This window comes from Parendozoicomonas sp. Alg238-R29, assembly GCF_947331445.1.
Taxonomy (GTDB): Bacteria; Pseudomonadota; Gammaproteobacteria; order Pseudomonadales; family Endozoicomonadaceae; genus Sansalvadorimonas.
The window spans coordinates 1-57,671 of the sequence record NZ_CAMZOG010000014.1; the positions used below are offsets into that span (position 1 = coordinate 1).

General features: G+C 48.1%; 49 protein-coding genes (1 of these 49 running past the window's edge). 27 read left to right on the top strand and 22 right to left on the bottom strand.

All coding sequences use genetic code 11. The annotated features are described in order from the left end of the window. Positions 1-422 precede the first annotated feature (422 nt). The 7 genes from rimP (at position 423) to pnp (ending at position 9,505) form a co-directional block, all read left to right on the top strand. Positions 423-878, top strand: a complete 456-nt coding sequence (gene rimP / locus QMA35_RS05460) for a ribosome maturation factor RimP (RefSeq protein ID WP_281646126.1) — start codon at positions 423-425, stop codon at positions 876-878. A gap of 76 nt (positions 879-954) precedes the next feature. Beyond that, positions 955-2,448, top strand: coding sequence for a transcription termination factor NusA (gene nusA, locus QMA35_RS05465; RefSeq protein ID WP_281646127.1), 1,494 nt, complete (start codon positions 955-957; stop codon positions 2,446-2,448). Between the two features lie 25 nt (positions 2,449-2,473). Beyond that, positions 2,474-5,056, top strand: a complete 2,583-nt coding sequence (gene infB, locus QMA35_RS05470; RefSeq protein ID WP_281646128.1) for a translation initiation factor IF-2 — start codon at positions 2,474-2,476, stop codon at positions 5,054-5,056. 130 nt (positions 5,057-5,186) lie between these two features. Next, a complete protein-coding gene (rbfA, locus tag QMA35_RS05475) occupies positions 5,187-5,579 on the top strand; it encodes a 30S ribosome-binding factor RbfA (protein ID WP_281646129.1) in 393 nt (130 codons plus the stop codon). Beyond that, the gene (gene truB, locus QMA35_RS05480) at positions 5,579-6,517 is read left to right on the top strand and encodes a tRNA pseudouridine(55) synthase TruB (RefSeq protein WP_281646130.1); all 939 of its coding nucleotides are present in this window, start codon (positions 5,579-5,581) and stop codon (positions 6,515-6,517) included. Before rbfA ends, truB begins: the two co-directional genes overlap by 1 nt. 145 nt (positions 6,518-6,662) lie before the next feature. After that, on the top strand, positions 6,663-6,932 hold the full coding sequence (gene rpsO / locus QMA35_RS05485) for a 30S ribosomal protein S15 (protein ID WP_281646131.1): 270 nt from the start codon (positions 6,663-6,665) through the stop codon (positions 6,930-6,932). A 473-nt stretch (positions 6,933-7,405) separates the two neighbouring features. Then, positions 7,406-9,505 carry a polyribonucleotide nucleotidyltransferase gene (gene pnp, locus QMA35_RS05490; protein WP_281646132.1) on the top strand — a complete coding sequence of 700 codons (2,100 nt, stop codon included), beginning with the start codon at positions 7,406-7,408 and terminating at the stop codon, positions 9,503-9,505. Positions 9,506-9,684: 179 nt separating this feature from the next. Here the strand turns inward: pnp and rpoD are convergent, their stop codons facing one another. The 3 genes from rpoD to rpsU all read right to left on the bottom strand — a co-directional run bounded on the left by rpoD (position 9,685) and on the right by rpsU (position 14,238). Next, a complete protein-coding gene (gene rpoD, locus QMA35_RS05495) occupies positions 9,685-11,505 on the bottom strand; it encodes an RNA polymerase sigma factor RpoD (RefSeq protein ID WP_281646133.1) in 1,821 nt (606 codons plus the stop codon). Positions 11,506-11,781: 276 nt separating this feature from the next. Beyond that, a complete protein-coding gene (gene dnaG, locus QMA35_RS05500) occupies positions 11,782-13,740 on the bottom strand; it encodes a DNA primase (protein WP_281646134.1) in 1,959 nt (652 codons plus the stop codon). A 282-nt stretch (positions 13,741-14,022) separates the two neighbouring features. Further along, a complete protein-coding gene (gene rpsU / locus QMA35_RS05505) occupies positions 14,023-14,238 on the bottom strand; it encodes a 30S ribosomal protein S21 (RefSeq protein ID WP_281646135.1) in 216 nt (71 codons plus the stop codon). 329 nt (positions 14,239-14,567) lie between these two features. On the opposite strand from rpsU, the gene tsaD reads away from it, so the two are divergent. Genes tsaD through QMA35_RS05520 form a run of 3 tightly spaced genes read left to right on the top strand, consistent with a single transcriptional unit; the run spans position 14,568 to position 16,586 of the window. Further along, the gene (gene tsaD / locus QMA35_RS05510) at positions 14,568-15,644 is read left to right on the top strand and encodes a tRNA (adenosine(37)-N6)-threonylcarbamoyltransferase complex transferase subunit TsaD (protein ID WP_281646136.1); all 1,077 of its coding nucleotides are present in this window, start codon (positions 14,568-14,570) and stop codon (positions 15,642-15,644) included. Between the two features lie 21 nt (positions 15,645-15,665). Next, positions 15,666-16,040 (top strand): dihydroneopterin aldolase, encoded by a 375-nt coding sequence (folB, locus tag QMA35_RS05515; RefSeq protein WP_281646137.1) that lies wholly within the window; start codon positions 15,666-15,668, stop codon positions 16,038-16,040. Positions 16,041-16,049: 9 nt separating this feature from the next. Then, positions 16,050-16,586, top strand: coding sequence for a 2-amino-4-hydroxy-6-hydroxymethyldihydropteridine diphosphokinase (locus QMA35_RS05520; protein ID WP_281646138.1), 537 nt, complete (start codon positions 16,050-16,052; stop codon positions 16,584-16,586). On the opposite strand, the gene QMA35_RS05525 is transcribed toward QMA35_RS05520, so the two are convergent. From QMA35_RS05525 to QMA35_RS05535, 3 genes are all read right to left on the bottom strand, one after another. Continuing rightward, positions 16,583-17,701: a multifunctional CCA addition/repair protein gene (locus QMA35_RS05525; RefSeq protein ID WP_281646139.1), complete on the bottom strand. Its 1,119-nt coding sequence runs from the start codon at positions 17,699-17,701 to the stop codon at positions 16,583-16,585. The genes QMA35_RS05520 and QMA35_RS05525 overlap by 4 nt on opposite strands. An 89-nt stretch (positions 17,702-17,790) precedes the next feature. Then, positions 17,791-19,497: a type IV-A pilus assembly ATPase PilB gene (gene pilB / locus QMA35_RS05530; RefSeq protein WP_281646140.1), complete on the bottom strand. Its 1,707-nt coding sequence runs from the start codon at positions 19,495-19,497 to the stop codon at positions 17,791-17,793. Between the two features lie 79 nt (positions 19,498-19,576). Further along, positions 19,577-20,011, bottom strand: coding sequence for a hypothetical protein (locus QMA35_RS05535; protein WP_281646141.1), 435 nt, complete (start codon positions 20,009-20,011; stop codon positions 19,577-19,579). Positions 20,012-20,263: 252 nt separating this feature from the next. Between QMA35_RS05535 and QMA35_RS05540 the strand changes: the two genes are divergently transcribed. Continuing rightward, positions 20,264-20,683, top strand: a complete 420-nt coding sequence (locus QMA35_RS05540; RefSeq protein ID WP_281646142.1) for a pilin — start codon at positions 20,264-20,266, stop codon at positions 20,681-20,683. 63 nt (positions 20,684-20,746) lie between these two features. On the opposite strand, the gene QMA35_RS05545 is transcribed toward QMA35_RS05540, so the two are convergent. From QMA35_RS05545 to QMA35_RS05565, 5 genes are all read right to left on the bottom strand, one after another. Then, on the bottom strand, positions 20,747-22,417 hold the full coding sequence (locus QMA35_RS05545; RefSeq protein ID WP_281646143.1) for a helix-hairpin-helix domain-containing protein: 1,671 nt from the start codon (positions 22,415-22,417) through the stop codon (positions 20,747-20,749). A gap of 77 nt (positions 22,418-22,494) precedes the next feature. Beyond that, positions 22,495-23,514, bottom strand: coding sequence for a UDP-glucose 4-epimerase GalE (gene galE / locus QMA35_RS05550; protein ID WP_281646144.1), 1,020 nt, complete (start codon positions 23,512-23,514; stop codon positions 22,495-22,497). Between the two features lie 25 nt (positions 23,515-23,539). Continuing rightward, positions 23,540-24,394 (bottom strand): carboxylating nicotinate-nucleotide diphosphorylase, encoded by an 855-nt coding sequence (nadC, locus tag QMA35_RS05555; protein ID WP_281646145.1) that lies wholly within the window; start codon positions 24,392-24,394, stop codon positions 23,540-23,542. Positions 24,395-24,435: 41 nt separating this feature from the next. Continuing rightward, positions 24,436-26,472, bottom strand: a complete 2,037-nt coding sequence (locus QMA35_RS05560; protein WP_281646146.1) for an ATP-binding protein — start codon at positions 26,470-26,472, stop codon at positions 24,436-24,438. 54 nt (positions 26,473-26,526) lie between these two features. Beyond that, a complete protein-coding gene (locus QMA35_RS05565) occupies positions 26,527-27,456 on the bottom strand; it encodes a 2-dehydropantoate 2-reductase (protein ID WP_281646147.1) in 930 nt (309 codons plus the stop codon). A 143-nt stretch (positions 27,457-27,599) separates the two neighbouring features. Between QMA35_RS05565 and QMA35_RS05570 the strand changes: the two genes are divergently transcribed. The 3 genes from QMA35_RS05570 (at position 27,600) to QMA35_RS05580 (ending at position 30,125) form a co-directional block, all read left to right on the top strand. After that, positions 27,600-27,809 carry a dodecin gene (locus QMA35_RS05570; RefSeq protein WP_281646148.1) on the top strand — a complete coding sequence of 70 codons (210 nt, stop codon included), beginning with the start codon at positions 27,600-27,602 and terminating at the stop codon, positions 27,807-27,809. A 173-nt stretch (positions 27,810-27,982) separates the two neighbouring features. Beyond that, positions 27,983-28,465, top strand: a complete 483-nt coding sequence (locus QMA35_RS05575) for a YajQ family cyclic di-GMP-binding protein (RefSeq protein ID WP_281646149.1) — start codon at positions 27,983-27,985, stop codon at positions 28,463-28,465. An 85-nt stretch (positions 28,466-28,550) separates the two neighbouring features. Further along, positions 28,551-30,125 (top strand): MFS transporter, encoded by a 1,575-nt coding sequence (locus QMA35_RS05580; protein ID WP_281646150.1) that lies wholly within the window; start codon positions 28,551-28,553, stop codon positions 30,123-30,125. On the opposite strand, the gene QMA35_RS05585 is transcribed toward QMA35_RS05580, so the two are convergent. Continuing rightward, positions 30,104-30,418, bottom strand: a complete 315-nt coding sequence (locus QMA35_RS05585) for an MGMT family protein (protein ID WP_281646151.1) — start codon at positions 30,416-30,418, stop codon at positions 30,104-30,106. The genes QMA35_RS05580 and QMA35_RS05585 overlap by 22 nt on opposite strands. Before the next feature lie 210 nt (positions 30,419-30,628). Here QMA35_RS05585 and QMA35_RS05590 point away from each other — a divergent pair, with 210 nt between their 5' ends. Next, positions 30,629-30,919, top strand: a complete 291-nt coding sequence (locus tag QMA35_RS05590; RefSeq protein ID WP_281646180.1) for a DUF481 domain-containing protein — start codon at positions 30,629-30,631, stop codon at positions 30,917-30,919. Between the two features lie 3 nt (positions 30,920-30,922). Here the strand turns inward: QMA35_RS05590 and QMA35_RS05595 are convergent, their stop codons facing one another. Beyond that, on the bottom strand, positions 30,923-31,840 hold the full coding sequence (locus QMA35_RS05595; RefSeq protein WP_281646152.1) for a Dyp-type peroxidase: 918 nt from the start codon (positions 31,838-31,840) through the stop codon (positions 30,923-30,925). Positions 31,841-32,035: 195 nt separating this feature from the next. Here QMA35_RS05595 and QMA35_RS05600 point away from each other — a divergent pair, with 195 nt between their 5' ends. Together QMA35_RS05600 and QMA35_RS05605 are read left to right on the top strand one after the other, a co-directional pair. Continuing rightward, on the top strand, positions 32,036-32,866 hold the full coding sequence (locus tag QMA35_RS05600) for a hypothetical protein (protein ID WP_281646153.1): 831 nt from the start codon (positions 32,036-32,038) through the stop codon (positions 32,864-32,866). 68 nt (positions 32,867-32,934) lie between these two features. Continuing rightward, the gene (locus QMA35_RS05605) at positions 32,935-34,077 is read left to right on the top strand and encodes an acyl-CoA dehydrogenase family protein (RefSeq protein ID WP_281646154.1); all 1,143 of its coding nucleotides are present in this window, start codon (positions 32,935-32,937) and stop codon (positions 34,075-34,077) included. Between the two features lie 21 nt (positions 34,078-34,098). Here QMA35_RS05605 and QMA35_RS05610 read toward each other — a convergent pair whose 3' ends face one another. Further along, a complete protein-coding gene (locus QMA35_RS05610; protein WP_281646155.1) occupies positions 34,099-35,112 on the bottom strand; it encodes an AraC family transcriptional regulator in 1,014 nt (337 codons plus the stop codon). Positions 35,113-35,453: 341 nt separating this feature from the next. On the opposite strand from QMA35_RS05610, the gene QMA35_RS05615 reads away from it, so the two are divergent. After that, positions 35,454-35,765 (top strand): hypothetical protein, encoded by a 312-nt coding sequence (locus QMA35_RS05615; protein WP_281646156.1) that lies wholly within the window; start codon positions 35,454-35,456, stop codon positions 35,763-35,765. 300 nt (positions 35,766-36,065) lie between these two features. Here the strand turns inward: QMA35_RS05615 and QMA35_RS05620 are convergent, their stop codons facing one another. Beyond that, the gene (locus tag QMA35_RS05620) at positions 36,066-39,056 is read right to left on the bottom strand and encodes a hypothetical protein (protein ID WP_281646157.1); all 2,991 of its coding nucleotides are present in this window, start codon (positions 39,054-39,056) and stop codon (positions 36,066-36,068) included. 206 nt (positions 39,057-39,262) lie between these two features. Next, positions 39,263-40,456, bottom strand: coding sequence for a class I SAM-dependent rRNA methyltransferase (locus tag QMA35_RS05625; protein WP_281646158.1), 1,194 nt, complete (start codon positions 40,454-40,456; stop codon positions 39,263-39,265). A gap of 303 nt (positions 40,457-40,759) precedes the next feature. Here QMA35_RS05625 and QMA35_RS05630 point away from each other — a divergent pair, with 303 nt between their 5' ends. Both QMA35_RS05630 and QMA35_RS05635 read left to right on the top strand, forming a co-directional pair. Next, entirely contained in the window at positions 40,760-41,377 is a 618-nt protein-coding gene (locus tag QMA35_RS05630; RefSeq protein WP_281646159.1) for a hypothetical protein, read from the top strand. A 143-nt stretch (positions 41,378-41,520) separates the two neighbouring features. Then, positions 41,521-42,036, top strand: coding sequence for an ACT domain-containing protein (locus tag QMA35_RS05635; protein WP_281646160.1), 516 nt, complete (start codon positions 41,521-41,523; stop codon positions 42,034-42,036). A 6-nt stretch (positions 42,037-42,042) separates the two neighbouring features. On the opposite strand, the gene QMA35_RS05640 is transcribed toward QMA35_RS05635, so the two are convergent. Further along, a complete protein-coding gene (locus QMA35_RS05640) occupies positions 42,043-42,372 on the bottom strand; it encodes a hypothetical protein (protein ID WP_281646161.1) in 330 nt (109 codons plus the stop codon). 166 nt (positions 42,373-42,538) lie between these two features. On the opposite strand from QMA35_RS05640, the gene QMA35_RS05645 reads away from it, so the two are divergent. Then, positions 42,539-44,245: an AMP-binding protein gene (locus tag QMA35_RS05645; protein ID WP_281646162.1), complete on the top strand. Its 1,707-nt coding sequence runs from the start codon at positions 42,539-42,541 to the stop codon at positions 44,243-44,245. Between the two features lie 65 nt (positions 44,246-44,310). Here QMA35_RS05645 and hldE read toward each other — a convergent pair whose 3' ends face one another. Both hldE and msbA read right to left on the bottom strand, forming a co-directional pair. Continuing rightward, positions 44,311-45,750 carry a bifunctional D-glycero-beta-D-manno-heptose-7-phosphate kinase/D-glycero-beta-D-manno-heptose 1-phosphate adenylyltransferase HldE gene (gene hldE / locus QMA35_RS05650; RefSeq protein WP_281646163.1) on the bottom strand — a complete coding sequence of 480 codons (1,440 nt, stop codon included), beginning with the start codon at positions 45,748-45,750 and terminating at the stop codon, positions 44,311-44,313. Further along, a complete protein-coding gene (gene msbA / locus QMA35_RS05655) occupies positions 45,747-47,585 on the bottom strand; it encodes a lipid A export permease/ATP-binding protein MsbA (protein WP_281646164.1) in 1,839 nt (612 codons plus the stop codon). Before msbA ends, hldE begins: the two co-directional genes overlap by 4 nt. A gap of 221 nt (positions 47,586-47,806) precedes the next feature. On the opposite strand from msbA, the gene QMA35_RS05660 reads away from it, so the two are divergent. Together QMA35_RS05660 and typA are read left to right on the top strand one after the other, a co-directional pair. Then, positions 47,807-48,460 carry a lipopolysaccharide kinase InaA family protein gene (locus tag QMA35_RS05660; RefSeq protein ID WP_281646165.1) on the top strand — a complete coding sequence of 218 codons (654 nt, stop codon included), beginning with the start codon at positions 47,807-47,809 and terminating at the stop codon, positions 48,458-48,460. 30 nt (positions 48,461-48,490) lie between these two features. Further along, positions 48,491-50,302: a translational GTPase TypA gene (typA, locus tag QMA35_RS05665; protein WP_281646166.1), complete on the top strand. Its 1,812-nt coding sequence runs from the start codon at positions 48,491-48,493 to the stop codon at positions 50,300-50,302. A gap of 296 nt (positions 50,303-50,598) precedes the next feature. On the opposite strand, the gene QMA35_RS05670 is transcribed toward typA, so the two are convergent. Continuing rightward, on the bottom strand, positions 50,599-54,162 hold the full coding sequence (locus QMA35_RS05670) for an SET domain-containing protein-lysine N-methyltransferase (RefSeq protein WP_281646167.1): 3,564 nt from the start codon (positions 54,160-54,162) through the stop codon (positions 50,599-50,601). Between the two features lie 326 nt (positions 54,163-54,488). Between QMA35_RS05670 and QMA35_RS05675 the strand changes: the two genes are divergently transcribed. Beyond that, entirely contained in the window at positions 54,489-54,686 is a 198-nt protein-coding gene (locus QMA35_RS05675) for a hypothetical protein (RefSeq protein ID WP_281646168.1), read from the top strand. Between the two features lie 83 nt (positions 54,687-54,769). Then, a complete protein-coding gene (locus tag QMA35_RS05680) occupies positions 54,770-55,501 on the top strand; it encodes a hypothetical protein (protein ID WP_281646169.1) in 732 nt (243 codons plus the stop codon). Here the strand turns inward: QMA35_RS05680 and QMA35_RS05685 are convergent. After that, positions 55,498-55,914, bottom strand: a complete 417-nt coding sequence (locus QMA35_RS05685; RefSeq protein WP_281646170.1) for a nuclear transport factor 2 family protein — start codon at positions 55,912-55,914, stop codon at positions 55,498-55,500. The genes QMA35_RS05680 and QMA35_RS05685 overlap by 4 nt on opposite strands. Before the next feature lie 161 nt (positions 55,915-56,075). Between QMA35_RS05685 and pip the strand changes: the two genes are divergently transcribed. After that, positions 56,076-57,056 carry a prolyl aminopeptidase gene (pip, locus tag QMA35_RS05690; RefSeq protein ID WP_281646171.1) on the top strand — a complete coding sequence of 327 codons (981 nt, stop codon included), beginning with the start codon at positions 56,076-56,078 and terminating at the stop codon, positions 57,054-57,056. Between the two features lie 24 nt (positions 57,057-57,080). On the opposite strand, the gene QMA35_RS05695 is transcribed toward pip, so the two are convergent. Next, positions 57,081-57,455: a nuclear transport factor 2 family protein gene (locus QMA35_RS05695; protein ID WP_281646172.1), complete on the bottom strand. Its 375-nt coding sequence runs from the start codon at positions 57,453-57,455 to the stop codon at positions 57,081-57,083. Positions 57,456-57,479: 24 nt separating this feature from the next. Between QMA35_RS05695 and QMA35_RS05700 the strand changes: the two genes are divergently transcribed. Continuing rightward, positions 57,480-57,671: the 5' end (the start) of an SDR family NAD(P)-dependent oxidoreductase gene (locus QMA35_RS05700; RefSeq protein ID WP_281646173.1), read on the top strand. 537 nt of this gene lie beyond the right edge of the window; the window shows 192 of its 729 coding nt (coding positions 1-192); the start codon lies at positions 57,480-57,482; its stop codon lies off the right edge, out of view.

Below are 57,671 nucleotides of genomic sequence, written 5' to 3' on the forward strand. Positions count from 1 at the left end.
GGGGTGGAGCAGTCTGGTAGCTCGTCGGGCTCATAACCCGAAGGTCGTCAGTTCAAATCTGGCCCCCGCTACCAATTTTAAGAAAAGCCCCTCGATGTAGGGGCTTTTTGCTATGATGCGAAAAGCCTGAAGTGGCTTTTCGATCTTATAGCGGGCCAGAATGACTGGTAAGTTAGTAATTTGATCGGAGATTGATCGGATTTCAGGTTATCCTGAATGGAATATCTGAGCATGTGTTGATAAATCGGCAGACTTGGCAGAGTTGGCAGAGTTGAGTGATGTTGATTTTACATGGGTACCACCGGCTGACGCAGGTCATCTGGAGGTGTCAGTCGAGGATGGGCTTTTTAGCCCATTTTTTATTGCTGTTACGTGAGGGGTGTCGTGTAGCAGTTTTTGTTGTGAGTGCGAGGGCGTGTTTAGTGGCAGGCAGGCTGGAAGTACTGAACGAGCTTGTTGAACCCATAGTGAAGTCGCTGGGATGCGTGCTCTGGGGTGTTGAGTTCGTTTCACAGGGCAGGCAAGCACAGTTGCGGGTGTTTATAGACAAAGAGAGTGGTGTAGGGCTGGAAGACTGCGAAGCTGTAAGTCGCCAGTTCAGTGCTGTTCTTGATGTCGAAGACCCAATAGCTGGTGAATATACTCTTGAAGTGTCGTCACCGGGGCTTGATCGTCCGCTGTTCACACTGGAGCAGTATGTAGATCTGACAGGTAATCAGGTCAATATGCGCTTGCGGGTTCCTTTCGAGGGGCGACGTAAGTACCGGGGAGTGATTCAGGGCGTGGAAAATGATGAGGTGGTTGTTGTTTGCGACGATCACGAATACCTTTTCCCCTTTGACTCCATCGAAAAAGCGAATGTGATACCGCAGTTCTGATGCCTGCCTGAGAGGAGATACCTCCAGGAGCGGGTCCGAAAGGGAAGAACCGGTTTAACGATACGCGAGGCAGAGCATGAGCAAAGAAATTCTGTTGGTCGTTGAATCCGTCTCCAACGAAAAGGGAGTACCGCCCGATGTAATATTCGAGGCGATTGAGACTGCCCTGGCGACGGCAACGAAAAAACGTTACGAAACTGAAGTGGATATCCGCGTCGCGATTGATCGGGCGACCGGTGATTATGACACGTTCCGCCGCTGGACCATCGTAGCGGACCAAGATTTTGAAATTCCAGGTGCACACTTCACCCTTGATGAGGGTAAAGAGAAAGATGAAAGCCTGGAGATTGGTGACGTTTGGGAAGAGCCGGTAGAGTCTATCGCTTTCGGACGTATCGCCGCCCAGACTGCAAAGCAGGTTATTGTTCAGAAAGTTCGCGAAGCAGAGCGTCGCCAGATGGTCGACTCTTACCGCGACAAGCTGGGAGACCTGGTGAACGGCACCATTAAAAAAGTGAACCGTGACACTCTGATTGTTGATCTGGGAAATAATGCGGAAGCTGTTCTGCGAAAAGATCAGACTATTCCCCGCGAAACTTTCCGCATGAGCACGCATGTGCGTGCGTTGCTGCACTCTGTTTCTGAAGAGAATCGCGGCCCGCAACTGATGATGAGCCGGACCTGTCCGGAAATGCTGATTGAGTTGTTCCGTCTGGAAGTGCCAGAGATTGCGGAAGAAGTTATTGAAATTAGAGCAGCTGCCCGGGATCCGGGTTCACGAGCCAAGATTGCAGTAAAAACCAATGATGGTCGTATCGATCCGGTTGGTGCCTGTGTTGGTATGCGTGGTTCTCGTGTGCAGGCTGTTTCAAACGAACTGGGTAATGAGCGTGTTGATATTGTTCTTTGGGACGACAACCCTGTTCAGTTTGTAATTAACGCGATGCAGCCTGCAGAAGTGGCATCCATCATTGTGGATGAAGAAAGCCACAGTATGGACCTGGCTGTTGCGGAAGATAATCTGGCCCAGGCTATTGGTCGAGGTGGACAAAATGTTCGCCTGGCGGGTGAGCTGACTGGCTGGAACCTGAATGTTATGACGGAAGACGACGCCGAAGCCAAGCAGCTTCAAGAATCTGATCGTCAGGCTCAGGTATTTGTCGAACATCTGGATGTTGATATTGATCTGGCCCGAACTCTGGTTGGTGAAGGTTTCACAACACTGGAAGAGGTTGCCTACGTTCCGGTCGAGGAAATGATTGGAATCGACGGTTTTGATGATGAAGTGGTCAACGAGCTACGCCAGCGTGCCAAGGATCGTCTGCTGACTCAGGCAATAGCCAAAGAAGAGCGACTGGAAGGTGCACAGCCTGCTGAAGATTTGCTGGGTCTGGAAGGATTGAGTGAAGAGCTGGCTTACGAGCTGGCTGCCAAGGGTGTGAAAACCTTGGAAGATCTGGCAGAGCAGGCTACTGACGAGCTGGAAGGTATTGAAGGCCTGGACTCTGAGCAAGCTGCAGAGTTGATTATGAAGGCGCGGAATATCTGCTGGTTCGGAGAAGAGAACTGAGCTGGCCACTGAGAGGAGAAGTTTTATGGCAGATGTAACGGTATCACAACTTGCCGAGGTGGTCGGAGCTCCGGTTGAGCGCTTGCTCAAGCAGATGAGTGATGCAGGCTTGCCCCACAAAAAGGGTGATCAGCCTGTATCTGATGCAGAAAAGTCAGCACTGCTGGCTCACTTGCGTCGTTCTAAAGGCGGTAGTAGCGATGCTCAGGTTTCTGTACCTGCAGATCCTGAGCCAAAGCAGGTTACCCTGAAGCGCAAGACCGTTAGTCAGATGAAAGTTGCTGGCGGCGGCAAGAACAAGATTGTAAACGTAGAGGTGCGCAAAAAGCGTACTTACGTGAAGGAAGACGCTAAGGCTGAGCTCGAGTCTGAAGCGAAGAAGCGTCGCGAAGGTGAGCGCGCCAAGAAAGACGACAACGCGTCTGTAGATCAGCGTCGTGACAAAGTGCGTCGCGATGAGGATGACGCTCGTCGTAAGGAAGGCTCCCGTCGTAAGCCCGATGACAATCGTGGCTCTCGCCCCGGCGGTCGCAGTGATGATAATCGCTCTGCGCCACGTTCCGATGACCGTCGTCAGGCTCCACGTCCTGGTGGTGCTCCTGGTGGTGCTCCTGGTGGTGCTCCTGGTGCAGTTGCGCCTCCGCCACCTCCAAGTGATGATGAGCGTCGTCGTCGTCGCGCTCCAGCCAAGAAAAAAGGTGGGGAGCCTGTCGATCGCAAGAGCGAGGATGGCCGTCGTCGTAAGGGGCGTGGTCGTGACGATCGCAACTCCCGTAACAAGCCGCTGTCCCGTAAGCCGTTCAAGTCTAAAGATCTAGAGCAACATGGCTTTACCAAGCCAACAGCCGCAGTGGTTCGTGAAGTTGCAGTTCCCGAAACTATCACTGTTGGTGAGCTTGCTAACAAGATGGCTGTTAAAGCTGCTGAAGTTATCAAGTACATGTTTAAGCTTGGCACCATGGTTACTATTAACCAGGTGATTGACCAGGACACTGCAGCCGTTGTGGTTGAGGAGATGGGTCACAAGGTTAAGCTGGTGAATGCAGATGCCCTGGAAGAGTCCCTGGAAGATGCGGTAGCTGCAGATACAGGCGAAGAGGTTTCCCGTGCGCCTGTTGTTACTGTTATGGGTCACGTTGACCACGGTAAGACCTCCCTGCTGGATTACATCCGCAAGGCTAAGGTTCAGTCTGGCGAAGCCGGTGGTATTACTCAGCACATTGGTGCTTACCATGTGACCACTGACCGCGGCATGATCACCTTCCTTGATACTCCTGGGCACGCGGCGTTTACCGCAATGCGTGCTCGTGGTGCCAAGGCGACCGATATCGTAATTCTGGTTGTTGCTGCGGATGACGGTGTAATGCCTCAGACCGAGGAAGCTGTTCAGCACGCGAAAGACGCTGGTGTACCTCTGGTTGTTGCAGTGAACAAGTGCGATAAGGAGTCTGCTGACCCCGATCGTGTTAAGAACGAACTGTCTGCCCGTGAAGTGATTCCGGAAGACTGGGGTGGTGACACCCAGTTCGTCAATGTTTCTGCCCACTCTGGCCAGGGTATCGACGAGCTGCTGGAATCTGTTCTGTTGCAAGCTGAACTGCTTGAACTGAAGGCTGTAGCTGAAGGTCCTGCTAAAGGCGTGGTTATTGAGTCACGTCTGGATAAAGGCCGTGGCCCTGTTGCCTCTGTACTGGTTCAGTCCGGTACCTTGAACAGAGGTGACAATGTTCTGGTTGGTCAGCAGTACGGTCGTATCCGTGCCATGTTGGACGAGAATGGTAAGCCAACTGATACAGCTGGCCCTTCCATTCCGGTTGAGATTCTTGGTCTGGACGGTACTCCTGACGCCGGTGATGAGATGTTGGCTGTACAGGATGAGCGTAAAGCTCGTGAAATTGCCATGTTCCGTCAGGGCAAATTCCGTGAGGTTAAGCTGGCTCGTCAGCAGGCTGCCAAGCTGGAGAATATGTTCAAGGACATGGGCTCCGACGAGAAACGTACTCTGAAGGTTGTACTGAAGACCGACGTGCGTGGTTCTCTGGAAGCGATCACTGCTGCTCTGCATGAGCAGGGTAACGATGAAGTTGATGTGAAGGTTATCTTCGGTGGTGTAGGTGGTATCACCGAAACCGATGCAAACCTTGCGCTGGCTTCCAATGCAATCCTGGTTGGCTTTAACGTACGTGCGGATGCTACATCTCGTCGTATCGTTGAAAGCGAAGGTCTGGGGCTGCGTTACTACAGCGTTATCTATGACATTATCGATGACGTGAAGCAGGCGCTGACCGGTATGCTGAAGGCTGAGTTCCGTGAGCAGATCGTGGGTACTGCGGAAGTGCGTGATGTGTTCCGTGCACCCAAGATTGGTGCGGTTGCTGGCTGTATGGTTATCGAAGGTATCATGTTCCGCAATGAGCGCATCCGCGTTCTGCGTGAAGATGTTGTTATCTATGAAGGTGAGCTCGAGTCTCTGCGTCGCTTCAAGGATGATGTGGGCGAAGTTCGCACCGGTTACGAATGTGGTATCGGTGTTAAGAACTACAATGACGTCAAAGTTGGCGACAAGATCGAGGTGTACAAGTCTGTTGAGGTTGAACGGACTCTGTAATCACCCCGTGTTCTTTTCATAGAACAGGAAGGCGTGCGGGATATGGCGGTTAAACGTCACCGCGCGCCTTTTTTTGTTGTGCCCTAAAGTGCAAGCTCTTCTAAAAGAGCCTTTCTAAAAGAATGAAGCTATGCCAAAAGAATTCAGTAGAACCCAGCGTGTAGGTGACCAGATTCAACGGGAACTGGCGACTATTCTTCAGCTGGACATGAAAGATCCTCGACTCGGTATGGTCACTGTGAGCGGGGTTGATGTGAGTCGGGATATGTCTTTTGCAACAGCTCACGTTACGTTTCTGGGTATTGAAGGCCCAGAGGCTATTAAAGAGGCCGTTGAGATATTGACCGAGGCAGCGGGTTTTCTCAGAACTGAGTTAGCTCACCGGATGCGGATGCGTTTTACTCCTCAGTTGCGCTTCCGCTACGACGAGAGTTTGGTTCGTGGTCGCCGTCTGTCCTCGCTTATTGATGAGGCTCGGACGGACGATGAAAGTGTTGGAAAGGATGACGAGGAGAGTCGTTAATGTCGCGACGCAGACGTTTTCGTGGCCGTTCGGTCAGCGGTATTGTGGTTGTTGATAAGCCCATAGGCGCCTCATCCAACGAAGTACTTCAGCAGGTTAAGAGACTTTATGGTGCAGCCAAGGCTGGTCATACAGGCAGTCTTGATCCTTTAGCGACAGGTGTTCTTCCCGTATGTTTGGGGGAGGCGACAAAGTTGTCTCAATACTTGCTGGACTCCGACAAAAGTTACCGGACAACTGCCAAACTTGGTATTCAAACGAATACCGGTGATGCAGAAGGTGAGGTTGTTTCCGAGCGCCCTGTTGCTGTAACCGAGTCTGATCTTGAGCCAGTTCTCGCCAAGTTTAGAGGGCCCATTGAGCAGGTTCCTTCCATGTTCTCGGCTATCAAGCACAATGGTAAGCCGTTATACCAATATGCTCGCGAAGGTATTGAGATCGAGCGGAAATCCCGTAAAGTCAACATCTATCGACTGACTCTTCTCGAATTTCGAGGTGATGAGATGGTTTTGGAGGTTGATTGCAGCAAAGGTACCTATATTCGCAGCTTGGTTGAGGATATCGGTGAAATGCTTGGTTGCGGAGCTCATGTGGCAGAACTTCGACGCTTGAAGGCTGGCCCTTACGAGGAAGTCCAGTCTCATACAATTGAGTCGTTGGAAGATGTTCGTGAGGGTGGAGGGCATGCGGCGCTGGACAATTTGCTTCTGGAGCAGGACTCTGCTGTCAGTCATTGGCCAGCGGTTATGTTAGGTGAATCCAGTAGTTTCTATCTGATGCAGGGTCAGCCTGTGCAGGTGTCTCGTGCCCCTACATCTGGCTTTGTTCGTATCTATCGTCAGGTAGAGGGTGCCCCCAATATCTTTCTGGGTATTGGCGAAATACAGGATGATGGTTTGGTTGCGCCACGTCGCTTAGTGGCTAACCGCGATAACTGATCGCAATTCCGGGGTGAATAATCCGGAATATGGGTTTAGAATACCGCTTTTGCCGTGAGAGATATTCTCTCAGGTTAGTCAGGATGGCTGTTAATATGCGCGGCTATTCCCCAGTTTCATGCATATTATTGATTGGAGTTACAAAATGTCTCTGAGTGTAGAGCAAAAAGCTGAAATCGTTGCTAAGTACGGCCGTGGCGAAAACGACACAGGTTCCCCTGAAATTCAGGTGGCTCTGTTGACTGCCAACATCGAAGGCCTGCAGGCTCACTTCAAGGCTCACATCCACGATCACCACTCTCGTCGTGGTCTGATCCGTATGGTAAACCAGCGTCGTAGCCAGCTGGATTACCTGAAGAAGAAAGACGTTGAGCGCTACCGCGCTATCATCAAGAGTCTGGGTCTGCGTCGCTAAGACTCTTGTTTTCGTTTCGCTTTCTTGGCTTTAGTCTGGTGGGTGAGGCGATCAATGCCGAAGGTTGAGAGGCTTTCGGTTTGTTTGTATTGCGACTCTTGAGAGTGGTTAATATAAACGGTTGACACCGCTTCCGGAGATCCTTTTGGATTCATGGCAGCGGTGTTTTGTTATAACAGATTTGTGCTGCTCATGCTGTTTGTTGAGTTAATAGCAGGGCTGGTAGTTAAGAGCCGCGACGGAAAGCATGCTCTCTGTCCGGTGCGAAGGGAATGATGGTCATGGGGGCTGTTTTCTCTTATTTGACTGACTGATCACGGGCTTAGAAATCCGGGTGCAATCCAGAGAGTGGAAATGAAAACCTGCTTTGTGGATTGCATCCCAATCAATGCGGATGTTTTTGTAGTTAAGATATCCGTTATGAAAGTTGCGTAGTCGGTCAGGTACGATGAAATATTGAAAGGAAATAAATCGTGAATCCTGTAACAAAGACTTTTGAAATCGGTGGCCAGCAGGTTACTTTGGAAACTGGTCGTATTGCTCGTCAAGCAGACGGCGCAGTACTGGCGACTATGGGTGATCTGGTCGTTCTGGCCACTGTTGTTGGTGCTCACTCTGCCCGTGAAGGCCAGGACTTCTTCCCCCTGTCCGTACATTATCAGGAAAAAACCTATGCAGCCGGTAAAATCCCCGGTGGTTTCCTGAAGCGTGAAGGTCGTCCAAGTGAAAAGGAAACACTGACCTCTCGTTTGATTGACCGTCCTATTCGTCCTCTGTTTCCTAAGGGTTACATGAATGAAGTTCAGGTCATTATCACAGTCGTATCGACTGACAAAAAGAATGACCCTGACATGCTGGGCATGTTGGCTACATCTGCAGCTCTGGCTGTTTCTGGTATTCCTTTTGCTGGCCCGATTGGCGCAGCGCGAGTCGGCTTCAATGAAGAGAAGGGCGGCTACATGCTGAACCCGACTTTTGAAGAGCTGAAAGAATCTGAGTTGGACATGGTTGTGGCCGGTACTGAAAGTGCCGTGCTGATGGTTGAATCCGAAGCTCAAGAGCTGACTGAAGACGAAATGCTGGGTGCGGTATTGTTTGCCCATGATGGCTATCAGTCTGCTATTGCTGCTATCAAAGAGTTTGCTGCTTCTGCTGGTAAGCCTGTGCGTGAATGGGCTGCTGAAGAAGTGAATGCTGAGCTGCTGGGCAACCTGCAGATGGCTTTTGGTGGGAAAATTGCTGAAGCCTACAAGGCGCACGACAAAATTGCCCGGAACAATGCTCTGGGTGAGTTGCGTAACGAAGCGGTTGAGTTGCTGGCAAAAGAAGATGGTCCGTCTGCCAAGGAAGTTTCTGGTCTGTTCGGCAAGCTGGAAAAGTCCCACGTTCGTGAATCCATTATTAATGGTAATCCACGTATTGATGGTCGTGACACCAAGACTGTTCGTCCTTTACATATCGAAGTTGGCGTGCTGCCAAAGACTCACGGTTCTGCTCTGTTTACTCGTGGTGAAACACAGGCGCTGGTTACCACGACTCTGGGTACCACTCGTGACGCACAGTTGATTGATGCTCTGGAAGGTGAAAGTCGTGATGCATTCATGCTGCACTATAACTTCCCTCCATACTCAGTAGGTGAGTGTGGTCGTATGGGTGGTGTTGGTCGGCGTGAGATTGGTCATGGTCGTCTGGCGCGTCGTAGTATTTCTGCCCTGCTGCCGAATGAAGAAGAGTTCCCATACACGCTGCGCGTTGTATCTGAGATTACTGAATCCAACGGCTCTAGCTCCATGGCCTCCGTTTGTGGCACCAGTCTTGCCCTGATGGATGCGGGCGTGCCTCTGAAGGCTCCTGTAGCTGGTATTGCTATGGGGCTGATCAAGGAGGGCGAGAAGTTTGCTGTGCTGACCGATATCCTGGGTGACGAAGATCATCTTGGTGATATGGACTTTAAGGTTGCCGGTACTTCTGAGGGTGTGACTGCGCTGCAGATGGACATCAAGATTCAGGGTATCACCGAAGAGATTATGGAGATTGCTCTTGAGCAGGCCATGGCTGCACGGATGACCATTCTTGAGCAAATGAATCGTGTCATTGCGACTCCTCGTTCCGAATTGAATGAGAATGCGCCAATGACCATGACTCTGAAGATTCATCCAGACAAGATTCGTGATGTTATTGGTAAGGGTGGTTCCACTATTCGCGGATTGTGTGAAGAGACTGGCTGCTCCATCGATATTAACGACGATGGTGTGGTGAAGATCTACGGCGAAAATAAAGATGTTTGTCAGGTTGCCTACGATAAGGTTCACGGTATTACTGCTGAAGCTGAAGTTGGAAAAATCTATGAAGGTACTGTTGCACGTATCGTTGAATTTGGTGCGTTTGTAAATATTCTTCCTGGTCGTGATGGTCTGGTTCATATCTCTCAGATTGCTGAAGAGCGTGTGAATGATGTGAATGACTACCTGAAAGAAGGTCAGCAGGTGAAGGTTGTGGTTATGGATGTTGATAACCGTGGTCGCATCAAGCTAAGCATTAAAGAGCTCGCTAACATGCAGAATCAAGACTAACTGATCTGCTGTTAGTACCTTTTATATGTAGTGATTGATAAAAACCCACAAAGGCGACCATAAGTCGCCTTTGTTGTTTCTGGCTATTGTGGCTGGGTGTTTGCTTCTAAAGTTTGAATAACTTGGGGCAATAAAAAAGACGCTTTAAGCGTCTTTTTTGTTGGGAGTAGACTTATGGATTATTGCTCATCCAGGAAACTACGCAGGTGATCGGAGCGGGTTGGATGGCGTAGCTTTCGCAGGGCCTTTGCTTCAATCTGACGGATACGCTCACGGGTAACATCGAACTGTTTACCAACCTCTTCAAGGGTGTGGTCAGTGTTCATGTCGATACCAAAGCGCATGCGAAGAACCTTGGCTTCCCGTGCGGTCAGGCCGCCCAGTACGCTGCGGGTTGCTTCGCGCAGGCCTTCTGATGTCGCAGAGTCCACTGGAGAGTGGATGGTAGTGTCTTCAATAAAGTCTCCCAAGTGGGAATCTTCATCATCACCAATCGGAGTCTCCATAGAAATGGGCTCTTTGGCGATTTTCAGCACCTTACGAATCTTGTCTTCCGGCATTTCCATGCGCTCAGCCAGTTCTTCAGGGGTGGGTTCGCGTCCCATTTCCTGTAGCATTTGGCGAGAGATTCGGTTCAGCTTGTTGATCGTTTCGATCATGTGAACCGGAATACGGATTGTTCTGGCCTGGTCTGCAATGGATCGGGTAATAGCCTGACGAATCCACCATGTCGCATAAGTGGAGAACTTGTAGCCGCGGCGATACTCGAACTTATCCACGGCTTTCATCAGGCCGATGTTGCCTTCCTGGATCAGGTCGAGGAATTGCAGGCCGCGGTTGGTATACTTCTTGGCAATGGAGATAACGAGACGCAGGTTTGCTTCAACCATCTCCTTCTTGGCGCGACGTGCACGTGCTTCACCGATAGACATATGACGGTTAATGTCTTTGATGTCTACCAGAGGCAGGCCAATATCGTTCTCTACAGCCTTCAGTTTTCGCTGGGCTCGCAGGATTTCGACACGTTGTACCTTCAGACCCGTAGCTTGGTCGGGGAAGTCAGTGCACAGTTGATCTAGCCACTCAAGGTTGCTTTCATTGCCAGGGAAGCGGCTCAGGAAAGATTTTCTAGGAAGCTTGGCTCGGCGGATGCAGAGCTGCATGACAGTCTTTTCGCTGGTACGAATCTGGTCAAGAGCGTTGCGTACCCGGAAAATCATCAGATCGGTAACACGGGGTATCAGCTTGATTGCAACAAACAGTTCGGCGGCGGCTGAGAGAGCAGCTTTAGCTTCAGGGCTTTTGCGACCATGAGTTTCTATGGCTGCGGTGGCAGCTTCATGGGCTTCAAAAAGCTCGCCGAAGCGAATTCTGGCTTCTTCAGGATCCGGGCCGGTATTTTCTTCCTCTTCGTCATCGTCGTCCTCTTCAAGGGCGTCGTCTGGGATGGCGTCAGTGGCTGTCGGCGCGACTGGGTCGGGCTCTGGATCAATGTAGCCGGTGAAGAGGTCGCTCAGGCGGCCTTCTTCCTCAACGATTCTGTAATAATCGTTAAGGATAAGTTGAATAGTGCCCGGGAAGTGAGCAAGAGCGGTAAAGACCTCTTTTTGACCTTCTTCAATGCGCTTGGCGATTTTAATTTCGCCTTCACGGGTCAGTAGCTCTACGGTGCCCATTTCACGCATATACATGCGGACAGGATCAGTGGTGCGGCCAGCTTCCTGTTCTACAGCGGCAAGTGCGGCAGCAGCTTCTTCGGCGGCATCTTCGTCGGTAGAGTTTTCGTCGTCACCGATAAGGAGTGCATCGCTGTCGGGAGCGGTTTCGAAGACCTGAATGCCCATGTCATTGATCATGCGGATGATGTCTTCGACCTGTTCTGGATCGGAAATATCATCAGGCAGGTGATCGTTGACCTCCGCATAGGTCAGGTAACCCTGCTCCTTACCGCGGCTGATGAGTTCTTTCAGTCGGGATTGTTGTTGAGAATTTGCGGACATATCAACCCTTTAACAGCGAGACTCATTCGAAACGAAATGCTCTCGGCGCTTTGACAGTAAGCGGTCAATTATAGCGTACAGAACCTGCCATATGCTATATGCCGAGTGTGCAGTTCGGCAGATAAACCAGAAAAGAATTGCATTGGCTTCCCTATGCCAGTGCTGCCTTGCGAAATAAGGCTGTTTGAGTGGTGCTGAAACGAGCGGCGCCACTGGGACTGATTTTGTTTATTGGGGTTGGATGTTTGCTTTTCAAGCCCCGGATTGGAAATTCTATCAGTGTTTGGTTTTATTTTCCTCTGTATTTTTCTTTTCTTGTTGACTTGCCTGCTTTCTTACCAACCATCCTTTCTTACTTTGGCTGGCTGCAAGCTTTAAGCGTTCGCGGTCGCTTAAGCTTGTAGTTTGAACGTCACTTGTCAAATTTTCCAGACACTGCTCAAGAATATGTTCAGCATTGGCAACAGGCATATCAGTTGCCATAAGTTGGATAAGTCTTTCGCCCAGCCTTGTTCCATACCAGCTGCCAAGTACACCATAGGCGCTCTCTGTTTTGTTTCGGTGAAGGGATTCGGTTAATGCCGCTAGAAACCGGATATCTTCATTTTCATCATTGCTGTTTAGTAGTTCAGGTTTGATCTGTGTTGCCAGGTCAGGCCTATCCAAAAGAAGTCTGAGGGCACGCTGGGCTGGCTTTAATAAAATAGTAGGAACAGTGCTTGGTGGTTTGTTGTTTTTAAAACCTTTCTGGTATTTGCCGCGACCTTTCTTTTTGAAGGTCTGTTGCTGGCTATCCTGGCCGTATTGCTCTTGATAGTCGCCGTAGTAGGGTTCGGTACTTGCCGGATGGTAAGTTGCTTGATAGTGGTCAGGGGTGGTCTGTGCATAAGTTGCCACTGGTGCTGGAGCATAGGCACTACTGGTTTGCTGGCTTGACTGCACAATGGACGACACTGCATCTGTTCCAAGATCGCTCAGTTCCCCGAGTTTTTTCAGCATCAGACTTTTGAAAGAGCCTTCTGGCAGCTTATGAATAAAAGGCGTGACCTTGTGAACAAGTCGGGCCTTTCCATCCAGTGTTGTGGTATCTATTTCCTGTTCAAAGTGGCGAAAAAAATAATCGTCGAAAGGAAGTGCTTGTTGTTTGTCGTTCAGTCGAGCTCGGAATGCATCAGGCCCTTCTGTCCGAACAATAGAATCCGGGTCTTCTCCCTGAGGTAAAAACAGGAAGCGTATTTGCTTGCCGTCATCCATAACAGGAATGGCATTTTCCAGAGCCCGCCATGCAGCCTGTCTGCCGGCGTTGTCGCCATCAAAACAGAAGGTTACCTGGCTGGTGTGTTTGAACAGGTAAGCCAGATGGTCAGAGCTTGTTGCGGTGCCAAGAGTTGCTACCGCATTAGTTATTCCCTGTTGGGCAAGGGCGATAACATCCATGTATCCTTCAACAACCAAAATCCGGGTTAGGTCACGGTTTGCCTGTCGTGCTTCATAAAGTCCGTAAAGCTCTTTGCCTTTATGGAAGACGGGTGTTTCCGGTGAGTTCAAGTATTTTGGTTTGTCGTCCCCTAGAACTCGTCCACCAAAGGCAATCACTCTTCCGCGCTGATCACGAATAGGGAAAATGATACGGCTGCGGAAGCGGTCATAGGTGGATTTTCGCTCTTCATTTTCAATGACAAGTCCTGCGTCTTGAAGGAGGCGAAGTCGCTCTGGTGTGTTGCCCTGTTCTTTTATCAGGTTGTCCCATCCGGGCGGTGCATAGCCCAAATGGAATTTGGCAATAGTTGTTTGATCCAGCCCTCGGCGCTGAAGGTAGCTTGCTGCTTCATCGGATTGATTGTGGTTTTTCAGCTGGGTTGTATACCACTCTGCAGCTTTAGTGAGCTGCTTATAGAGTGCGTCGTACTTTTCCCGTCTCTGTATTGAGCCACTTTCCCGTGGAACCTGCATCCCGGCTCTTCGAGCCAGTATCTCAATGGCTTCTGGAAAATCCACATGGTCGAAATCCATCACAAAGCCCATGGCGTTGCCGCTGGCTCCGCAGCCAAAGCAGTAGTAAAACTGTTTTTCCTGGTTTGCGGAAAAAGATGGAGACTTTTCCTTATGGAATGGGCACAGAGCCTGATGGTTGCGACCAGATTTCTTCAGAGTGATACGCTCACTGATGACATCGACAATGTCGGTTCGTGCCAGAAGGTCATCAATAAAGTTCTGTGGAATTAATCCGGCCATAAACTGGAATAGATGCTCGAATTGAGAATGTAGTATTACTGCCCCAAGGTATCACGGATGTGATAGATGAGGGAAAACACGATAAGGAGGTATAAAAGATTATCTTTCAGACGAAAGAGGGGGAGCCTGAGAGTTTGGCAACCCCTGCAAAATGAAGAGTGTTACTGACATCCTGCCAGTTTCACTACTATCCCTCTGCAAGGGTTTGTTGGTCTAATCTGCCGAGGTGTTTTCAAACATCCTGCCCGAAAACATAATTTGGCGGGTTAAACCGGCGCTGAATTAATACAGGCGCTCGCGACGACGTTGCTCGCGCTGTAGTTTCTTCAGATGGCGCTTGACTGCTGCAGCTGCCTGACGCTTGCGAACTGTAGTTGGCTTCTCGTAATGCTCACGACGGCGAACTTCAGAGAGAACACCAGCTTTCTCACAGCTGCGCTTAAAGCGACGCAGGGCAATATCAAAGGGTTCGTTTTCTTTAACTTTGACAGCAGGCATGCGGGCCTCACCTTCCTTATATATCAGTAGTTTAAAAGTAGTCGATGATCGACTCGCAAAGTACCCGACAGGATAGAAGGGCATCCGCAAAGGCGCGAATTTTAGAGGTCGCGGAGGGGCGGGTCAATAGCCATCTGTCAAGTGGTTCTGACATCGCTGCTAGCGAGTTGCGCACCGAAGGCTAATCTGGCGAGTAAATAACGCTCTTTATTAAGCAGGGGAGCCCGTATATCAGGTACTTTCTTTGGTTGGAATAGAGTTTTGTGTACTCCTCGTGCCCACCGCTATATTATTTCCCGCCCATCTGACACCAGAGATAGTTCCACCCCATGAAGGTTCTCGGCATAGAAACATCCTGCGATGAGACCGGCATTGCCCTCTACGATAGCGAACAGGGCCTGCTGGCTGACGCCCTCTACAGCCAGATAGATATGCACAATGATTACGGTGGTGTGGTGCCGGAGCTGGCCTCGCGGGATCACGTACGAAGGGTTCTACCGCTAGTTGAGCAGGTAATGGCGGAGGCTGGCTGCTCCCGTGAAGATGTTGATGCCATTGCTTATACCCGTGGCCCGGGGCTGATTGGCGCTCTTATGGTCGGATCTTCTATCGCCAAATCTATTGCCTGGGCCTGGGGCATTCCCGTCATGGGCGTTCACCATATGGAAGGTCATCTGCTGGCTCCCATGCTGGAAGATACTCCCCCTTCTTTTCCTTTCGTAGCGCTATTGGTTTCCGGCGGTCATACTCAGCTCGTGGAAGTGGATGGAATTGGTGGGTACAAGCTATTAGGGGAATCTGTTGATGATGCTGCCGGTGAAGCTTTCGACAAAGCCGCTATGATGCTGGGTGAAGATTACCCTGGTGGCCCTCGCATAGCGGCTCTTGCTGAAAAAGGTGTAAGCGGGCGCTTCAAATTTCCACGCCCTATGACCGATCGTCCCGGATTAGATTTCAGTTTCAGTGGTTTGAAAACATTTACTTTGAATACTGTTACCAAAAACGGTGGGGATCAGTGTGATGATCAAACTCGGGCAGATATTGCTCGAGCCTTTGAAGAAGCTGTTGTAGAAACTCTTGCTATAAAGTGTCGGCGAGCTCTTCGTCAGACCGGTATGAAACAGCTGGTTATTGCCGGCGGCGTAAGTGCCAATAAGCGTTTACGTGAACGATTGGATACCATGGTTTCCGGTGAAGGGGCTTCGTTATACTATGCTCGTCCCGCATTTTGTACAGATAATGGTGCCATGATCGCCTATGCCGGATGCCAGAGGCTGGTGGCTGGTCAGGTTGATATGCCAGGTATTCGTCCGCTGCCACGCTGGGCACTGTCTGAGTTACCCGTACTGTCTGAGTTACCCGTACTGTCTGAGTTACCCGTACTGTCTGAACAGGGTACTGTTTAATCTGTCTCGATAGAGGTTTTTATGGATAAGGTTCTTATCAATGATCTGTATGTAGAAACGGTTATTGGTTTTTATCACTGGGAGCATGAAGAACCACAGCCCTTGATTATTGATTTGGAATTGGGAACGGACTTTACCGATGCCTTTACCAGTGATGATCTCGGCGATGCTCTCAATTATGCCGAGATTCGTAAGCAGATCAAAATGTTGTGTCAGGAGAGTCGTTACCACCTTCTGGAGCGGTTGGCGGGTGCGGTTGTAACTCATGTTTTTCAAAGCTTTCCGGTGACCGATGTGCGCCTGAAAATTCGAAAACCCCATGCTTTGCGTGACGCTGTTGCAGGTATTGACACTTATCGAACCCGAGAGCAAATGGGGATAGCCTTGCCGCAATAGGTTTCACAAATGGCTGTTCAGGATATGGATGTCTGCGTCACCGAAAAAATAACGGCTACCAAGTACAGGTATATGCTTGGGCTTGGTAGTAATGAGTATGCTGAAGTGCGGTTGCCTGCGATAGTTGATGCGCTTCTTCGTGAGTGCGGGGCTCTCCATCTGAGCCCTGTGTGCAGAACGGCTCCTTCCCATGGCAAAGGGCCGGATTATCTGAATGCGATAGTTAGCCTTGAAAGTGTTCTACCTCCCACCAACTTTCGTACTCTTTGTAAATCTATTGAAGCCAGTCTTGGTCGTGTAAGGCCTTCTGATAGCTGTGCTGCAGATATCGACATTCTGGCAGTTTGGAATCAGCCAGAAAAAACTTGTGCGGTGGCGTTTATTGATGAAGCTTACCTGCAACCAATGGCTGATGCAGTTCTTGAAAGCCTTGAATTGTATGATGGCGAATCACCCAAGACTTTCAAAGGATTTGTTTGTGTTCCCGTGATCTTGGCAGATCAGCGTGTTGTCGGGATTCAAACTACAAAGTTGTCGAGTTTCTAGTGATTTTCTATAGCTTCCAAGCGTGCTTGTTGAATAGCTGCGGCCAGTTCCCTTCCTTTTAAACCTGCTTTAACCAACTCCTGAATATTGACTGCCTTGCAGGTTTTCAGGTTCTCTTCAAGTTCCGCTGAAAGGTTTTGGTTGCCATTGCCTATTTCACTGAATATTTGGCACGTAGCCAGAATTTGCTGAAAACGCTCCGGACGACGAAAGCCGTCTGTTTGCTGAAGAAGGTAGAGTTGAGTTTGAGCATCCAGCTGTTGCTCGGTGAACCACTGGGGCAGTATTTTGGATACGATCTCAGCAATTTCTCGATACTGAGAAGGAATCTTCATGCGTTTGCAAAGGTTTTGCACGTTTTTAAGGTTAGCTTCTTCAACTGTACAGATAGCACAGGCAAAACGAACAGTTGCAGAGAAATTTTTTCTGGCAGCCTGTGTAAGGACTTTAGCCGACAGGGTTTCACTATTTTTGAACTGGTTGGCTAACTCTGGCATAACAACACTTAAAGCATTGCACCGGTGAAGTTCCTGGAAGTAAATGGCAGGCGTGTTTCCTTCTATCGCCCGAATTGTTTCCTGCCACACTCGTTCTGCAACCAGCCAGCTTACTTCCCCTTCAGCAACCATCTCTTTCATTAATTCTATGGTTTCTTCTGCAACGGAAAAATTCAGATCATGAAAGCGTGCCGAGAAGCGGGCAACTCGCAGAATGCGTAGAGGGTCTTCCCGAAAGGCTGGAGAAACATGGCGAAGTGTTCGTTGCTTCAGATCCTTCTGCCCGTCAAAAGGATCAATCAGGCTATTGTGCTGATCTTTGGCAATAGCGTTGATGGTCAGATCTCTACGGAGCAGATCTTCTTCAAGAGTGATTTCAGGCGATGTGTGGAAAACAAAACCTGCGTAGCCATGGCCTGACTTCCTTTCTGTTCGAGCCAGAGCGTATTCTTCCTGGGTTTTTGGATGAAGAAATACCGGGAAATCCTGGCCCACGGGGCGAAATCCCGCTTGTAGCATATCTTCCGGCGTTGCACCGGTGACTACCCAGTCTCTGTCTTTAACGGGCAATCCAAGAAGTTCATCACGTACAGCACCGCCTACCAGGTAGGTTTTCATTCATAACTCTCGAAAAGGTTTAATGCTTTCATCTTATCATGGGTAAAAGTGTTGCCCGCAGAATAGCGGGCAAGATTGAGAGGATAAAATCAGTCGAGGGTGACCCGGTTAACTTCTTCCAGGCTGGTAACGCCTTGCAGGGCTTTCAGCAGGCCAGACTGGCGAAGGTTTTTAAAGCCTTCTTTCTGTGCCTGGTCGGAAATCTGGATGGAGTTGCCTTCTTCCATGATAATGCGCTGCATCCCTGGGCTGATCTGCACCACTTCGTAGATACCCACCCGGCCTTTATAACCTTTATTGCACTTGTCGCAGCCGCGACTTTCAGGGCCATATATAACCGCTGTGGATGCTTGCTCTTCGGTAAAGCCCTGTTCAAGTAGAGCTTCCGTTGGAATAGTCAGCTTTTTCTTACAGTTATTGCAGAGCCGCCGAGCCAGACGCTGGGCGATAATCAGGTTAATGGATGTTGCCAGGTTAAAGGAGGCAACACCCATATTCATCATACGAGTCAGGGTTTCCGCAGCACTGTTGGTGTGCAGGGTCGACATAACCATGTGACCAGTCTGGGCCGCTTTGATCGCAATGTTGGCCGTTTCCAAATCCCGGATCTCACCCACCATGATGATATCTGGATCCTGACGGAGGAAGGCTCGCAGTGCCTGTGAGAAGTCCATACCCTGCTTGGGGTTTACGTTAACCTGATTGATCCCTTCCAGGTTGATTTCCACGGGGTCTTCAGCTGTGGAAATATTCCGTTCAATAGTGTTGAGAATGTTCAGGCCGGTATAAAGGGATACTGTTTTACCGGAACCGGTAGGGCCAGTCACCAGAATCATGCCCTGCGGCTGCTCAAGGGCAGCCATGTACATCTGCTTTTGATCATCCTCATAACCCAGGGCGTCGATACCCATTTTGGCGCTGGATGGATCAAGAATACGCAGTACGATCTTTTCACCCCAGAGCGTAGGCAGGGTATTCACACGGAAATCGATAGCTTTTGTTTTGGAAAGCTTCATCTTGATCCGGCCATCCTGGGGTTTTCTCCGTTCGGAGATATCCATAGATGACATGATCTTGAGACGTGAAGATATTTTGGGTGACAGCCCTATAGGTGGCTGGGCCGCTACTTGCATAACGCCATCTACCCGGAAGCGGATGCGGTAAGTCTTCTCGTAAGGCTCAAAGTGTAAATCCGAAGCTCCTAGCTTGATGGCAGAGAGCAGCATCTTATTCACGAACTTAACGACCGGAGCATCTTCCATATCTCCAGCGCGAGGGTCTTCGTCAATATCGTCATCGACGGACTCTACATCCAGGCCTTCGAGCTCTTCATCATCAAGATCACCCAGATCGTTGCCGGATGTATCCAGAAGCTTTTCTATGGCAGCGGTTAGCTTGCCTTCTTCAACCAGAATGCTTTCAACATTCAGGCCGCTGTTGAAGCGAATTTCATCAATGGACTTTTCATTGGTAGGGTCAGAAACTCCCACAAATAGACGGTTGCCACGCTTGAAAAGTGGGAAGCAGCGATGCTGGCGAACCAGTTTCTCGCTGATGGCCGTGGTGGGTACCATCTCAAAGTCGAGGGTGTCTATATCAAATAGAGGTATGCCGAACAGCTCGGAGTTGATTTTGGCAATGTCATAGCTGCCCACCAACCCTTTCTGAACGATGTAGGAAATAAAAGGTTCTTTCTCTTTTTTCGCGGCCTTGACCGCACCCTCAGCTGCTTGCTGATCAAGAAGACCATCAGCGACTAGCTTACGGGCAAGTCCGGGAAGAGGAGTATCTGCCATAGCTCATTTTTATTAGATGAATCTGTTAATAAAGATGATACATACACCCGCTGGTTATAGCTATGTCCTGAAGTGAGGTTTACTCAATCAGGATGCTCTGGGAAACCAGCTTCGGCAGTAAAGCCCCTTCAACCCGCATATTCTGCATGGTGATGCCATTTTCATAGTCGGTTTGATAATACAGCTCGATGGGTAGTGAGCCACTGGATAAGAAGTGCTTTATATCCACGGTCCAGTTAACCAGAGTGTGGGTTTCATAGTCCCCCAGCTGATCAGCCGCCAGCTCTCGGTAATAGTCAGCGCCTGATCCGGAACGTATGACAGCTATGTGAGGTGTTTTCAGGGCAAACAGGGCGTTATTGCTGTTCTCTATATGTTGTAAAGCTGATATAGCCATTTCTTCGTGAGTGTCTTTGATCTTTCCAAGGCCGAAGAGTGTCAGCAATACAGCAATCAACCCATAACTACACATACGGGCAGCTATTTTCGCCAGTTGATCTTTAATTATCAGCATAGGAAACACTTTTATTGAAAGTTTAAGTGCTTCTCGGCAGTGCTTCTGATAGCTGAAATAACTGCTGGGAATCTTAACGTTTCTTGCTATCTCATTTTAATAGGTTGCCCCTCTGAATAGCTTCCTAAAGTAAAACGGAGCCAAGACGAAAGATGTTTTAGATATTAAGAAGTTTGTTGGTGTAGCGACAGCTGAATCCAATTAACTAATTAATGCTGAGTGAGAAAAAAAAGTGTATTCAAGGAGAGTACTATGAAAGGAAGCATCCAAAAGGGTTTCACCCTTATCGAACTGATGATCGTTGTAGCTATCATCGGTATTCTGGCCGCTGTCGCTATTCCTGCTTATCAGGACTACACCAAGCGTGCTCACGTAACTGAAGGTATTAACCTGGCTGCAGGCGCTAAAGCGGCTGTAACTGAGTACTACGCTTCTCAGGCTGCATGGCCGACTGATAATGCTACTGCTGGCCTGCCTGCTACTATCTCTGGTAACGCTGTTACTACAGTAGAAGTTGGTGCTGCTGGTATCATCACTGTAACTTACGACAGTAAGGTTGATGCTACTGACAACACCTTGGTGTTCACTCCTTCTGACAGCAACGGTGGTATTCAGTGGACTTGTACTGCTGGTACTCTGAACGATAAGTTCAGACCTGCTAACTGCCGTTAATGATTACTTTGTAATCTGACGCGAAACGGGAGTATTAAGCTCCCGTTTTTTATTCCCTGAATTTTATTTATTTTTTAATAAATACTCGCCTGTTGCTTTTATTTCCCTGCTGTTCAAATAAGCTTTGATTGTTTGTGCTTCCTGCTCTGATGCTTTTAACCACGCTTGAAGATCATTGATTGATGCCTTTTGAATGGTGCTCCAGTTCTTTCCATGTTTTGCCAGCCACTCGGATTTTTTTCTTCCAACTTCTGGTATGCCTAAAGCTCTTAGAGCCTGATCAAGGGAGAGAGTGTGATTGTGCAGTGAGCGGTAAGCTTCTTGTTCTATTGTGCTGGGAGTTAATTTAAAAATATCAGATAACCGCTGAAGTTTTTCCTCGCTGATTAACTGTTCAATGAATTGCTGATCAAACTGCGGTATAGAAAGTCCATTACGACCGGTCAACCATTTAACTCTGGCGATAAACTGTTCTTTGCAGGAGGCCGACACTTCGAGGCAGCTTAGTCCGTTATAGGGTGAAAAGTCCGGCAGAGCTACCGGTTGTCTGTTGGTAGGGCGGAGAATTGTGTGACCGAGCACCGGTGTCGCTGCACCTTTCAGATAAATCTCTACGCTATCGGATACTGCGATATCCCGTTTTGCAAAATAAGTCAGTGGACCGGCATTTACATTGGAAATAGTGATTCCCTGTAATTTGATGGGAGCAATATCCAGAATAATTGTGACTTGACCGGTTCGCCCAACTGACCAGTTAATGCCTTGTATCTGGCTAACAGCACGTTGTGGGGGGAACTTCCACGCTAGTGCCCAGTAAGGTGTTCCATCCAGATGGCCAAGGCGTTCCTGAACGGCAAGGTTATTCATTTTCAGGACAATGCCATCCATGGGGAAAGTAACCTTTGAACTCGTCTTCCCATAAAAGGCTCTTAGTTTTAAAACACTATCAATATCTGTGACTTTATGGCTGAACTGTTCAGTTTTCATAAACCCCCACTCCTCAAATTGGTGGGTATTTTTCAGAAGAGAGCCTTGAGTGCTGTTTTTCCACTGCCATGGGAAAAACTTCAGTTGAGCAAGCTCTTCTGCTGGTGGTTCTGAACGATTAATAAGCCCGGCAACGTAGTGTCTTGGTGATGCCGATTTTTTTGCGTGGAGGTTATTTCTATCGGAATAAAGCTCCCCCCGGATAACAATTTCATTTTTATTGTTGCTGATAGAGCGAGGAATCGCTGGAATATGTTTGATAAAGGGTAATAAAGTAATTCCCTGTCTGGTTCGCCATTGGCCGCGGGTGAGCGCTTGGATGAGTCGTCCATTACGATAAACAAGCTCTGCAGCAACACCATCGATTTTGGGTTGAACGATAACCAGAGTTCCTACCCGTTGTGCATTTTTCAGAAAGTCTTCAACCTGCTTTTTGTCTTCAGCTTTATTAAGGCTGCCCATAGGATAGCGGTGGCGGCTATCAACAGGGATTGCGGCAGCTGGTTTCTTTATTCCCAGACATCGACTAGTCAGTCGCTGTCGTGCAGTTAAGGAATCATAAACTTCGTCACGGATTTCTGGCTTTCCTGCGTCATAGAGCTCATTGTGTTTTTGAATTTGTTCTAAAAGGGTTTGATGTTCCTGCTGCAGAAGGTCTCGTGGAATGTCAGGGCACTCCAACGCTTTGAGAGATTGCAATGGAAGTAGAATGCTAAGGAGGGTAAATAGATATGTGAATATGCGCATGGCTGTTTCCTGCCCAAAAACAAAAAACGGCAGGAAACAGCGAATTGGCCACCGGAGTGAGTTAATAGTAGCTCTTATTAATCCCGGTATCCTTTAGGGTTGGTAGATTGCCAGCGCCATGCATCGGCCATAATTTCTGTCAGGCCTTTCTCTGCAACCCAGTTCAGGTCTTGTTTTGCCAGAGCGGGATCTGCCCAACAGGCTGCGATGTCTCCAGGGCGGCGTTCAACCAGCTGGTAAGGAACGGGTTTTTCGGAAGCCTTTTCAAATGCAGCGACCATTTGCAGAACACTATGGCCATTGCCGACACCCAGATTCCAGGCTTTCAGGCCGCAACCTGTGCGTAGTTTTTCGATGGCACAGGCATGGCCTTTTGCCAGATCAACAACATGGATGTAATCGCGAACGCCGGTGCCATCTTCTGTTGGATAATCGCTGCCGAAAATAGAGAGCTTTTCCCGCAAACCTATAGCCACCTGGCTGATGTAAGGCATTAGGTTGTTGGGGATATCGTTAGGGTCTTCACCGATCAGTCCAGATTTATGGGCGCCAGCAGGGTTGAAGTAACGCAAAAGGGCAACATTCCAGCGGTTATCTGATTTGTACAGATCACCAAGTATTTCCTCGATAATCAGCTTGGAGCGACCATAAGGATTGGTTGCAGAAAGAGGGAAATCCTCTCGGATTGGCAAGCTGGCTGGGTCGCCATACACAGTAGCTGATGAGCTGAACACCAGATTGAAAACACCGTGAGCGGCCATTTCCTGAGCCAGAATCACAGTACCGCTGACATTGTTGTCGTAGTAATCCAGAGGAATCTGGCAAGATTCGCCAACAGCCTTCAGGCCGGCAAAATGAATAACGGAATCAAATGTATAGCGGCCGAATAGCTCTCGGAGAATGTTTCTATCCCGAACGTCACCTTCAACAAAAGTTACACTTTTACCGGTAATCTTTTCAACACGGCGCAGGGCTTCCGGAGAGCTGTTGCTCAGATTATCGAGAACAATAACATCGTAATCTTTTTGCAGTAGCTCTACGCAGGTGTGGCTGCCAATGTAACCAGCACCACCTGTCACAAGAATTGTGGCTGTCATATTTCTTCCTTTGCCTACTATGGCATTACATCTTGGTTATGCGCATGGAAAGGTCAATTGCTTTGCAGTCTTTGGTCAGCACACCAATGGATATGAAGTCTACGCCTGTCTGGGCAATGGGTAACAGTGTTTGATCTGTAATTCCGCCAGAAGCTTCCAGTTTGGCACGCCCTTTGTTCATAGCCACTGCCTGACTCATATTATCCAGTGAAAAGTTATCGATCATGATAGTGTCAGCGCCGCACTCAAGAGCGATTTCTAACTCAGAAAGGGATTCCACCTCAACTTCAACAGGCTTGCCCGGGGCGATTTCTCTGGCTGCTACAACGGCCTCTTTAATTCCGCCACAGGCGGCAATATGGTTTTCTTTGATCAGGAATGCATCGTACAGACCGATCCGGTGATTATGGCAGCCTCCGGTGCGTACCGCATATTTCTGGGCTTGTCGCAGGCCGGGAATGGTTTTGCGGGTATCCAGCAATTTGACACTGGTACTTTCAACCTTTGTTGCATAGTTGTGGCACAGGGTCGCGGTGCCAGACAGCATCTGCAGAAAGTTCAGGGCAGCCCGTTCGCCAGTGAGAAGGCTGCGTGCCGGACCTTTTAAGGTGAAGAGAATGGTGTCGGCTTCAACCATGGCACCTTCTTCCACATGCCACTCAACCTGAACATTTTGATCAATCTGGCGGAAAACTTCATCAACCCATGGCCTGCCACAGATTACAGTTGCTTCTCTCGTCAGAACACGGGCTTCTCCGGTTCTGTCTGCGGGAATCAGGCTAGCGGTAATATCCCCACTGCCTATGTCTTCTGTCAGCGCCTGCCGGACATTATCAGTAACAGACTGTTCAAAAAGCGGCTGCTGCCAGGTTGTGGTCATGCTGAAATCCATGCACATCGATAATCGGGCAGGGGATTATATCAGCGTGAATCCAATTCGGGAGTACTTGAATGTGTAGCGCTGCCAAGATTAAGGTTAAGAGTGATGATAAAGGCGGTCCCTATACCGGGAGTGGAGTTAACACTGATGGTGCCGTGGTGGTTGTTGGTAATAATAAAGTAAGAGACAGAAAGGCCGAGCCCTGTACCTGAACCAATATCTTTGGTGGTGTAGAATGGCTCAAAAATACGGCGACGAATATCTTCCGGCATGCCAGTGCCATTGTCTTCCACGGTAATAACGGCCTTATCTTTCTCTCGTTGGGTACTGATGGAAATCTGCCCTTGCCAGTTGGATTCTTCCCGGTTGCTGATTGCCTGAGCTGCGTTCTTCAGAAGATTTAACAAAACTTGCTGAATCTCGTTGGCAATACAGGGTACTGGCGGAAGTTCGGGGTCAATACTCTGTTTAATGGTTATCCGTTTAAAGTCGAAACCCTGTTTCAGATTGAAGTCGGAGGCCGCAATCTCCAGTGTTTGAGCGATTAGCGCTCCCATGGGCATTGGGGTCAGGTCTCGGCTTTCCCGGCGACTGAACTGCAGCATATTGGAAACAATTTGGGATGCCCGCACACCAGCGTTGTGAATATTATCCAGAAATTTAGTTATCTCCCGCCGTGCAAGGTAAGCATCTATAGCTTCTAGTTTTATACCCAGTTCTTCTGCCGTTTCACTGTTTGCCTTCAGTTCTGGTGAAACCCGTCGCTTAATATTCTGAATACTTTGCAGGATGGCTCCCAGAGGGTTATTGATTTCGTGAGCCATACCTGCCGCAAGCCCACCCACAGACATCATTTTTTCTGTTTGTACCATCATCTCTTCCAGCTGCATTCTGCGGCTGATGTCATCAAGGCGGATAACGGCTCCATGTTGATCTACTTCGGTGAGCGGGTAGATCATCATATCCATATGTTTTTCGCCACCGGGCAGGGCGAGTAACAATTTTTCCAACTGGACGGCGGTTTCGCTGTCCAGAGCTTCCTGAACCTGTCCCAGTGTGTCCGCCAGGAAGGGCATCACCTCACCCAGGTATGTTCCCATAGCGTGATCATGATCTATACCAGTTAGAACAGAAGCTTCCCGGTTCCACTGGGCTACAGCCAGCTCTTCGTCCACTGCGACCAAGGCTGAGGGCATGGAATCAACAATACTGTTCAAGTGATGTTGCAAGCGGGTTAGCTGACGTTCTGTTTCTTTTCTACTGCGAACTTCCTGTTCCAGCTGTTTGTTACTCATATGGGTTTCAATCGCCAAAGCCTGTGCTTTCAGGCTGGCCTGTTCTGCTTTGTCTCTGGCCGTTGTCAGTAGTTGATCTCGGGCTTCTATACGACTCAGCATGGTATTGAATGTCTGGGCAAGAATACCGATTTCATCGTGATAGAACTTCTGCGCCCGCACGCCGTAGTTTTCTTCAATGGAAACCGTATTGGCGATACGTATAAGGTGCAATACTGGCAACGTTATGACACGTCGGATCATCCCGGCAGCCAGACTGCCAAACAGTAGAATAAACACCAGAATAATGACCACAGCGATGGTCATACCTGCATAAAAATCGATGGGAAGGGATGGGTCAGCCTGAATATAAAGGGTAACAACCCGCCCCGGGCCGGCGCTGATCTTTTTGAGATAGTCTGTTTCTGTCATCGCCTCATCGGGAGCGAGCTCAGGTAGAGGCAAGCTATCTCCCGGACAGAACTTTGCGTAAAGCTTGCCATCGGAATTGTAAATGGCAATGGCACTGATCTGGGAATACTCACTGGCAACGTGCAGAATATTTTCTGCTTCCAGCTTGTTGGTGAGTAAAGTATTGAGAACTGTCGGTTCGGACAAGATGCGCGAAACCGCCTGAACATTTGCTGGCACAAAGTTGTTTCTGGAAACCAGATAGGCAGAAACAATCAGAACAGCACAGGAAACCAGTGCAACACCCAGCACAACACTGAGCATAACAAGCACCAGCTTTCGGCTGATTGAAAGGCGGGACAGATAATCCTGAAATCCGTTCATTGAGCTCATTTAGAGTCTGATCTGGTATCAGAGTACATCGACTGCTGTAGATGGAAAAGTCTGTTAGTGAATATCTTTATCCGCCAGCGCCTGTATAAGCTGTTTATGGGCTGGTGCAGCGATACCGTGCTTTTGGGCTCTTGTCAGCAAATAGCCATTAATCCAGTTCAACTCCGTAGTGCGATTGTTGCGGACATCCTGAAGACTTGAATTGATATTCTCGGCTGTCACTTTAAGTACATGATTGACTGTTTCTAACAGTCTTTCTGCTGTAATGGTATAGCTGTCGGCAGAGAGGATCTGGGCAGTTTCTGTGCAAAGGTTTTGAACCTGTTTTTGGAGAGCTCCTTCAAGAAGGCTGCCATTTGGGCAGTCGTGCAGCACTGCCAGACCATTTATCGCAGAATTTATGGCTAGCTTTTCCTGTAACTTTTCCGTGATGTTATCCACAAAGGTTACATCTATATCTGTAATTTTTGTCAGGCTGTTGATTGCGGAATAATGCCCGAACTCCTTTGCCCTTGGGTTTAAGGGCCCTAGCCATGTTTTCCCTCTTCCAGCTCTGTGGATGTTTAAAAAGCTTTCCAGCCAGGCACCATCAGTTGTAGAACCTGCATAAACCGCATATTGAGGGAACAGTTCGGCAATCTGTTGCTGGCTTCCCATGCCGTTTTGTAAAAGCAGAATGGTTGCGTCAGAGGTCAGATTGTCTGCGATTGCATTCAGTGCGGGCAAGGCGTCACCAGCTTTAGTTGTGATAATCAGATTCTGAATAGAGACTTCGGTTGCAATGCTTTGGATATCAATGGGGAATTCTGTTCTCTGCTGATTCTCAGTTATGCAAAGTACAGGGCTTGGAGTGTTGTTATTTAATCGTTCAGGGCGTACAAGAAAAGTTGATGGAATATCACTTCGAAACAGTTGCCCGCCCCACAGACAGCCGATGGCTCCGGCTCCAAGAATATACCAATGGGGGTAAGCGGCAACTGTCATACACTTTTCCTCGTTCAATAAAACTGCGGGAAAAGAATAATCGCACAGGGCTGTTTAAAGAAGCAGTAAAGCCGGTATGTGAATAGTTTCCTGCTATCTATACTGACTTTGGCAATCTGCCATATTGACCGGGGAGAAAATAAATGAGCGCGCATACTTATAAAAAAATTGAGCTGGTGGGCAGTTCTACAAAAAGCAGTGATGATGCTATTCGTAATGCTCTTGCTAAAGCTTCAAAAACAATCAAAAACATGGACTGGTATGAAGTTGTTGAACACCGGGGACATATCGTAAATGGCGAAATCGCCCATTTTCAGGTTACTGTAAAGATCGGGTTCCGGCTGGAAGGCTAGGGGGCGTTCTTAAGTAGGCATCGAACTCGGCAATACCCTTCGGGCGGCGCTGAGTCGTATGCTTAACTGAGAGCGCCCCAGGTCTTGCAAAGGCTTGCTGGCGACCTGTAAGCCATTCGGGCTAAAATCCTGATCATTAAACGGATCTTGATGAACATACAGGAGAAGGGCGAATGCCTTCATTTGATATTGTATCTGAAGTGGATATGCACGAACTGACCAACGCTGTTGATCAGGCGAGCCGTGAACTGACTACCCGTTATGATTTCCGCGGTGTTGATGCCAGCTTTGAGCACAAGGAAGAAACCATTGTTATGACTTCTGACGCTGATTTTCAGCTGCGTCAGATGGTGGAAATGCTGCAAGGCAAAATGGTGAAGCGCGGTATTGATATTAAGTGCATGGAAGTTAAAGATCACTATGGTTCCGGCAAGCAGGTTAAGCAGGAAGCTGTGGTTAAGCAGGGTATTGATAAAGACCAGAGCAAGAAGATTGTTAAGCTGATCAAAGACAGCAAGCTTAAGGTTCAGGCTGCTATTCAGGGCGAAAAAGTGCGTGTCACAGGCAAGAAACGGGATGACCTGCAGTCCGCGATGGCAGCCTTGCGTGAAGCGGAACTGGATGTGCCTCTGCAGTTTGATAACTTCCGGGATTAATCTGTATTTCCTCCAGTCATAATAAGGCTGGAGGTGCTAACCTCTGTGCCACCACAACATTTCAAACTCAGGCAGGGATCGGCGAGTGGCGGATCAGCAAAAGGATTTAACTGAAAATACACTGTCCTCTCAAAGAAGCTGGAGCGAAGCCATTGCCGCCTGTTTTCAGGGGCGAGTGGTTGCCATGCTTTTTCTGGGTTTTTCGGCGGGCCTTCCTATTTTGCTGATTTTCAGCAGTCTTTCTTTGTGGCTTCGTGAAGCTGGTGTGGCTCGATCTACGGTCACTTTCTTCAGCTGGGCGGCTCTTGGTTATTCCTTCAAGTTTGTCTGGGCTCCTCTGGTTGACCGGCTTCCTCTTCCATTTCTTACATCATGGCTTGGGCGAAGGCGCTCCTGGCTGTTGCTGGCGCAATTGGCAGTTATTGGGGCGCTGGTATTTATGGCGTCCAATGATCCGCAAAACAGTCTAACTCTTGTGGCTGTTGGTGCCGTTCTTCTTGGTTTTTCATCAGCCACCCAAGATATTGTGATTGATGCTTACCGGATAGAAGCGGCTGATGAAAGCCTTCAGGCTCTCATGTCGTCCTCTTATATCGCAGGTTACCGGATAGGTATGTTGGCTGCCGGCGCAGGAGCATTATGGCTTGCCAGCTGGTTTGGTTCTGGAGATGGTGCAGCGTACAGTTATACAGCCTGGTCGCAGGCGTATCTGTGTATGGCTGCGGCGATGCTTATTGGGGTTGTAACAACATTTTGTATTCGTGAACCGGATGTACAAACTTCCGTTCATAAATACGGAACGCCAGATTATCTGCGCTTTCTTGGATTATTCCTTGTGGCAACAGTCGTATTTGCTTTGACTTTTGTTTACTTCAAACAGTGGGTTGCTCCGTTAACAGACATATTAAATGTTGTTGTGGATAAGCTGGTCGCTTCGTTTATTGCTGAAGTATCCCGTCTGCTAACCAGCCTCGTGGCTGCGCTGGTTGCAGCAAGGCTTATGGTTAAGCTGCATGTTGTTTCGCCCGCTATGGTGGATGAAACCTATGTTGCACCATTCAGGGATTTCTTTTTCAGGTATGGAAAGCTGGCGCTGTTTATCCTTCTGCTGGTGGGTACTTATCGTATTTCCGATATTGTTATGGGAGCTGTTGCTAACGTCTTCTACGATGATATGGGTTACACCAAAGACCAGATAGCCGGAATTACCAAAACCTTTGGTTTGTTGATGACTATTGCCGGTGGTTTTCTTGGTGGTTTGCTGGCGATTCGTTACGGCGTTCTCAAAAGTTTATGGTTGGGAGCTTTTCTGGCCGCTGCCAGTAATTTGCTGTTTGCGCTGCTTGCTGTGTCCAAGCCTGAAGTCTGGATGCTTGCTGGTGTGATTGCAGCTGACAACCTGAGTGGTGGGTTGGCATCAGCTGCATTTGTGGCTTACTTATCAGGTCTTACCAATCGTGCGTTTACTGCCATGCAATATGCAGTGTTCAGCTCTTTAATGACTTTGTTGCCGAAGCTTTTGGCGGGGTACAGCGGTTCAATGGTTGATGCAGTGGGTTACCCGTCATTCTTTATTGGAAGTGCATTGATTGGCTTTCCGGTATTGTTGCTTGTGACCTATGTAGGCAGAAGAGTGCCTCATTCTCCATCCCAGCGATAAGCTTTGAGATTAACTCTCTGACTGATAAATACCACGCCTTCGGCTTCCAGTCGCTCTTTCTGAGCTTGGTAACGTGTAGAACCATGGGGAAATGAAAGCTCTCCTCTGCTGTTTATCACTCTGTGCCAGGGCAAGTGACTGCCGGGAGGGAGTTGCGACAGAACGTTTCCGACAACCCTTGCTCCAGCAGGCATATCTGCCATTTCTGCAATCTGCCCATAGGTTGCTACTTTTCCTGCTGGAATTTCGCTAACAACCAGCCAGATTTTCTGGTTTCTGTTGAGTTCGGACACCCGTGTGCTTTCCTGTCGCTTTATCACTAAAGCATGAGGATAACATCGAGTGTAAAGTTCGTCTCTCAGGTTCTGCACGAGCTTTCAAAACTGCCAGACCACTGCCACAATGCACGGCTTCTGCATGATTTTGTTGTTAGCACCTGTTTTGTAGTCGTGGATGTTTGGTCGTAATTGCAGCCCTTATCGCCTTTTCTGTCTGACGTTATTTTGGGAGGATTACCGCCCGACAAAAATCGCAGCCGGTGGGCTATACGCTGGGGAGTGAGCGCAACTCAACAATTGGAAGGCAATCTATACGGTACTGCAGATTCCACGGTTTATTACCGCTTGGGCGATGAAGACCAGTTGCTCCTGGGCTTGGATTTAGGTTTAAAGTATCAGGTTACTAAAAGACTTTGGTTTAATATGCGCTACAGTCTGGACTTGGATTCGACCCCGCCGTCAGACGGGGTGCGCAGTAAAACCAGTGTGACTTTTGGGCTGGGTTTCGGCTGGTAAAAACTACAGGCTTTGCAGGAAATCCTTGCTCGGAGCAAAAAAAGCATTACCGGTTACAGCCTGAGTGAAGTCCATAAGGTGGTCGTAATGACCATTTTTATCCGCATGAATCATCTGTTCCAGCATCAGATCAAAGTGTCGTGGTGTTTGTGCGTAAGCGATAAAGAACAACCCATGCTCGGTAGAATCTCCGTAAGGCATGCTGTGGCGGAGAATTTCAAGACTCTTACCGTTTTCTTTCAGGTTTACCCGTTTGACATGTGCAATAGGAGCTTTCTCTTCATTTGAAAGCTCTACGTCGTCCTGCTTTGTTCTCCCGATAACCTGTTCTTGTTGATGCACAGGGCAGGCATTCCACAGTGGCAGGTTATGAATATAGCGCTGGGATTGAATATAACTGCCGCCAGCGAGAGGCTGACCTTCGGGAATCAGTGCTACAGCTGCGCGATTGTCTCCCTCAGGGTTTTCGGTGCCATCTACAAAACCGGTCATATCCCGGGATTCAAGGTAACGAAATCCGGAGACTTCTTCTTCAATCAAAACACTGTCACCCAGCTTTTCCATAATCAGGCGACTGAGCTCGAAATTAATATCTTTTCTATCCGAACGAATATGAATCAGGATGTCACCAGGGGTGCAGGGAGCCTGGCGATCATCGTTACGAAGTGCCTTAAACGGGGCCAGTTCTTCAGGGTAGTCCTGATCTCGGAATAACACTTTCCATGCTCGGCTGCTGAAAGCGATAGTTGATGAAAGCTTGCTGTCTGGGTAGCGAGTGAGTAACTGTTCGGTTATCAGTGGTAACTGGTTAGCAGCTCTTTTAACTGTGGTGATGCTTTCGGCATCGTTTTGCAGAAGAAGGACTAGAAAAGTGGCGTCAGTGTTAGCTTCAGGCAGAATCCCGGATTGTGGGGCAGACATGTTTATTCCTAATGGTGTCTTAAAACAAGCCCTTAATATGCCACACTTGGATGCTTGTACAGATCATAACGCGAACAATTTTAACGCAATTCGCTCTGTCTTCTGATTGTTAGGTTGGCTTGCTTTTTTGCCAGAGTTTTCCTCAATGGCTTTGGGCATGATGCTGCATCCATTAATCACTAATCAGGAGTGTTTATGCATTTCTTTAAAGATGTTGTATCAAAAACCACAGAGGTTATTAGCTATGGATTGGGCGTGAGCAATGATTCCCTCACTGAAACTACTACTGCGCAGGTAGGAGCTTCGGGGCACACTGTCACTCCTGTTACAGTTTCCACTACTGTTACAGTTTCCACTACTGCTGCTGCCACTTCTGCAGTTATCAGTACTGCGGCGACCTCTACTGCTATCGCTGCTTACCAGATTCGTGAGGCTCCTGCTGAGGCTAACCTTCTCCAAGGTGGCTCTAAGCGCCCTGTCAGTCCTACTGATCCTACTGATTCCTCCACAGAAAAAAAGATAAAATATGGTTCAAGAGAATGCGACATGAACTTTTTGGATGACGAAACAGGTGAGCTAAGGCTCGACCCGGAGAAAAGTATTACTGACACACCATGGTTACTTGAGAAAATAGCAAAACAACAAGAAGAAGCAGAAAGACGAAGAGAAGCAGAAAGACAAAAAGTAGAAAAACAAGAAGAAGAAAAACAAAAAGAAGAAAAACAAAAAGAAGAAAAACAAAAAGAAGAAAAGCGGGCTTCCTCAGCAGTCAGAAGCCATTCACCTACTAACCCTAAAACATCTGGAGGCATTGATCCTTATAACAGCTTGGAAGGTGTCAAAGTCAGTGTAGAAGTGCCGGATCATCTCAAAAAAGAGTATAGTCTTGAATCACTTGAAGGTAGTAGTTGCGTCGTTCTGGATAAAAAATCGTTCGATTTTTCTCTCGAAAAGAAGGTTCTTGGAAGGGAGGGTGTCTCGGGGCAGCAAGAGGCTTCGGAGCAGAGCGAGAAACCAAATAGTTAAAACTTGCCAACCAAGCAAGCGCTTGGTTAATCTTGTGGGCGAGTGAAAACAATAACAAAGGTATCTCCATGTTCACCGCCCACCATTTTGATGACAGTCATCGTCTGTTACGTGAGTCCGTTCGCCGATTTGTAGAGCAGGAAGTTCTTCCCTTCATTGATCAATGGGAAGAAGCAGAAGAGTTTCCCCGTGAGCTTTATCAAAAAGCTGGAGAGGCTGGTTTTCTGGGTATCGGTTATCCGGAAGAGCTGGGAGGTTTTGGCGGCGATGTGTTCCACAAGGTTGTATTCACAGAAGAGCTTATGAGGGCAGGCTCTGGTGGTCTTGCAGCAGGGCTTGGTTCCCACGATATTGGAATTCCTCCCATAAACCGTTTGGGTTCCGATGCTTTGAAAGAAAAGGTTATTCCTCCGGTATTACGCGGAGAGAAGATTGCTGCACTGGCGATTACCGAGCCAGGTGGTGGTTCCGATGTTGCAAATCTTAAAACCCGAGCGGTACGTGAAGGTGATTACTACCGGGTTAATGGTTCCAAAACATTTATTACCAGTGGTAGTCGGGCAGATTTTTATACTGTTGGCGTGCGTACCGGTGGCGAAGGGTTTGGTGGTGTCAGTCTGTTGATGATCGAAAAAGGAACTCCCGGTTTTTCTGTCAGCAAAAAGTTCAAGAAGATGGGCTGGCGTTGTTCCGATACTGCCGAGTTGTTTTTTGAAGATTGCATGGTGCCAGCAGAAAACTTGATTGGAGCTGAAAACCAGGGCTTTGCCGCCATTATGGGTAATTTTCAGAGTGAACGTTTGATGCTGTCTCTGATGGCTAACATGACTGCCCGTATGGCTCTCGAGCAATCACTGTCTTACGTTCGCGAACGTGCAGCTTTCGGTCGCCCCATTGCCAAATTCCAGGTGACCAAGCATAAACTGGCTGATATGGCGACTATGCTGCAGGCCAGTGAGGCTCTTACCTATCAGGTGGCTGACGCTATGAATCAAGGTAAGAGCGTGATTAAAGAAGTTTCTATGGCGAAAAATTTTGCCACGGATTGCAGCGATAAGCTGACCTATGATGCCGTTCAGCTGTTTGGTGGCATGGGCTTTATGCAGGAATGCATGGTTGAGCGTTTGTACCGTGATAACCGCATTCTGTCTCTTGGTGGTGGCACCAGAGAGATAATGAACGAAATCATCTCCAAGCAAATGGGGTTGTAAGCAGATTTCGGAGGAGCTGGTTTACCAGCCTCCTCCAAGTGAAAGATCCAGTTCCAGGTTCTGACTTTCCACTTCTGTTGGGGTTATATCCTGACGGCGAAAGTCGCTGGGAGATACGCCAGTCTCTTTTTGAAAACTGCGGCTGAAATGGCTGTGGCTGTTAAAGCCAAGGCGCCAGGCAATGTCTGAAACCGGCAAATGAGTAAGGTTAGGGTCCTTTAACAGGTTCTTGGCTTTGTTTAATCTGCGGTGCAACACTTCTTGACGAAAACTTGTGTCATGACGTTTCAATAATTTGAATAGATAGGCTCTGGATATACATGCGGCTTTAGCTACAGAGTCTGTACTGATATCCGGGTTTTCCAGTTGCTGGTCAATGGCAGTGAGTATGGAGGCCAATCGTTTCTGTTCCGGAGACTTTTTACCATGTACGGACTGCGTGTGATGCATGGTGATAGTCAGTAAATTAATTAACTGCTCACCCAGAGAGTGGCACACTTTTTCACAGGTTATATCGCTGAGCCCATTGACCATTCCCATTATTTGATTGCGCAGAATCATTCCCATACCCCTGTGGCAATCTAAAGGATGTGGAGTGTTGTCGGGCAACAGTTTTTGCAAATGTCGAAGCCTTGCCTCGGGAATCATTATCTGCAGGCAGCAGGCTGGAGAGAGGTAAACTGTTTCAATCGGGTAGCTTATATTAATCAGCAATGATTGGTTTCTACCCAGCGGCATATCTGTTCTGCCTTGACGAATCACTATAGTGCCGCTGACTGGCATGATCAGTACATATTCTTTTCTGGGCTTTCCAGAAATAACGGGTGGCTGGTTTCGAAGGCAGTGTTCCGTCGCATTTAGAATGCTTATTCGGAGATCACCGAGATGTGCGAGGCGCAACCGGCCATGGAAGTTTTCGGGGTCTTTGTCGGGTAGGTGCTCAAGAGCAACCGGCTGAAGATGGCTGAGAAACTGCGCCCACACGGCCAGCGAGTTCCTGGTCGGATGGCTTTCCGTATCCATGATTTTGAACATCAGCTTGCTCCAGTTCCCTTGGGGCTGCAGGTTTTCCAGTAAATGACATACTGTCTAGACGGTGAACTTACCCGACCATATCCTGTCCTATACAACTGATGACGATTGACGGCATTATAATGCCTAGATTGCATTAATAATGAGTCACGTTCAATCGCTTTCGTTATTTGATCAGTCAGTAGACTTATCGTCAAGTCACTGTCCACTTACAGACAAGCAATAAAAAAAACTTGTCGGTATAAATAATCACACAGGCTAAACAAACGTTAAAAAACGATAAGGTCTGTTTCAGAAGTGTTTTAAGTTCATTATTTATTGAGTGGTTTCAGGAGGTAAGCTTCATGGTTGCGGGTGATTCATCTGTAATAAATGCAATGGAAGAGCGTGTTGAAGATATTCTGACCATGTACGCCGCTGGTGTTATGTCTCGTATGGAAGATGACTACATCAAAAGCCTTGGTTGGGCACAGCGCGCAGAGGAGGCGGCATTTCAATTAGGAATTGATGCCAGAAAAGCAAACAGGCATGTCAGCTTTGGTGTTCCGAAACTTGATCGCGCTTATATACAAGGGCGGGCACAGGTTTCTTCATGTAAGGTATACGACATGACTGGTGCAGAAGTAAGTGTTGATGATCTGCCCAAGACAGCCTGATAAACGGCAGTAGAAATAGAAGTGAGAAGTTTCCATTAATCGTGAGTTATACGGCCCTGGCCTGATTTGAATTCCAATCAGAAACGTTCATAGAGTAAAGCCCTGCAAATTGCGGGGTTTTTTTATGGTTGATTCAATGTCTCTCACACCATGACTGACTTGCTAACAGCGAGTGAAGTCAATCTTGCAGTAGAGAAGATGCAGTATTCCCTGAAGTAAAGCGACTACGGACAAATACTGGCAAACAGAATTGATAATGTTTGTAGACGCAGAAATCTTGTTTGCTCATCTCCATATTTTCTATTGTGGAGCAAGAAACATGGGAACAGCTACCGGTAGTCCAACCCTATATCGCAGGCAGTACAGATCATTAATGATTTGAATCAGTTGGTAGCACATCAACATATCTGACTGATCAAACAGCTGCTTCTTAAGCTTTTGTGCAACTGATGCGATGATACCATTTTCATCAGGCATCAAAAAACACCGCATGGCCTGATAAAGCTCTTGTTGTAATGATTCAGAAGAGCAGGCCAAGGCCAATGCAGAGTAGATAGCACCAAGGCCCAATCCAACCAAGTGCTGTATTTTATTAGGGTCAAAATTGCGTGTATCAAAGTTCCGTTGATACTCACAAACAGCCTGCTCTAAATAGCCAAACCCAAGCCTGACCGGATCTGAGAAAATTGCAGCAGGATCATATGTAACACCAACATATTGAGTAGGGTAACACCAAAGCACATTCTCAAGCGGTATTATCTGAGGCTGGCTGGTCACCTGTGTATGTAAAGGGCCGTAGTGTACAACTGACATATCAGGCGCTGTCTGAACGGGCGGAAACGGCGAACCCATGTTGCTTGGTGGATAAGATGGTGGTGTTGTAAGCAAAGGCTGCTGTTGAGCTGCGATACGCAGCGGTGGTTGTTCAAGTAAGGGCGGACTAGGGGCTGACTGTTGTGTTCTTTTTGGAGCCGAACCTTTATCTATAGCTGGCTGTTTTGATTCTGTGACAGCGGGGTTATGAACCACTCCTGATCCTGCTGGGTGCAAAGTATCTAATTTTTTTACCGGCTTAATTTCGCTTTCATTAAGTGGAGTTATCTGAGAACCAGTCCGTACAGTTGACTCAGACTTTATAAAATCGCTTGAATCGTGTTGAGTTCCCACTGCTGTTTTTAAATCAGGCTCTGCAATAGCAGAAGAAACAGGCTTGTTCTCAATAATTTTTAAGGTTCCAGCTTTTTCCAGCAGGGCACGAATACCTCGAATATCTTTTTTTCGATTGGTTTCATGCTTATTTTCGTATTCAGGGTTGCTCTCTATGGTATCACAATATGCAAGCAATCGACTCAATCTTGGCTTATGTGACTCGTCTATCTGTGAAGCTGCTTCTGCGATCTGTCCATATCGTTCAATTGTTGACCACAGCCTGTTTCTGGTTTGTGTACATGGTATGTTCGGAACCAGTTCGAGCAGCTCATCAATATAATCAAGATCATCAGTGGTTACCTCGTGAGCATTTTGTAATTGCCCTAGTCGATGCCCCCATACTTTGCAGACAGTTAGATTCCAGTTATCTCTGCTATTCAATATTATTGTGAAGTCTTTATTTCTCAGGCATTGTTTTCGAAAACAAGCCATCTCCTTACAGGTCTCGCCATAATCTCTGTTATGCTTTTTTGATAAAAATGTGTATGTATGAAGAATATCACGGAAATATTCTGTATAGACAATACCTTCGAGACTCTCAAAACGTTTTATCATTCCCTTTCCTGCCCAAGGTTGAGTCAGGATGGTTTGCTTTTGCTGAAGCAAAGGCAGCATTAACTGCATGCCTTTCTCAATGTTCCTGGGGGCAGGAGATTTTGGAAAACAATTCATTATATCGGTAATTTTCTGATCAATAAGCTCATAGTTCAGCTTCTTACCATCTATTGTCACAGAGGGGTCATCACTTCCCTCTTCTGCAACATCTAAAAAAACCATGCAGTCGTCATCTAGAATTTTTTTTTGTTTGAGCCATTCAATATCTTCAAGTGCTTTCTTTGTAGCCTTCTGAACAGATAGGACTGCTGACTCAGACTGCTGCTTTATAAAGAAAAAAGTCTGCTTTGTCATGGTCGAACAAAGCTTAATCAAACTGTCCGCTATTTCCGGGATGGCATCAATCAACTCAGAATAACAACGGGAGTATTCTGTGAGTGTCAGCAGTAAATGAACTTTTTCAACGTGATTCCCGAGATTCTTTTTCTTCAGAACGTTAGTCAGAGCATCCAGCTCGTGACGCATTATATCCCTGATCATGCGGGCTTCCAGAACAGCGTTATCATTCTGAGTAACCCATAGCCCTGCCTCCAGTATTTTCCCCTCATAAATAGCTTTATTGAAAACCGTTCGGCAACAGGGCTTTCTTGCACGACCTAAATTGTTCTCAAAATCATTCAACGCTGTTGTGTATTCTTTTACTTTGTTATAACTGAGGAGTTTTTGTCTTTGACAAATTCCATCTTTATCAAGCAGCTTTCGCAGCTTGCTGATAACACTCAATTCGCCTCTCCTGTCGCCAAAACCACATCGGAATTCAAGATAGGAAAGTTCTTCCTTTATATAGTTGTTAAGCACAGCCGTGACTTTGAGCATCAATCTATGAGGTGCTCTATTTTCGTATCTAAGAATGGCGACTTGTGAGAGAGCCGTCAAAAGCTTTGGTATCATTTCACGTCCACGCTGTGCTTTTGTTTCTTTATTGAACAAGTCCAAAATATACTCTAAGTGGAATACATAGATGCTTCTAAAAGAGGCTCTCAGGTATTCCGATTCATTCGATGGTATTTGCGCGCAGTGACCCAAAAGCCTTTTGTATTCACTACATACTGTATGACAGATTGTGAACGGATCATCTTTATTCCAATTTAATTGTTCCAGATAGTCGCGGGCTTGGTTCACTTGTGTAGGGAAATTGGATCTTCCCGGCTTGGGGCCAGTATAAAACGTGCGTTCCGGAAGCGGTTTGTCAGGAAGTGAAGTCTGATAATGGGGTGGTTTCTCTGCTTGTGTGTTGGCAAGCACATCTGTTGACGAAGAAGAGGGGCCAACATTACGACCGAAGCTTTTTGCGTTACCAAGGCGAGTGTTATCACTACCGGCTGCTTGACTAATTTGCCCACGCCCACGCCCACGCCCACGCCCACGCCCACGCCCACGCCCACGCCCCGGAGCTGATCCTCGTTGTGTATTATTGCCCGAAAATTGTGCGGTTGGAGGGGGTGCTGTCCGTCCGTGACTATCCATTGGTTGGCTCCTGCTAGCTGGTTAATATCAGCTTGGAGTCAAAGTTCGAATATTAATTTCTTCACCATGAGATAAAGTCAGTCATACTTTTGCATTTGTTAGTACGACTGGCAGAAGATAATTAAACAGGTTTATCCTTTATCTACATACCCGCCCCTTGGGGCGGGATGATTTATGTAAGAGTGTCGTTAAAGTGTCTGCTTTTGTCAGACTTTTAATACACGACCAAACAGCGCTTTAATATAAGCGGTTTCAGGAATGGCTGGATGAATGGGATGATCCGCACCCTGATGGCATTCACCAAACAACTGAATTTCTCTATCAATATGGCGGGCAGAGGCTCGGAGAATATCAACCAGAGAATCACGTTGCAGGTGCATAGAGCAGGAACCACTCACCAGAACACCATTGTTGTTTAATAAGCGCATCGCCATTTCATTAACACGACGGTAGGCTTGCTCACCATTCCGGATATCTTTTTTGCGTTTAATAAACGCTGGTGGATCCATAATAACGATGTCGAATTTTTCCTGAGCCGTGTGCAACTCTTTCAACGCAGAGAACGCATCGCCTTCAAGAGTTGCGACTTTATCACCCACACCATTCAGTTCTGCATTCTTATGAACATACTCAAGAGCAAGAGCTGAGCTGTCTACACAGAATACTTCACTGGCACCGTGGTTAGCTGCCTGAACACCCCAGCCGCCGATATAGCTGAAGACATCAAGAACTCGCAGGCCTTTTACCATTGTGTTCAAGTAAGCGCGGGCTGGGCGGTGATCATAAAACCAGCCAGTCTTCTGGCCTTCCATAACGGGAGCCAGGAACTGCGTATCATTTTCAATTAATGGCAGTTCGTCAGGAACTTCGCCATAAACGGTTTCAATATATTCCGGCAGGTTTTCCAGCTTGCGGGCGCCACCACTGTTGCGGAACAAAATACCTGCAGGTTTCAGAACTTTAACCAAAGCTTCAACAATTTCCTCCCGCATAACCTCCATGCCGATGGTTCCCGTTTGAACCACCAGATAATCGTGGAAGCGATCCACAATCAGACCTGAAAGATTATCGCTGTCACCATAAACCAAACGATAACAAGGTTGGTCGAACAGGCGTTCTCGCAAGCTGAGAGCAATCTTCAGACGATGAACAATCAGGGATGTAGTTAGTGCGTGCTTGGTGTTGCGGCTGACCAGCCGGCCACAAATCAAAGTGTTCGGATTGATATAGGCAATGCCCAGAGCTTTACCGGTAGATGACTCTATAACCGCCTGCTGGCCGGGCTGAACACCGTTGAGTGGAGTTGCCGCAGTATCAATTTCATTACTGTAAATCCACAGATGGCCTGCCTTCAGGCGTCTGTCGGCATTTTTTTTCAGGCGTAAGGTTGTTAAAGTCATGGTTTAATCCGCACGAAATCTTGCACCACAGTACTCTGCACCAGAAAAGCTGTAAGGCCTTCTGGCGTTTATGCCACTGTGTCGTGGCATAAAAGCAAGGAGAATAGAGGTAAGGGAGCGGTATTATAAGGAGTCGATGGTAAATGTCTTGGCATTTTCCTGACTCTGGCTTTAAAGGCGTGGCGCAGTTGTGGCGCTTTTAGGGTTTTGGTCTCAGTCTGTGGTAAGTCTGACGCCTGATCTGGCATATAGAAAGCTATTATAAAAACTACAGATATTGTCACAAAAGGACAGGACGCCACCATGAAGCATTTCCCCAAATACCTTACTGCAACTGTGCTCGGGCTGGTATTGTCCCCATCGCTCTATGCCGAGGTTCAGCCTTTGGAAGGAGAGCAGATGGAAGATGTCTACATAATGAGTACCGTGACAGTTCGCCCGACAGACGATAGCACCACCACCCCTTACTATGACGGTGGCCTGGAGAACAAAGATGGAGGTAAACCTTCCATTGGTGATATTCAACGCCAGGCTTCCAGTGCTGCGGTTTCCAGAGATCTGGAAGAAAGCCTCGATAGTCGTTATTACTTGCCACCAGAAGTGAAGCCAAACTTCGAGCAAAGACTGGCGAGCGGTTTGCAGCAACATGGACTGATCTCTGGAGATGACGCTCAACTCATACTGAATCAGCTACCTAATGGTGATCCGCTGCCAACAGGAGCGACAGCAACTGGCTCTAACGGTAATTACACGATTAACACTTTGCAGGGGATTGGTTTCCAGACCTCGCCAACCGGGTTAACAATCGTACTTCCAAATAACGGAAATTTCCCAAGTGAACTTCAGGGCGGCCCTGACAGCCCGATTAGCCTTGAGGTCAATAATGACCAGATTATTCTGCAACTGAATGGTTTGGAATAAAGTTTTCTCTGCATGAAATACTATCGCCGCAATTTTCCATAAGATTGCGGCGCTTTCTTCTTTCTAGTGTGCTTCCTGAAAAAATAATTCTTCCGAACAAATCACAGTCCATACTGTGATGGATTTTCTCAGGGGCAGAGCGGATGATCAAACACCTTGTTCTTACAGTGACCGGGCCTGATTTGCCCGGAATGGAGCAGGAGCTAACCCGGATAGTCTCAAGGCATCAGGCTCGGTGGGTTGCTAGTCGCATGGCACATATGGCTGGGCGTTTCGCCAGTATTCTTTTTGTTTCTGTAGCAACAGATGTTCTTGAAACCCTGACTGCAGCATTGCAGCGGCTGGAATCTGATGGGATTACGGTAAGAATTGATAAAGTTGATGCCTCCATGGTTCCCCCGAAAGAACGACATCTGTTGTTAAATCTGATAGCCGACGACGCCCCTGAGCTGGTGACAGATATTTCCCGGCTCCTTGCCGAACAGCACATCCGTATCAGCGAGTTGCACACAGATACTCTGCCTGCTCCAGATACTGGTGTAAGTCTGCAATCCATGCAGGCACACTTGCGGGCTCCGGCAGGCGTGGATATTGAAACCGTAAGAAGTCGTCTAGAAGCTCTGTCTCCGGAATTAATGCTGGATATCAGTCTTGAATAATACCGATCAGCGGGCGAGAGCAGCCTCTGGTTTCAAGTCATAAAGTTCAGAGACCAGTGCGTTGAGTAGGCTTCGAGATTCTTCCTGTTCACTGTCGAGATCCTCAACAACAGATAGCAGGTCAAGATTACTGGTAATAAAAGTAACAGCATCGGAGCGTGCCTGAATGCCATTGCTGGAGGCTGTTAGGCGCAGCCGGTTAAAATCCTCGACCAGTTGCTGAATGTTAACTCGGTGGGAAACCTGTCGAAAACGATCCTGACAGGCGATCAAGCGGTAATCTATGTCCAACTTCGTTGATGCCAATACTAATGAGACGCTGCCAGATTGCCCCATGAATTCTTTTCTGTAAAGACCAGAGGGAAAGTATTTTTACTGCTAAGCTTTTGCCGCTTTAGAACCATTACGGTGTCTTATTCCGTTAGCTTTCGTTGCCTAGAGCGTTGAGGCTTGGTAATAATGGTACGTATAAGAATAACATTTCATATCACAGGGTAGAGAAATGAAATCTGAATTCTGGGATGGCAAGCGCCCCACTGGAGTGCCTGGCGAGGTTGCTCCTCTTCCGTTTAATTCTCTTACGGAACTGATTGAAGACTCATTCTCACGCTATGCAGAAAAACCTGCCTTTACTGGCATTGGGCATACTCTGACTTATGGCGATATTGATCGCCTCAGCGGCTATTTCGCCACATGGTTACAGAATTACACTGACCTTAAGCCAGGTGATCGCATTGCCATCCAGCTTCCGAACCTTCTTCAGTACCCTGTTGTCGCCTATGGCGCTTTACGAGCTGGACTGGTTATCGTAAATACTAACCCACTCTATACCGCTCGGGAACTGCGTCATCAGTTGAATGATTCGGGAGCTAAAGCACTTTTGTTTCTGGAGAATTTTGGTCACACGGTTGAAGAGGTAGTCAGTGATACACCGGTCAAGTATCTCATTTGTACAGCCTTTGCTGACCTTTTGCCCGCGCCAAAACGCTGGATTGTGAATGCTCTTGTGCGGCACGTAAAAAAGATGGTGCCCCATTTTGATTTGCCGAAAGCTTTGTCGTTCCGGGATGTGATAGCCAAAGGGCAGAAGTGTGCCGCTTTCTCTTCCCGTTCAAGAACCACAGATGATATTGCTGTACTGCAATACACCGGAGGGACAACCGGTGTCGCCAAAGGCGCTATGCTGACTCATGGCAACCTGATGGCGAACATTGCTCAAACGGATGCTTCTTTGAAGCAGAAGCAGGAAGGCGGCAGTGACTGGCTAACTTCTGGCCAGGAAACGGCTATTGCTCCTCTTCCGCTTTATCATATCTATGCTTTTATTGTGAACCTGATGTATTTCCCCCATACCGGCCAGCATAATGTTCTGGTGGCCAACCCACGAGATATGGATCTGTTCTTGAAAGCTATTAAGCCATGGAAATTCACGGTTTTCTCTGGTTTGAACACTCTTTTTGTTGGATTAATGAATCACCCGGAATTTAAAAACCTGGATTTCAGTGGGCTCAAGGTCACCATGTCTGGAGGTACGGCACTTCAGGAAGATACTGCCAGGCGCTGGGAGAGTATGACGGATTGTCGTATATCGGAAGGTTACGGCCTTACCGAGTGTTCGCCTATTGTCAGTGTTAACCCTCTAGGTAAAGCCTCGCAACCAGGTACCGCAGGTTTACCGCTACCATCAACAGAAGTACGTTTCATCAATGAAGAGGGTAATGATGTAGTGCTTGGAGAGCCGGGAGAGCTGTGTGTTCGTGGTCCTCAGGTTATGAAGGGGTACTGGCGAAGAGCGGATGCAACGGAAGAGGTTCTCGATTCTGATGGCTGGCTGAAGACCGGTGATATTGCCAAGGTGGAAGAAGACGGCTTTATTCGTATAGTCGACCGAATTAAAGATATGATTCTGGTTTCCGGGTTCAATGTGTATCCCAATGAGATCGAGAATGTTGTGTCGGCTCATCCAGGGGTGGCCAACTGTGCCTGTATTGGTATACCAGATCAGAAAACAGGTGAAGCCCCCCTGCTTTATGTGATTGCTTCAAATACAACATTAACGGAAGAAGAGCTTCTAGGCTGGTGCCGGGATAAGCTGACAGCTTACAAAATTCCGCGTCAGGTTGTATTCCGCAAAGAGCTTCCGGTGACTCCGGTCGGTAAGGTTTTGAGGAAAGAATTAAGGGAAGAGTACAAGAAAAATCAGGAGTGATGGTCTGCAAGAAGTTTCTGCCGAATCAAAACTTGATTCGGCAGTAGTGTATAGCCTGAAAATAATCAGGCTACGGTGTCCTCCTCTCGACGAATCTTGCGCACAATAGCTGTTGTTGAGCAGTTATCTAGAAATTCCAGAACAGCCACTTCACCACCGTATTCGTGAACAATTGGTGCGCCGACTACTTGTTCGACGGAGTAATCTCCGCCTTTCACCAGTACATCTGGCTTCAGCAGTTTTAACAGCTCTTCTGGTGTATCTTCATGGAAGGGCAATACCCAGTCCACAGCTTCCAATCCAGCCAGAACGGTCATGCGGCGTTCAACAGGGTTTATAGGGCGCCCTTCACCTTTCAGGCGGTGTACAGAGGCGTCATCATTAATAGCCAGAATCAGGCGATCACCTTGCTTGCGAGCTTGTTCCAGGTAACCCACATGACCAGCGTGGAGAATATCAAAGCAACCATTTGTGAATACAATGCGTTCGCCCTGGGCTTTGGCATCTTCTATAACATTGGCTAACTGTTCGCGGGTCATCACACCGCGTTCTACACCATGTACACGGCTGACTGCACGACGCAGTTCCGGCATGCTGACAGTGGCTGTTCCCAGTTTGCCAACTACAATGCCCGCGGCGATGTTCGCCAGAGCTGTTGCTTCTGGCAAGGGCATACCAGTGGCTAAGCCAGCGGCCAGCACGCCGATAACAGTGTCGCCAGCACCAGTTACATCGAAAACTTCTCGGGCGCGGGCAGGGAAATGTAGTTCATTCTCTTCTTCCCGCAGAAGAGTCATGCCATGTTCGCTGCGGGTGATGAGAAGGGCATCAAGCTCGAGATCACGGCGTAGCTTCTGGCCTTTTTCGACAAGAGTTTTCTCATCAGGGCAGGAGCCGACAATCGCTTCGAACTCACTCAGGTTTGGAGTGATGACTGTAGCGCCGCGATATTTTTCAAAGTCAGAACCTTTTGGATCGGCAAGCACCGGAATATTTCTGGCGCGAGCCATTTTCACTAACATCTGCAGATCGGTCAGTGTGCCCTTGCCGTAATCGGACAGAACCAGTGCGTCGGCATTTTCCAGAGAGTTTTTGAGGTGTTCCGGAATTTGTTCCTGGAAACACTCTGAGAAAGATTCTTCAAAGTCTAGGCGCATCAACTGTTGGTGCTGGCTGATAACCCGCAGTTTTGTGATTGTCGGTGCACCCGCATGGCGGATAAAGTCACAGCTTACGCCTGCAGACTCCAATGTATTACTGAGGCTGTCAGCTGCTTCATCATCACCAGTTGCGCCCAGCAGCCAGACAGGGGTGCCCAGAGAGGTAATGTTAAGGGCAACGTTTCCTGCGCCACCAGGACGGTCTTCTGTACCAGTTACACGAACAACAGGAACGGGAGCTTCCGGGGAGATGCGCCGGGTAGGGCCATGCCAGTACCGGTCGAGCATTACGTCGCCGGCTACAACAACGCGGGCTTTGTCAAAACGGGGCAGGGTAAGCTTCATGCAATAATCTCTGTCACAGTTTCAGCCTGTTCTTCAAACTGCAGATGATGCAGTCTGGCATAGGCACCATCTCTGGCCAGCAACTCGCTATGGGTACCGGACTCAATAATCTGCCCTTTATCCATCACCAGAATGCGATCGGCATTTTCAATGGTGGACAAGCGGTGTGCGATTACCAGAGTGGTCCGATTTTTCATAATGTTATCCAGCGCAGACTGGATATGACGTTCAGATTCGGTGTCCAGCGCCGATGTGGCTTCATCCAAAATCAGCAGAGGGGCATCCTTAAGAATGGCGCGGGCTATGGCTAAACGCTGGCGTTGACCACCGGAGAGTAACACACCATTTTCACCAACCAGGGTGTGGAGCCCTTCAGGCATATTCTCAATAAATTCCATGGCATAAGCCGAGCGAGCTGCCAGACGAATGTCGTCTTCATCGGTATCCCGCAAGTCACCATAGGCAATGTTATTGGCAACAGTATCATTGAACAGAGATACTTGCTGATTTACCAATGCAATCTGTTTTCTGAGGTTCTTCAGCTGGTAATCTTCAATAGGGTGACCGTCCAGAAGAATTTCACCGCCATCGTGATTGTAAAAACGAGGCAGCAAGCTGGCGAGAGTTGTTTTACCACTGCCTGAACGACCAACGAGGGCGATGGTTTCACCGGGCTTAATCGTGAAGTTTATATCCTTAAGGGCCGGAGACTCGGCATTGGGATAGGTGAAGGTCAGGTTTCTGATTTCCAGTTCACCATTAACTCTTTCAACTTCGAGAGTACCTTCATCTTTCTCTGTTTCTTCATCAACCAGTTCGAAAACAGAGTGCGCCGCCACAATACCTTTCTGGATATTAGGTATGACTTCACTGAGCTGGCGAAGGGGCTTTGGCAGCAGACCTGCGGCTGTCAGGAAACCAACCAGCTGACCGGGAGTGTTGGCAGTGGCGCCAGTACTTTGTAAATAGAGCACTGCATACATCAAGGCCGCCATGGCGCAAAGAATAATCAACTGCAAGGTTGGGGTCATAATGGCGCCAACCTTAACCATCTTCAGCCCTTTTTTCGTGTTATCTGCACTGGCAGCAAGAAAACGGGTTTTCTCATAGGTTTCACCACCAAAGCTGCGCACAACCCGGTGACTGGTGATGGTTTCTGAAGCGATGTGGGTCACATCCCCCATTGTGTTCTGAATCTTTTTACTGAGTTTTTTGAATCGTTTGCTGGTGAGGGCTACAACGCCAGCAATCACCGGCATGATAGCAATGAACAGTAATGTCAGCTTCCAGTTGGTGTAGAGCAGATATCCAAGAACAGCTATAACAGTAAGGCCTTCCCGTACAACCACCTTAATGGCATCTGTGGCTGCAGTGGTCACACCACCTACGTTGTAGGTGATGCGGGAAATCAGATGGCCAGAGTTGTTGTCATCAAAGAATTTATTGGGCAGCACCAGCATGCTGTTAAAAAGGTGTGTCCGTAAGTCGTGGACAACACCAAGGGAAACCCGGGCAAGAAAGTAGTTGCCCATAAAGGAACCAATGCCCCGGAATATGGCAATAAACACCATGCCAAGGGGAACAATCAGAACCAGTTTCTCTGGCGCAACCTGGCCTAATCCCCAGATGCTGACTGGCTCCTGAGCATCGCCAATCAAGGCTGTTGTAAAATAATCAACCAGCTTTGGAAACATTGGCTGGCTGGCAGCAAAAAAGACATAGCCCAGAATACTCAGGGCAAAATAGGGCCAGTAAGGGCGTACATACCCTAGAAGGCGCAGGTAAATCGCCAGCCCACTGCTTGCAGTTCCAGCGGTGCGGGATTGTTGGGTCATACATCAAAACCTGCTGATAGAAATAAATGAGAACGATCGTGCAAATCAAGTGAAGCCGATAATCATAACATACCATCAGTAATTGGCGGCAATCCGGGCGCTTTTTGGGGTGGGGTTTCTCTATTTTACGCAGTTACAAAGCAGACTTTCCTTTTCCTTAGCCTCTGCCACAGGTAGAATGCCCGCCTTTGCCAGCACACACGACAAGCTGAAGACTTTCAATGCAGATTCTTACTGCTACGGACTATAACAGACTGCGGGATGGCGGCAGTGTTATTGAAGCTGATGGCTTTGGCGATAAGGTAATCAAGCTGAAAGACGGGACTTTTTTGAAACTGTTTCGTCGCAAACGCCTGCTAACCTCAGAGTTGATATGGCCTTATGCCATGCGATTTGCCAAAAATGCCCAAGCCTTGGTTGAGCGTGGCATTCCCACAGTTGAAATAAAGTCTGTTTATAAAATTCCATCTGTTGAGCGTACGGCGGTTCATTACCACCCGCTGGCAGGTGAGACCCTGCGCCAGTGGCTGGCGAAGTGCAACGAGTCTGAAAAGCAGCAATTGGCGCGCGATTTTGGTCGTTTTATCGCTTGGTTGCACCGTTCAGGCGTGTACTTTCGTTCGTTGCATCTGGGGAATATTCTCCGCATGCCGGATGAGCGCCTTGGGTTGATAGATATTTCTGATATGCGTTGCCGCAATTACAGCCTCAGTGAAGGCAGTCGGCTTCGAAATTTCAGGCATATGGCCCGTTATCGGGATGACATGGAGCTGCTGGGTGATTCAGCAGCTATTCTGGCAGAAAGCTATCACGATATGGCTGGTTCCCAAGAAGGGTTCCGGAAGAAATTAGATAATATTTTGGCTGGTCTATAACCGGCCCAGATGAAAAGAGGCATTTTCCCTGTGATCGAGAAACTCCGGAACGTAGCGATTATCGCTCACGTTGACCACGGCAAAACAACACTGGTCGATAAGCTGCTGCAGCAATCCGGTACCCTTGGCCGCAAGGATCAGGGTACTGAGCGCATCATGGACTCCAATGACCAGGAGAAAGAGCGCGGTATCACCATTTTGGCCAAGAACACAGCCATTAACTGGAATGACTACCACATTAATATTGTGGACACACCAGGGCACGCTGACTTCGGTGGTGAAGTAGAACGTGTTCTCTCTATGGTTGACTCCGTACTGCTGCTGGTGGATGCGGTAGACGGCCCAATGCCTCAAACCCGCTTTGTAACGTCCAAAGCTTTTGAACAGGGCCTGCGCCCGATTGTTGTCATCAACAAGGTTGACCGTCCTGGCGCCCGTCCTGACTGGGTGATGGATCAGGTTTTTGACCTGTTTGATAATCTGGGCGCTACCGATGAACAGCTGGATTTCCCGGTTATCTATGCCTCCGCCCTGAATGGTGTTGCAGGTATGGAACCAGATCAGCTGGCTGAGGATATGACTCCTCTGTTTGAAATGATCACTGAAAATGTTCCTGCCCCAGACGTTGATGTTGACGGCCCTTTCCAGATGCAGGTTTCCGCTCTGGATTACAACAGCTATGTAGGTGTTATTGGTGTTGGCCGGGTTAAGCGTGGTCACATCAAGCCAGGTACTCCAGTACGTCTGGTTGATATGCACGGTGAAGAACGCAACGCCAAAATCCAGAAAGTGATGGGCCACCTTGGCCTTGAGCGTGTTGAGACTGAAGATGCTCGTGCCGGTGACATCATCTGCATTACTGGTATTGAAGGCCTGAACATTTCCGACACTCTCTGTGATCCGGCCAATGTTGAAGCTCTGCCAGCACTGACTGTTGATGAGCCAACAGTATCCATGACTTTTCAGGTTAACGACTCTCCATTCTGTGGGCAGGACGGAAAGTTTGTAACGTCCAGGAACATCAAAGACCGTCTGGATCGTGAGCTTATCCACAATGTAGCGCTGCGAGTTGAGCAGGGCGACGATGCTGACAAGTTCAAGGTTGCTGGTCGTGGTGAGCTGCACCTGTCTGTTCTGATTGAAACCATGCGCCGTGAAGGTTTCGAACTGGCTGTTTCCCGTCCAGAAGTTGTTATTCGTGACAACAATGGTGTGAAGGAAGAGCCTTATGAACAGGTTGTGGTTGATGTTGAAGATGAGCATCAGGGCGCCATCATGGAAGAGATGGGGCTGCGTAAAGCAGAGCTGAAGGACATGGTTCCAGATGGTAAAGGCCGTGTACGTATGGATTTCATCATGCCTTCCCGTGGCCTGATTGGTTTCCGCTCCCTGTTCCTGACCCTGACCTCAGGTTCCGGCATTCTGACTTCTATCTTTGATCACTACGGCCCTGTGAAAGAAGGTGAAGTTGGCAGCCGTAACAATGGTGTTCTGGTTTCCATGGTTAAAGGCAAGGTTCTGGGATACTCCCTGTTCAACCTGCAGAGCCGTGGCCGGATGTTTATCGATCCAAACGTTGATGTGTATGAAGGCCAGATTATTGGTCTGCATATTCGTGACAACGATCTGATGGTTAACCCAACCAAGGGCAAGCAGCTGACCAACGTGCGTGCTGCTGGTACCGATGAAAACATTATTCTGACTCCGCCCATTCGTCATACTCTGGAACAGGCTCTTGAGTTTATTGATGATGATGAGTTGGTTGAGATTACTCCTAACCATATTCGTCTGCGTAAGAAGTACCTCACAGAGGTGGAGCGTAAGCGCAACAGAAACAAGTAAGTTTCTATAGCTCTATATTTAAAGCCCCGCTACAGCAATGTACCGGGGCTTTTTGTTGTTCTGGTTCTGTATTTTCTCGGCAATGCCCTTCGGGTGGCGCTGAAAGCCGCCAGTTAAAGAGTTAGTCAAAACAGCAGGGCAGTATGTGCGAGAGAGTGTTTATCAGTCATCCGATGACAATGCCGTGCACTTGCTCCCGTTTGGAAAAGCCAATCGCTGACCTTCTACCCCTGAATTAAAGCTACTCCTGAATTAAAGCTGACAACCAATGGCCTGTTTGATGTGAAGCAGTTTGATTATATGGATGTGGTTGCCTGCTCCTGCTCCTGCTCCTGAAAGGGATGGTCGGTTATGAATTGAAATATTTTTGCGACATTGCCGTCCATCCAGTGATTTGTACCAGGCAGCCCTTGTGTATTTCCTTTCGGGCGCTCCCGCGAAGAGTGGGCTGTGCCGTGTGAACGGATGGGAATGTGGCCGAAATCTTCAGGAATTTTTATGCCATATCCCTTTATCCGCTGGCAGGTGTTTCGGGCATCACGTTCGTCCTTTTGGTGAAGATAGAGAAGTGTTTGCAGGCTCTCAGGGAGTTGCTGTGACCCTGAAGCAGCCTGCTCCTGCAGTGTTTGAAGAATCAACTCATATTTCAATTCCAGTTGCCTCTTGGGCGTGGCTTTATCATATTCAACTCTGATGTGTGCGGGGCTGAGGGCGGGAGGAACTCTTTTTTCACAGAGTATTTTCCCCAGGGTTTCATGGAATTCATCTTTCGGCTTATTTTTGCCAAATATTTGGGTCATGACACTAGAGCACTTACAATCAGGTCGTGCATTTATGAATTGATCCAGAAATGCCTCATCAGAACGAGGGTCCTTTGCCGTGGCTGATGCCTTGCTCGCCTTCGTTGTTATGCCGTGGTGCTGCATAAAACTTTGCAGTCCGTTAAATGTCCATACGTCATACTCTAAATGTGCCAGTTTTGTTTCAAGGTTTTCTCCGGTATCCAGTTGCTTCGTGAGTAGCAGTTTGAGTCGAGAGGCGATTCCTGAAAGCTTTACATGATCCTCCAACAGATAGTGCTCTATAAGATTTTTCATATCATCACTGTCGCCTTCAGCTGCGATAGCAATAAGACGAGACGATTTTTCTTCTTTTGTTTCATATGGTGGTACAGGAATAGTAAAACCCTGCTCTTTGAGCTGCTTTTTTACAAAAGCCGGTGTGGGTTGAGTACCAGCCTGCGTTACCAAACCTGCTTTGCGCAGGTGCTTGGCCAAATTACCAATATTGGACTTATGGTTGGAGAGCCAGACAAAACAATGTTTAGCCAGTGCCTGATAGTCTCCAGTCTTATGAAAGCGCTCTGCCACAATAGGGAAATCCATCATGGTAAACTCGTCTTCTTCTGTCATAACCCCGTGGTTTTTTAAAAAGCCGTACATAATGGCAGGGGTCCATTCGGGAATAGTTTCTTTTAGCAGCTCACTTTGATTGAGGAAGTTGATAAGGGGTGTGTATTGCCTTTCGATCACCGTATCGATCCGCGCCGCTCGTTCCGCTTTAAAGCAATGTATGAGGTTTTGAGCCAGCTTCTTCTCCCTTTGTTCCGGGTCTGAGGTTGTCAGATAAGTCTGCAGCAAACGCTGGCGAAGCTGTTCACCTGAGAGCGATGCTTGCTCTTCAGAGCTTAATTGCACTGGCTTTGGGTAAAGTTCTTTTTGAGATGGATCAAGTATCTTGATGGCTAAAGGTAACGGGATTCTCTGGCGGTGCTCTTCTTTGGTTAAATCCAGCAGGTCGTGGGTGAGTACATACTGCAGAAGCTTTTCTTCATTCCAGTGAGGTGTCGGATAATTACCTTTGCTGTGGCCTTGATAGGCATTAAGCATAGAGGCTGTTTTGCCAAATGTTTTGTTCAACGCCCAAAGGCGGCAAATAGCCATATGGTAGGCGTCTTTGTTTCCTGTTCGGGCATGCCGCCAGAGAATGCGTGCGGCGGTTATGGGTGGTTGCCCCTGAATCCCGTATTCAAGCTGAGCCGTCGTTAGAGGATTCTGTTTCATCAACTGGTGACAACTGTCAGGATTCCAGAGTTCTCCATCGGGCTGATGAAGACCGTGAAGGTTAAGCAACTTAACAAGTTCTGTGCTCGAGCCGTCGTGTTGTAATCTGCTGAGACAGAACTGCATGATTTCGCGCTCTGGATCTATCCCTCGCTCAAACAGACAACGCTCCCAGAGCGCCTCGTGGGGCATGAATTGATACTTCTCTTGTTCACTGATTTTTCCACTTTCCAGAAAGTAACGATACAGAGAAGCTGGTGACCACTCACCCTCCATTGGGTGAGGGATGCACCTGTTGTTCAGGCTGTTGCAGCAGGCGATGTAGCCATTTATTAGTGGATCAGACTGAGACTGATAGTGCAGGAAATACTGCCAGAGCAAATCAGGGCTGTTTGGGGTTGTGATGAGCTGGCGGGTGAGTTCTGCCCGTTGTGCATGAATACTGGAAGGTAGAGTTCTGTGCTTGACGGGTTGTTTTGCCTTCGTACGAGAAGGGCGTTTTTGGGGAATCCGCATGCTGGTTGTGGAAAGCTCGTCACTGTCACTGTCACTGCAGGATTCATCCCATTCCGATGGATTGCTCTCGTCCGGAAACGGTGACTGATAATCTGAGTCAGCCTCTGAGTGGGAATCAGACTCGGAATCCGGCAATAGCTTTTCACTGAGTTCATCTTCACTTTCGAGCCAGTCTCTACTGCTGCTTGTGTCCATAAGCTCCATAGGCTCTGATGTGAGTGAGCTGCCTGATTGTGGAGAGGACGGCATGGCCGTGATGATCTCTGTTGGTCGGGGAGCCTTGTTTCTGGTTTTCGTCTTTACCCAACCTGTTGCGGGTTTGCGCTTTTGTTTGGGAATAAACACAGGAAAGCCATCGTTAGTTATGCGCATCATCTTCTGAGGGTTGTCAATAATATCCTTCCCGACATTCTCGAAATTTACTCTGTTGGCATACCGAAATGTCAGCTCGTCTCCTTCTGCAATAGGTTTGATGGCGATAATTGGAATGAGCAGGCTGTCTACAGGGTTTGCCGAGGTGCGCATGTAAAGTTTGCCTCTGTCTGTTATATGGCTGCATGCCTCGGGAGCCAGGTTAGTGAGCAGGATGGTGTTGGGCTGAAAGCTGTGATTCAGGTATTGAAACGGAGAATCAGAGTGCTCACCATCAATACCTATTTCAATATTCTTTCCTTCAAGCTTTGCCTGACTCCAGGCGGTATAGGTGTCTTTTCCTGTCCGAAACTGGATATCCCCTGCGGGGCTGAGGTACCAGACAGCATGTAAAGGAAGGGCTATATCCTGTGACTTTTTTTCTGCAAGTCTCAAATATTTTGACAGCAATGTGAGTGGCATGGGTTTACGGAAATTTACCGTGCCGGTGTAAAACCCAACAACTTCGCCCTCACTGAAGGCACACTTGGCAAAGGCACCTTTTCCTTTACTTACATCAGGGCAATTTTTAACCTCTACACGGTTTTCTGGATGAATAGACTCACGTGCGTGTTTCAGGTCAGAAAATGATAGAACGGTTTTGGGACTGTTCATTCCTTCCAGAGGGGCATGAAAGCGGTCGTTGGCACTATCATGGTAGAGTGAGAGCTCTGTCCAGGCACTGATACTTCGTTGGTCAAGGGGGCGAGCCTTCTGGGAGAGTGAATCTGCTTCTTGGGGAGTGTGTGAAAGCCCTGTAACGGGCTGCACAGTTCTATCATGGGTTTGCCCGGTAGCAAGGTCTGCCACCAAGCCTGTCAGAGCACCCTCCGATTGCGGCGGGCGCTGAAGTTCGGGAGCAATCTGCATTGACCTGTTCCTTATCCGATGACATTCATTGGATAGAATCAGGTCAGGATGGTTCATCCCGGTGACAGGCTGGTTAGGCGTTTGACCGGGCAATGATAGTGTCTTCCTCCTCCGTGCTTTGTCTATAAAAATTCACCAACCGGGAAATATGCAGTCGACCTTGAGAAAGCCTGTAGCGGTTGGTATCTCTCAGACTGTTTACACAGCCGCAATACGCCTGCTGATACCAGGTAGCACCCTGTGAACAGATGCTCATTTGTCCCATGAAAAACTGGCAGACCAACTCAACGTGACGTTAAAGAGTTAGTCACAACAGCAGGCAGTATGTGCGAGAGAATGTTTATCACATTCAAACGGTCAACGCTTATCACAGCGAGATTGTGATGGCCAATGAGCTTGTTTTGCAGGACAAAGTGAAGCTTTTTGTGGATATTGCCGGAGTTCATTATATCTCCTACGCCGTACCTGTAACCTTCAGGTTGAAGTTTTTGCCCAGTGGTAAAATATCTGGAAAAGCCGATTAACCAGAGCTTTTTTCTGCATGGATGATCGAAGGTTTTCGATCTAGTCTTTTCTGAACAGGGAGTGTTCAGAGCGTTTACTTGCTATGAAAATACTGGGGCGACGTTTCAGGAAGCTGCAAGAACCATTGCAGCGTTCTGCGGTTGAGAAAGCTTATCAGGCTTTTAAACGCAAGATTTCGGCACTTGAGCAGACAGTTAAACGACTCTTCAATCGATCGAGAAATACTTTACCTCCTCGAGAAATTCATGCTCGAAGTATTTCTAAACTTCAGGTTCCCTCAGCCCTTTACGGCTTAAATCCACAAAGTGAGCCAGATGTCATTTATATAGAAAAACAGGTAAGGGATCAGCAAACCTGCGGTACTCACGCCGCTAATGCATTCTTCGGAAAGCACGCGCTGAATCCTTATAACGTATACGAACAGAAGGATGTTGAAGTGCTTCTACAGCGAATGCAGGAGCGTTGTTTGAGAGCAACTGCAGAGGAGAAGTTACCACCTGCCTCTCAGCTTACCCTTCATAACGCATTATATGATGAATCTTTGATTGAAGCCCTGGATAACTTTCAGGGAGACAGGATGATTTTGGCATCAGGGTTAAGCCACCACTTCGTGACGTGTGTGAAAGGAGAGAGTGGGCAGTGGTATGTGGTAGACAGCATGAACCACGGGAAAAAGATAAGAGTGGACAGCCCCGCTTCTTATCTCAAACTCCTTTACTATGGCCGTGATCCAGAGCAGATGGAACTGGAGGAAAAAATTGTTTCAGTTATCCATCTGAAGGGCGAGAATATGCCCGGCGTTGAACAGGACTAATTCCATTCCAGCTTGCGTAGAAACCACTTGTCTTCAGTCTTTTCCCAATGCCCCGTGTAACTGATTAAACGGCCATTTTCCGGGATGAAAGAACTTTGGCCGGTAAGGATGGCTGTACCCCTGGTAACGGCAGTGTCACCGATTACTGTGGTGTCTCGACGAGTGGAGATCACATTGACTTCCTTATGGCGCATAAAATGAAAAGCCATCATTCGCATGGCTGATTTTTTATCCAACTTATGACTGCCAGTAAACTCAGGGCTCAGGTTATCCAGAACCCGATCCATCTCTTTATTACTCAGCCCTGCAATGGCCTGATCAATGTTGTGGTTGATGACTTCTTCATCTGGCGGCTCGCTGCAGCTGGTCAGCAGCAGGGTGGTGAGAATGATGCTTGAAAACAGTCTGTTCATTGCTTTCTTCTTGGTTTATTGTCTGAATCGTCTTTACTGATTCCTATCACTGATGATTTGATCAGAGCCGGTATAATTGCCTTTAAGATGGTGCTCCATAGGAGTAGTGTTGTAAATGTTGCGGTGGCACCAACACGTCAGGAACTCACAGGGATTTATCAATGCTGACCCTCTACCCGCCCATTAAACCTTATGCTCGTCATAATCTGCCAGTCTCAGGTGGGCATAAAATTTATATTGATGAGAGCGGAAACCCGGAAGGTATACCCGTTATTTTCCTTCATGGGGGCCCTGGTGTTGCGTGCGATAAACACAGTCGTCGGTTCTTTGATCCACAGATGTACAGGATCATTATCTGGGATCAACGTGGCTGCGGGCGATCAACACCTCACTCTGAATTGCAGGACAACACCACGGATGATTTGATCTCTGATATGGAGACAATCCGTACAGAGTTGAAAATTGATAAGTGGGTTGTACTGGGCGGTTCATGGGGGGCTACCCTCGGCCTGCTCTACGCTGCCCGACATGCTGATAAAGTTCTGGGTTTGATACTCCGTGGTGTTTTTCTTGGCAGAAAGAGTGATACCAAGTGGTTGTTTGATCAACATGGTGCGGGTCGAATTTTCCCGGATTACTGGCAAACATTCGCGGCGCACTTTCCTGAAGATGAAAGGGATGATCTGCTGAAAGCCTGCCATCAGCGTTTGACTGGTGATGATGAACTGGCCCGTATGGGAGCCGCAAAAGCCTTTTGCACCTGGGATGCTCATTGCTCAACACTGCGGCCAAGCCAGGAAGTACTGGATAGCTTTTCTGACCCTCACAAAGCCATCGCACTGGCGCGCATTTGTATTCACTATCTGATGAATAATGTGTTCTTGAACACTGACGGTGTTCTGCCAGAGCTCTCTGCAATAGAAGATATCCCCGGCATTATTGTGCATGGTCGTTACGATTTGATCTGCCCTTTGGAAAATGCCCTGACTCTTCAGACAGTATGGAAAAACAGTGAGCTACATATAGTCAGAGATGCAGGGCACTCAGCTTTTGAGTCAGGGATTCGTGATGCAATGGTGCGTGCTACGGATGAAATGGCTCGTCAGTTTAAAGCGGAATTTAATCTCGACAGAAGCTCGTAGCGCTGGGTTTTAAGGAGCAGTTGCTTAGTGGAACTGCTCCTGTATCTCGAAGCTGTCGACAGCCAGTTTCCAAGTACCAGAATCCGTTTTTATCCATTCTTCCAGAGTAATAACGCCCCGGCCAACATTCATACGCCAGTTGGCTCCAAGATGTACTTTGCTCTCGTTGATCTCCTGCAACCAGATATCGGTATAAACCAGATCTGTGGCTCCTGATTGAATAAAAGGGCGCCAGAAGTTGTCGATATTTTCCCGGCCGCTGTATTCTCCCATGGGTTTGGCTTTCATCTCCGCTTCCGGTATATAAGCCGAGATACAGTAGTCTGTATCTCCCTTGTTGAAGTGCTTGATCCAGTTTTTACTGGCGTTCAGCGTTGCTGTGAGACTGTCATGGTGCATGGTGAATGATCTCACGGAAAATGAATGGGAAAGTTTAGTTCGTACACTCAGTATCTGATTGGAAGAGTGGTGATTATGAAGTACACCCTTATAACCGGTGCAACAGGTGGGCTTGGCAAAGCGCTGGCATTCCGGCTGGCACAGAAGCAGGAAACGCTTCTTTTAGTTGGCAGAAACAGCGATAAGTTGCAGACTCTTTCGGAAGAGTTATCCGGA

What these genes read in the sequence shown, in the direction of transcription:
- QMA35_RS05560 (WP_281646146.1), bottom strand. Translation starts at nt 26,472, where the DNA reads ATGAGCTCAATGAACGGATTTCAGGATTATCTGTCCCGCCTTTCAATC.
- nadC (WP_281646145.1), bottom strand. Translation starts at nt 24,394, where the DNA reads ATGACCACAACCTGGCAGCAGCCGCTTTTTGAACAGTCTGTTACTGAT.
- QMA35_RS05630 (WP_281646159.1), top strand. Translation starts at nt 40,760, where the DNA reads ATGAAGCATTTCCCCAAATACCTTACTGCAACTGTGCTCGGGCTGGTA.
- QMA35_RS05640 (WP_281646161.1), bottom strand. Translation starts at nt 42,372, where the DNA reads ATGGGGCAATCTGGCAGCGTCTCATTAGTATTGGCATCAACGAAGTTG.
- msbA (WP_281646164.1), bottom strand. Translation starts at nt 47,585, where the DNA reads ATGACCCAACAATCCCGCACCGCTGGAACTGCAAGCAGTGGGCTGGCG.
- QMA35_RS05545 (WP_281646143.1), bottom strand. Translation starts at nt 22,417, where the DNA reads ATGCGCATATTCACATATCTATTTACCCTCCTTAGCATTCTACTTCCA.
- tsaD (WP_281646136.1), top strand. Translation starts at nt 14,568, where the DNA reads ATGAAGGTTCTCGGCATAGAAACATCCTGCGATGAGACCGGCATTGCC.
- QMA35_RS05660 (WP_281646165.1), top strand. Translation starts at nt 47,807, where the DNA reads ATGCAGATTCTTACTGCTACGGACTATAACAGACTGCGGGATGGCGGC.
- QMA35_RS05535 (WP_281646141.1), bottom strand. Translation starts at nt 20,011, where the DNA reads ATGCTGATAATTAAAGATCAACTGGCGAAAATAGCTGCCCGTATGTGT.
- hldE (WP_281646163.1), bottom strand. Translation starts at nt 45,750, where the DNA reads ATGAAGCTTACCCTGCCCCGTTTTGACAAAGCCCGCGTTGTTGTAGCC.
- QMA35_RS05570 (WP_281646148.1), top strand. Translation starts at nt 27,600, where the DNA reads ATGAGCGCGCATACTTATAAAAAAATTGAGCTGGTGGGCAGTTCTACA.
- QMA35_RS05520 (WP_281646138.1), top strand. Translation starts at nt 16,050, where the DNA reads ATGGCTGTTCAGGATATGGATGTCTGCGTCACCGAAAAAATAACGGCT.
- folB (WP_281646137.1), top strand. Translation starts at nt 15,666, where the DNA reads ATGGATAAGGTTCTTATCAATGATCTGTATGTAGAAACGGTTATTGGT.
- rpsU (WP_281646135.1), bottom strand. Translation starts at nt 14,238, where the DNA reads ATGCCTGCTGTCAAAGTTAAAGAAAACGAACCCTTTGATATTGCCCTG.
- rbfA (WP_281646129.1), top strand. Translation starts at nt 5,187, where the DNA reads ATGCCAAAAGAATTCAGTAGAACCCAGCGTGTAGGTGACCAGATTCAA.
- QMA35_RS05610 (WP_281646155.1), bottom strand. Translation starts at nt 35,112, where the DNA reads ATGTTCAAAATCATGGATACGGAAAGCCATCCGACCAGGAACTCGCTG.
- infB (WP_281646128.1), top strand. Translation starts at nt 2,474, where the DNA reads ATGGCAGATGTAACGGTATCACAACTTGCCGAGGTGGTCGGAGCTCCG.
- pip (WP_281646171.1), top strand. Translation starts at nt 56,076, where the DNA reads ATGCTGACCCTCTACCCGCCCATTAAACCTTATGCTCGTCATAATCTG.
- QMA35_RS05615 (WP_281646156.1), top strand. Translation starts at nt 35,454, where the DNA reads ATGGTTGCGGGTGATTCATCTGTAATAAATGCAATGGAAGAGCGTGTT.
- QMA35_RS05600 (WP_281646153.1), top strand. Translation starts at nt 32,036, where the DNA reads ATGCATTTCTTTAAAGATGTTGTATCAAAAACCACAGAGGTTATTAGC.
- QMA35_RS05670 (WP_281646167.1), bottom strand. Translation starts at nt 54,162, where the DNA reads ATGCAGATTGCTCCCGAACTTCAGCGCCCGCCGCAATCGGAGGGTGCT.
- QMA35_RS05540 (WP_281646142.1), top strand. Translation starts at nt 20,264, where the DNA reads ATGAAAGGAAGCATCCAAAAGGGTTTCACCCTTATCGAACTGATGATC.
- QMA35_RS05605 (WP_281646154.1), top strand. Translation starts at nt 32,935, where the DNA reads ATGTTCACCGCCCACCATTTTGATGACAGTCATCGTCTGTTACGTGAG.
- QMA35_RS05565 (WP_281646147.1), bottom strand. Translation starts at nt 27,456, where the DNA reads ATGACAGTTGCCGCTTACCCCCATTGGTATATTCTTGGAGCCGGAGCC.
- galE (WP_281646144.1), bottom strand. Translation starts at nt 23,514, where the DNA reads ATGACAGCCACAATTCTTGTGACAGGTGGTGCTGGTTACATTGGCAGC.
- QMA35_RS05595 (WP_281646152.1), bottom strand. Translation starts at nt 31,840, where the DNA reads ATGTCTGCCCCACAATCCGGGATTCTGCCTGAAGCTAACACTGACGCC.
- QMA35_RS05620 (WP_281646157.1), bottom strand. Translation starts at nt 39,056, where the DNA reads ATGGATAGTCACGGACGGACAGCACCCCCTCCAACCGCACAATTTTCG.
- QMA35_RS05645 (WP_281646162.1), top strand. Translation starts at nt 42,539, where the DNA reads ATGAAATCTGAATTCTGGGATGGCAAGCGCCCCACTGGAGTGCCTGGC.
- dnaG (WP_281646134.1), bottom strand. Translation starts at nt 13,740, where the DNA reads ATGGCCGGATTAATTCCACAGAACTTTATTGATGACCTTCTGGCACGA.
- QMA35_RS05695 (WP_281646172.1), bottom strand. Translation starts at nt 57,455, where the DNA reads ATGCACCATGACAGTCTCACAGCAACGCTGAACGCCAGTAAAAACTGG.
- QMA35_RS05625 (WP_281646158.1), bottom strand. Translation starts at nt 40,456, where the DNA reads ATGACTTTAACAACCTTACGCCTGAAAAAAAATGCCGACAGACGCCTG.
- pilB (WP_281646140.1), bottom strand. Translation starts at nt 19,497, where the DNA reads ATGGCAGATACTCCTCTTCCCGGACTTGCCCGTAAGCTAGTCGCTGAT.
- QMA35_RS05685 (WP_281646170.1), bottom strand. Translation starts at nt 55,914, where the DNA reads ATGAACAGACTGTTTTCAAGCATCATTCTCACCACCCTGCTGCTGACC.
- QMA35_RS05575 (WP_281646149.1), top strand. Translation starts at nt 27,983, where the DNA reads ATGCCTTCATTTGATATTGTATCTGAAGTGGATATGCACGAACTGACC.
- nusA (WP_281646127.1), top strand. Translation starts at nt 955, where the DNA reads ATGAGCAAAGAAATTCTGTTGGTCGTTGAATCCGTCTCCAACGAAAAG.
- QMA35_RS05680 (WP_281646169.1), top strand. Translation starts at nt 54,770, where the DNA reads ATGAAAATACTGGGGCGACGTTTCAGGAAGCTGCAAGAACCATTGCAG.
- rpsO (WP_281646131.1), top strand. Translation starts at nt 6,663, where the DNA reads ATGTCTCTGAGTGTAGAGCAAAAAGCTGAAATCGTTGCTAAGTACGGC.
- QMA35_RS05635 (WP_281646160.1), top strand. Translation starts at nt 41,521, where the DNA reads ATGATCAAACACCTTGTTCTTACAGTGACCGGGCCTGATTTGCCCGGA.
- QMA35_RS05525 (WP_281646139.1), bottom strand. Translation starts at nt 17,701, where the DNA reads ATGAAAACCTACCTGGTAGGCGGTGCTGTACGTGATGAACTTCTTGGA.
- rpoD (WP_281646133.1), bottom strand. Translation starts at nt 11,505, where the DNA reads ATGTCCGCAAATTCTCAACAACAATCCCGACTGAAAGAACTCATCAGC.
- truB (WP_281646130.1), top strand. Translation starts at nt 5,579, where the DNA reads ATGTCGCGACGCAGACGTTTTCGTGGCCGTTCGGTCAGCGGTATTGTG.